The organism is Citrobacter sp. Cpo100 (genome assembly GCF_030332595.1).
GTDB lineage: Bacteria > Pseudomonadota > Gammaproteobacteria > Enterobacterales > Enterobacteriaceae > Citrobacter > Citrobacter portucalensis.
Genome location: NZ_JAOWHM010000037.1, coordinates 571253 through 628923, shown reverse-complemented (window position 1 = coordinate 628923; position 57671 = coordinate 571253). Strand labels below are relative to the sequence as shown.

General features: G+C 50.6%; 56 protein-coding genes and 1 pseudogene (2 of these 57 running past the window's edge). 21 read left to right on the top strand and 36 right to left on the bottom strand.

What is annotated here, in order from left to right:
• Nucleotides 1-505 carry the 5' portion of a TetR/AcrR family transcriptional regulator gene (locus OGX96_RS18555; protein ID WP_003832766.1) on the bottom strand. Its footprint begins 95 nt before the window's first position, so only the first 505 of its 600 coding nucleotides appear in the window; its start codon is at nt 503-505; its stop codon lies beyond the left edge, outside the window.
• A 101-nt stretch (nt 506-606) separates the two neighbouring features.
• Between OGX96_RS18555 and OGX96_RS18550 the strand changes: the two genes are divergently transcribed.
• From OGX96_RS18550 to sodC, 3 genes are all read left to right on the top strand, one after another.
• The gene (locus OGX96_RS18550; protein WP_003832768.1) at nt 607-846 is read left to right on the top strand and encodes a DUF1289 domain-containing protein; all 240 of its coding nucleotides are present in this window, start codon (nt 607-609) and stop codon (nt 844-846) included.
• Between the two features lie 49 nt (nt 847-895).
• Nucleotides 896-1792, top strand: coding sequence for an aldo/keto reductase (locus OGX96_RS18545; protein WP_048214269.1), 897 nt, complete (start codon nt 896-898; stop codon nt 1790-1792).
• 81 nt (nt 1793-1873) lie between these two features.
• Nucleotides 1874-2398: a superoxide dismutase [Cu-Zn] SodC gene (gene sodC / locus OGX96_RS18540; protein ID WP_048214268.1), complete on the top strand. Its 525-nt coding sequence runs from the start codon at nt 1874-1876 to the stop codon at nt 2396-2398.
• On the opposite strand, the pseudogene OGX96_RS18535 reads toward sodC, so the two are convergent.
• The 3 genes and pseudogenes from OGX96_RS18535 to OGX96_RS18525 all read right to left on the bottom strand — a co-directional run bounded on the left by OGX96_RS18535 (nt 2374) and on the right by OGX96_RS18525 (nt 5513).
• Nucleotides 2374-4414: pseudogene (locus OGX96_RS18535) on the bottom strand (FUSC family protein). The gene sodC and the pseudogene OGX96_RS18535 overlap by 25 nt on opposite strands.
• Complete coding sequence (locus OGX96_RS18530; RefSeq protein WP_071446502.1) at nt 4411-5274, bottom strand: efflux RND transporter periplasmic adaptor subunit; 864 nt, start codon at nt 5272-5274, stop codon at nt 4411-4413. The pseudogene OGX96_RS18535 and the gene OGX96_RS18530 overlap by 4 nt, the downstream one beginning before the upstream one ends.
• A gap of 2 nt (nt 5275-5276) precedes the next feature.
• Nucleotides 5277-5513: a DUF1656 domain-containing protein gene (locus OGX96_RS18525; RefSeq protein WP_003029180.1), complete on the bottom strand. Its 237-nt coding sequence runs from the start codon at nt 5511-5513 to the stop codon at nt 5277-5279.
• Between the two features lie 192 nt (nt 5514-5705).
• On the opposite strand from OGX96_RS18525, the gene slyA reads away from it, so the two are divergent.
• Nucleotides 5706-6146 carry a transcriptional regulator SlyA gene (gene slyA / locus OGX96_RS18520; protein ID WP_008784672.1) on the top strand — a complete coding sequence of 147 codons (441 nt, stop codon included), beginning with the start codon at nt 5706-5708 and terminating at the stop codon, nt 6144-6146.
• 46 nt (nt 6147-6192) lie between these two features.
• On the opposite strand, the gene slyB is transcribed toward slyA, so the two are convergent.
• The gene (slyB, locus tag OGX96_RS18515; RefSeq protein WP_003029175.1) at nt 6193-6660 is read right to left on the bottom strand and encodes an outer membrane lipoprotein SlyB; all 468 of its coding nucleotides are present in this window, start codon (nt 6658-6660) and stop codon (nt 6193-6195) included.
• A 274-nt stretch (nt 6661-6934) separates the two neighbouring features.
• Here slyB and anmK point away from each other — a divergent pair, with 274 nt between their 5' ends.
• The 5 genes from anmK to pdxY all read left to right on the top strand — a co-directional run bounded on the left by anmK (nt 6935) and on the right by pdxY (nt 11515).
• A complete protein-coding gene (gene anmK, locus OGX96_RS18510) occupies nt 6935-8056 on the top strand; it encodes an anhydro-N-acetylmuramic acid kinase (RefSeq protein ID WP_008784673.1) in 1122 nt (373 codons plus the stop codon).
• A gap of 87 nt (nt 8057-8143) precedes the next feature.
• A complete protein-coding gene (mliC, locus tag OGX96_RS18505; protein ID WP_003029170.1) occupies nt 8144-8473 on the top strand; it encodes a C-type lysozyme inhibitor in 330 nt (109 codons plus the stop codon).
• Nucleotides 8474-8532: 59 nt separating this feature from the next.
• Nucleotides 8533-9189, top strand: coding sequence for a pyridoxamine 5'-phosphate oxidase (gene pdxH / locus OGX96_RS18500; RefSeq protein WP_003029169.1), 657 nt, complete (start codon nt 8533-8535; stop codon nt 9187-9189).
• 126 nt (nt 9190-9315) lie between these two features.
• Nucleotides 9316-10590 (top strand): tyrosine--tRNA ligase, encoded by a 1275-nt coding sequence (gene tyrS / locus OGX96_RS18495; RefSeq protein WP_020996426.1) that lies wholly within the window; start codon nt 9316-9318, stop codon nt 10588-10590.
• Nucleotides 10591-10654: 64 nt separating this feature from the next.
• Nucleotides 10655-11515 (top strand): pyridoxal kinase PdxY, encoded by an 861-nt coding sequence (pdxY, locus tag OGX96_RS18490; RefSeq protein WP_286583861.1) that lies wholly within the window; start codon nt 10655-10657, stop codon nt 11513-11515.
• An 83-nt stretch (nt 11516-11598) separates the two neighbouring features.
• On the opposite strand, the gene gstA is transcribed toward pdxY, so the two are convergent.
• The 12 genes from gstA to blr form a co-directional block, all read right to left on the bottom strand.
• Complete coding sequence (gstA, locus tag OGX96_RS18485; protein ID WP_003832787.1) at nt 11599-12204, bottom strand: glutathione transferase GstA; 606 nt, start codon at nt 12202-12204, stop codon at nt 11599-11601.
• Nucleotides 12205-12308: 104 nt separating this feature from the next.
• A complete protein-coding gene (gene dtpA, locus OGX96_RS18480; RefSeq protein ID WP_020996425.1) occupies nt 12309-13814 on the bottom strand; it encodes a dipeptide/tripeptide permease DtpA in 1506 nt (501 codons plus the stop codon).
• Nucleotides 13815-14427: 613 nt separating this feature from the next.
• On the bottom strand, nt 14428-15063 hold the full coding sequence (gene nth / locus OGX96_RS18475; protein WP_003029161.1) for an endonuclease III: 636 nt from the start codon (nt 15061-15063) through the stop codon (nt 14428-14430).
• Entirely contained in the window at nt 15063-15755 is a 693-nt protein-coding gene (locus tag OGX96_RS18470; RefSeq protein ID WP_167819900.1) for an electron transport complex subunit E, read from the bottom strand. The genes nth and OGX96_RS18470 overlap by 1 nt, the downstream gene beginning before the upstream one ends.
• A 2-nt stretch (nt 15756-15757) precedes the next feature.
• Complete coding sequence (gene rsxG, locus OGX96_RS18465; RefSeq protein WP_234095851.1) at nt 15758-16378, bottom strand: electron transport complex subunit RsxG; 621 nt, start codon at nt 16376-16378, stop codon at nt 15758-15760.
• A 9-nt stretch (nt 16379-16387) separates the two neighbouring features.
• Nucleotides 16388-17440 (bottom strand): electron transport complex subunit RsxD, encoded by a 1053-nt coding sequence (rsxD, locus tag OGX96_RS18460; RefSeq protein WP_008784680.1) that lies wholly within the window; start codon nt 17438-17440, stop codon nt 16388-16390.
• Nucleotides 17441-19558 (bottom strand): electron transport complex subunit RsxC, encoded by a 2118-nt coding sequence (gene rsxC, locus OGX96_RS18455; RefSeq protein ID WP_286583858.1) that lies wholly within the window; start codon nt 19556-19558, stop codon nt 17441-17443. It abuts the gene before it with no gap.
• Entirely contained in the window at nt 19551-20129 is a 579-nt protein-coding gene (gene rsxB / locus OGX96_RS18450; RefSeq protein ID WP_032943340.1) for an electron transport complex subunit RsxB, read from the bottom strand. Before rsxB ends, rsxC begins: the two co-directional genes overlap by 8 nt.
• A complete protein-coding gene (gene rsxA, locus OGX96_RS18445) occupies nt 20129-20710 on the bottom strand; it encodes an electron transport complex subunit RsxA (protein WP_003029144.1) in 582 nt (193 codons plus the stop codon). Before rsxA ends, rsxB begins: the two co-directional genes overlap by 1 nt.
• Before the next feature lie 75 nt (nt 20711-20785).
• On the bottom strand, nt 20786-21226 hold the full coding sequence (locus tag OGX96_RS18440; protein ID WP_020996422.1) for a DUF2569 domain-containing protein: 441 nt from the start codon (nt 21224-21226) through the stop codon (nt 20786-20788).
• Nucleotides 21227-21317: 91 nt separating this feature from the next.
• Complete coding sequence (ydgT, locus tag OGX96_RS18435; RefSeq protein ID WP_008784684.1) at nt 21318-21533, bottom strand: transcription modulator YdgT; 216 nt, start codon at nt 21531-21533, stop codon at nt 21318-21320.
• 291 nt (nt 21534-21824) lie between these two features.
• Nucleotides 21825-21950, bottom strand: a complete 126-nt coding sequence (blr, locus tag OGX96_RS18430; RefSeq protein ID WP_003029134.1) for a division septum protein Blr — start codon at nt 21948-21950, stop codon at nt 21825-21827.
• 241 nt (nt 21951-22191) lie between these two features.
• Here blr and OGX96_RS18425 point away from each other — a divergent pair, with 241 nt between their 5' ends.
• Nucleotides 22192-23232, top strand: a complete 1041-nt coding sequence (locus OGX96_RS18425; RefSeq protein ID WP_186413426.1) for an oxidoreductase — start codon at nt 22192-22194, stop codon at nt 23230-23232.
• 104 nt (nt 23233-23336) lie between these two features.
• Here OGX96_RS18425 and add read toward each other — a convergent pair whose 3' ends face one another.
• Nucleotides 23337-24338: an adenosine deaminase gene (add, locus tag OGX96_RS18420; RefSeq protein WP_008784687.1), complete on the bottom strand. Its 1002-nt coding sequence runs from the start codon at nt 24336-24338 to the stop codon at nt 23337-23339.
• A gap of 442 nt (nt 24339-24780) precedes the next feature.
• Between add and OGX96_RS18415 the strand changes: the two genes are divergently transcribed.
• The gene (locus OGX96_RS18415; RefSeq protein ID WP_048235434.1) at nt 24781-25197 is read left to right on the top strand and encodes a hypothetical protein; all 417 of its coding nucleotides are present in this window, start codon (nt 24781-24783) and stop codon (nt 25195-25197) included.
• A gap of 44 nt (nt 25198-25241) precedes the next feature.
• On the opposite strand, the gene OGX96_RS18410 is transcribed toward OGX96_RS18415, so the two are convergent.
• From OGX96_RS18410 to malX, 3 genes are all read right to left on the bottom strand, one after another.
• Nucleotides 25242-26591, bottom strand: coding sequence for a sensor domain-containing diguanylate cyclase (locus OGX96_RS18410; RefSeq protein ID WP_267970519.1), 1350 nt, complete (start codon nt 26589-26591; stop codon nt 25242-25244).
• Nucleotides 26592-26789: 198 nt separating this feature from the next.
• Nucleotides 26790-27962 (bottom strand): MalY/PatB family protein, encoded by a 1173-nt coding sequence (locus OGX96_RS18405; RefSeq protein WP_286583851.1) that lies wholly within the window; start codon nt 27960-27962, stop codon nt 26790-26792.
• Nucleotides 27963-27972: 10 nt separating this feature from the next.
• Nucleotides 27973-29565: a maltose/glucose-specific PTS transporter subunit IIBC gene (malX, locus tag OGX96_RS18400; protein WP_286583849.1), complete on the bottom strand. Its 1593-nt coding sequence runs from the start codon at nt 29563-29565 to the stop codon at nt 27973-27975.
• A 169-nt stretch (nt 29566-29734) separates the two neighbouring features.
• Between malX and OGX96_RS18395 the strand changes: the two genes are divergently transcribed.
• Nucleotides 29735-30763: a Mal regulon transcriptional regulator MalI gene (locus OGX96_RS18395; protein WP_048226587.1), complete on the top strand. Its 1029-nt coding sequence runs from the start codon at nt 29735-29737 to the stop codon at nt 30761-30763.
• A gap of 47 nt (nt 30764-30810) precedes the next feature.
• Here OGX96_RS18395 and OGX96_RS18390 read toward each other — a convergent pair whose 3' ends face one another.
• Both OGX96_RS18390 and manA read right to left on the bottom strand, forming a co-directional pair.
• Nucleotides 30811-32319, bottom strand: coding sequence for a YdgA family protein (locus tag OGX96_RS18390; RefSeq protein ID WP_286583847.1), 1509 nt, complete (start codon nt 32317-32319; stop codon nt 30811-30813).
• A gap of 106 nt (nt 32320-32425) precedes the next feature.
• Nucleotides 32426-33601 carry a mannose-6-phosphate isomerase gene (gene manA / locus OGX96_RS18385; protein ID WP_008784694.1) on the bottom strand — a complete coding sequence of 392 codons (1176 nt, stop codon included), beginning with the start codon at nt 33599-33601 and terminating at the stop codon, nt 32426-32428.
• Between the two features lie 262 nt (nt 33602-33863).
• Between manA and fumB the strand changes: the two genes are divergently transcribed.
• Together fumB and fumC are read left to right on the top strand one after the other, a co-directional pair.
• Nucleotides 33864-35510 (top strand): class I fumarate hydratase, encoded by a 1647-nt coding sequence (fumB, locus tag OGX96_RS18380; protein WP_003832822.1) that lies wholly within the window; start codon nt 33864-33866, stop codon nt 35508-35510.
• A 141-nt stretch (nt 35511-35651) separates the two neighbouring features.
• The gene (gene fumC / locus OGX96_RS18375) at nt 35652-37055 is read left to right on the top strand and encodes a class II fumarate hydratase (protein ID WP_286583845.1); all 1404 of its coding nucleotides are present in this window, start codon (nt 35652-35654) and stop codon (nt 37053-37055) included.
• Here the strand turns inward: fumC and tus are convergent.
• The 3 genes from tus to OGX96_RS22625 all read right to left on the bottom strand — a co-directional run bounded on the left by tus (nt 37052) and on the right by OGX96_RS22625 (nt 40104).
• Nucleotides 37052-37981: a DNA replication terminus site-binding protein gene (gene tus / locus OGX96_RS18370; protein ID WP_286583842.1), complete on the bottom strand. Its 930-nt coding sequence runs from the start codon at nt 37979-37981 to the stop codon at nt 37052-37054. The two genes, fumC and tus, sit on opposite strands and share 4 nt — an antisense overlap.
• 72 nt (nt 37982-38053) lie before the next feature.
• Nucleotides 38054-39355, bottom strand: coding sequence for a two-component system sensor histidine kinase RstB (gene rstB, locus OGX96_RS18365; RefSeq protein ID WP_286583841.1), 1302 nt, complete (start codon nt 39353-39355; stop codon nt 38054-38056).
• Nucleotides 39356-39585: 230 nt separating this feature from the next.
• The gene (locus OGX96_RS22625; protein ID WP_103014909.1) at nt 39586-40104 is read right to left on the bottom strand and encodes a hypothetical protein; all 519 of its coding nucleotides are present in this window, start codon (nt 40102-40104) and stop codon (nt 39586-39588) included.
• Between the two features lie 234 nt (nt 40105-40338).
• Here OGX96_RS22625 and OGX96_RS18355 point away from each other — a divergent pair, with 234 nt between their 5' ends.
• Complete coding sequence (locus tag OGX96_RS18355) at nt 40339-40695, top strand: DUF1294 domain-containing protein (RefSeq protein WP_057068958.1); 357 nt, start codon at nt 40339-40341, stop codon at nt 40693-40695.
• Between the two features lie 12 nt (nt 40696-40707).
• Here OGX96_RS18355 and OGX96_RS18350 read toward each other — a convergent pair whose 3' ends face one another.
• Nucleotides 40708-41499 (bottom strand): MBL fold metallo-hydrolase, encoded by a 792-nt coding sequence (locus OGX96_RS18350; RefSeq protein WP_079933995.1) that lies wholly within the window; start codon nt 41497-41499, stop codon nt 40708-40710.
• 189 nt (nt 41500-41688) lie between these two features.
• On the opposite strand from OGX96_RS18350, the gene OGX96_RS18345 reads away from it, so the two are divergent.
• Nucleotides 41689-42531: an aminoglycoside phosphotransferase family protein gene (locus OGX96_RS18345; protein ID WP_286583839.1), complete on the top strand. Its 843-nt coding sequence runs from the start codon at nt 41689-41691 to the stop codon at nt 42529-42531.
• Nucleotides 42532-42651: 120 nt separating this feature from the next.
• Nucleotides 42652-43680 carry a HoxN/HupN/NixA family nickel/cobalt transporter gene (locus tag OGX96_RS18340; RefSeq protein ID WP_048235425.1) on the top strand — a complete coding sequence of 343 codons (1029 nt, stop codon included), beginning with the start codon at nt 42652-42654 and terminating at the stop codon, nt 43678-43680.
• Nucleotides 43681-43771: 91 nt separating this feature from the next.
• Here the strand turns inward: OGX96_RS18340 and rstA are convergent, their stop codons facing one another.
• Nucleotides 43772-44515, bottom strand: coding sequence for a two-component system response regulator RstA (rstA, locus tag OGX96_RS18335; protein WP_103285166.1), 744 nt, complete (start codon nt 44513-44515; stop codon nt 43772-43774).
• Nucleotides 44516-44632: 117 nt separating this feature from the next.
• Between rstA and OGX96_RS18330 the strand changes: the two genes are divergently transcribed.
• Nucleotides 44633-44968, top strand: a complete 336-nt coding sequence (locus tag OGX96_RS18330; RefSeq protein ID WP_008784705.1) for a GlpM family protein — start codon at nt 44633-44635, stop codon at nt 44966-44968.
• Here the strand turns inward: OGX96_RS18330 and folM are convergent.
• From folM to ydgH, 6 genes are all read right to left on the bottom strand, one after another.
• Nucleotides 44965-45687, bottom strand: a complete 723-nt coding sequence (gene folM / locus OGX96_RS18325) for a dihydromonapterin reductase (protein ID WP_048214244.1) — start codon at nt 45685-45687, stop codon at nt 44965-44967. The two genes, OGX96_RS18330 and folM, sit on opposite strands and share 4 nt — an antisense overlap.
• Nucleotides 45688-45943: 256 nt before the next feature.
• A complete protein-coding gene (locus tag OGX96_RS18320) occupies nt 45944-46423 on the bottom strand; it encodes a hypothetical protein (RefSeq protein WP_003832848.1) in 480 nt (159 codons plus the stop codon).
• Nucleotides 46424-46476: 53 nt separating this feature from the next.
• On the bottom strand, nt 46477-47004 hold the full coding sequence (locus tag OGX96_RS18315; protein ID WP_048214242.1) for a hypothetical protein: 528 nt from the start codon (nt 47002-47004) through the stop codon (nt 46477-46479).
• 45 nt (nt 47005-47049) lie between these two features.
• A complete protein-coding gene (locus OGX96_RS18310; protein ID WP_167819913.1) occupies nt 47050-48195 on the bottom strand; it encodes a hypothetical protein in 1146 nt (381 codons plus the stop codon).
• A gap of 653 nt (nt 48196-48848) precedes the next feature.
• Nucleotides 48849-50231: an amino acid permease gene (locus OGX96_RS18305; RefSeq protein ID WP_048214240.1), complete on the bottom strand. Its 1383-nt coding sequence runs from the start codon at nt 50229-50231 to the stop codon at nt 48849-48851.
• Nucleotides 50232-50476: 245 nt separating this feature from the next.
• Nucleotides 50477-51421, bottom strand: a complete 945-nt coding sequence (gene ydgH, locus OGX96_RS18300) for a DUF1471 family protein YdgH (protein ID WP_286583835.1) — start codon at nt 51419-51421, stop codon at nt 50477-50479.
• A 525-nt stretch (nt 51422-51946) separates the two neighbouring features.
• Between ydgH and pntA the strand changes: the two genes are divergently transcribed.
• Both pntA and pntB read left to right on the top strand, forming a co-directional pair.
• Nucleotides 51947-53476, top strand: coding sequence for a Re/Si-specific NAD(P)(+) transhydrogenase subunit alpha (gene pntA, locus OGX96_RS18295; protein WP_003028945.1), 1530 nt, complete (start codon nt 51947-51949; stop codon nt 53474-53476).
• A 10-nt stretch (nt 53477-53486) separates the two neighbouring features.
• Entirely contained in the window at nt 53487-54875 is a 1389-nt protein-coding gene (gene pntB, locus OGX96_RS18290) for a Re/Si-specific NAD(P)(+) transhydrogenase subunit beta (RefSeq protein ID WP_003832859.1), read from the top strand.
• A gap of 41 nt (nt 54876-54916) precedes the next feature.
• Here the strand turns inward: pntB and OGX96_RS18285 are convergent, their stop codons facing one another.
• The gene (locus tag OGX96_RS18285) at nt 54917-55768 is read right to left on the bottom strand and encodes an aldo/keto reductase (protein WP_286583832.1); all 852 of its coding nucleotides are present in this window, start codon (nt 55766-55768) and stop codon (nt 54917-54919) included.
• 262 nt (nt 55769-56030) lie between these two features.
• Here OGX96_RS18285 and OGX96_RS18280 point away from each other — a divergent pair, with 262 nt between their 5' ends.
• Complete coding sequence (locus OGX96_RS18280; RefSeq protein ID WP_048235417.1) at nt 56031-57227, top strand: multidrug effflux MFS transporter; 1197 nt, start codon at nt 56031-56033, stop codon at nt 57225-57227.
• A 31-nt stretch (nt 57228-57258) separates the two neighbouring features.
• Here OGX96_RS18280 and OGX96_RS18275 read toward each other — a convergent pair whose 3' ends face one another.
• Nucleotides 57259-57671, bottom strand: partial view of an AI-2E family transporter gene (locus OGX96_RS18275; protein WP_286583830.1) — the 3' portion only. It continues 622 nt past the right edge of the window; 413 of the gene's 1035 nt are visible here — the last part of the coding sequence; the start codon falls outside the window, past its right edge; it ends in the stop codon at nt 57259-57261.

Below are 57671 nucleotides of genomic sequence, written 5' to 3'. Positions count from 1 at the left end.
CAAGCCACAGCGCATACAGTACCTGCGCCTGCTGTAACGGCTCGCCAACAAAAGACAGACAATGGCTGGCCTGACCTTTCTCCAGCGCCTGCGCTAACAGCACAATAATGTGCCGCGCGCCTTTATCCATCGCTGTGCGCATATCTTCTGACAGATCGCACACTTCGGCAGACAGTTTTACAGTTAAACAGCCGCTAATAATGCCGTGCTGGCTAAACTGGTTCAGGGTTTCCTGATAGTAGGCCAGAATGCGATCGCGGTAGTTTCCCGCTCCCGTATCAAAGTGCGTAGCCAGTCGCCGATGATAGGCCGCATAGTGGCGTTCCAGCATCGCGACACCGAACGCTTCTTTAGAGCGAAAGTAATGATAAAACGAACCTTTGGGTACTTCAGCGGTTTTCAGTAGTTCGCTTAACCCCATGCCGGTGAAGCCGCGCTGCATACACAGCAGTTCGCCAGTCGCCAGCAGATGTTCGCGTGTATCGTGTTCAGTGATTTTGTTCATGGGAAGGAGTGTAATAGACCAGTCGGTCTAATGCAATAGCGCTTGCGAGAAATTCAGTTAACGTCTTCAATAGGTATATCAATCTTATTAAAGGAGGGGATGTGGCCGAACAGCTGGAGTTTTTCCCCGTCCAGAGCCCATGCCGTGGAATATGTCAGTCTGACGAACGCGGCTTTTGCCGTGGCTGTTTTCGCAGTCGGGATGAGCGTTTTAACTGGCAAAAGATGAGCGATACCCAAAAGCAGGAAGTGCTGCGGCTTTGTCGTCAGCGCCTGATGCGTAAATTACGTGCAAACAAAGCCAACCCTTCGGAAGAACCGCAACAACCTTCACTCTTTTAAAAGCGTAATTGCGTATACTCGAGGCACATTCACTTAAAAGGAAGCTGCTATGGTTCAGCGTATTACTATTGCGCCGCAAGGCCCGGAATTTTCTCGCTTTGTGATGGGGTACTGGCGCCTGATGGACTGGAATATGTCCGCGCGCCAGCTAGTCAGCTTTATTGAAGAGCATCTGGATCTTGGCGTGACCACCGTCGATCACGCCGATATTTACGGTGGCTACCAGTGTGAAGCGGCGTTTGGTGAGGCAATGAAACTGGCTCCGCATTTGCGTGAAAAAATGCAGATTGTGACCAAATGCGGGATCGCGACGACGGCGCGCGCGGAAAATGCGCTGGGCCACTACATCACCGACAGTGCACATATTATTGCCAGTGCGGAGGAGTCGCTGAAGCTGCTGGCGACCGATCATATTGATCTGCTGCTGATCCACCGTCCCGATCCGCTTATGGATGCTGACGATGTCGCCGACGCTTTTAAAAAATTGCACCATAGTGGCAAAGTGCGTCACTTTGGCGTCTCCAACTTCACCCCGGCACAGTTCTCATTGCTGCAATCGCGTCTGCCGTTTACTCTGGCGACCAACCAGGTAGAAATTTCACCAGTACATCAGCCGCTCCTGTTGGATGGTACTTTAGATCAACTGCAACAGCTGCGCATTCGCCCGATGGCCTGGTCCTGTCTCGGCGGTGGTCGCCTGTTTAATGATGATGCATTCCAGCCTTTACGTAATGAGCTTGCCGTGATCGCAGAAGAGTTGAATGCGCAATCTATTGAACAGGTGGTATACGCCTGGATTTTACGTCTGCCGTCTCAGCCGCTGCCGATTATTGGCTCAGGAAAAATAGAGCGTGTACGTGCTGCCATTGAGTCTGAGTCGCTGAACATGTCTCGCCAGCAATGGTTCCGCATTCGTAAAGCGGCGCTGGGTTACGACGTACCCTAATCGCGTTTTTGGCGCATCTCCGTTCAAATTTGTGTCACTGGTTTACACTTAACAATCAGACACCTTTTGGACGGAGGTCTTATGAAGCGTTTGAGTTTGGCCATCATCACTCTACTCGCCTGTGCAGGCGCGCAGGCTGCCAGTGAAGAAAAAGTGACGATGAATCTGGTCACGTCGCAAGGCGTCGGCCAAGCGATTGGTACGGTCACTATTGCTGAAACCGCAAAGGGGCTGGAGTTTACGCCCGATCTGAAAGCGTTGCCGCCAGGTGAACATGGCTTCCATGTGCATATGAACGGCAGCTGCCAACCCGCGATTAAAGAAGGGAAAGCCTCAGCCGCAGAATCGGCTGGTGGCCATTATGATCCGCACCAAACCGGTAAACATGAAGGCCCGGAAGGCGCAGGTCATATGGGCGACCTGCCGCTATTGGTGGTGAATAACGACGGTAACGCCACAACGCCGGTCGTTGCGCCGCGGCTTAAAACGCTCGATGAGGTTAAAGGTAAAGCGCTGATGATCCATGTGGGCGGCGATAATATGTCCGATCAACCGAAACCGCTTGGCGGTGGAGGAGCGCGCTACGCCTGTGGTGTTATCAAATAATCAACGACTGAGAGTACCCGGCGGCGGCGCCTGTTCGAGTTGTGAAAGCGAGCAGTGTAGTCGCCAGACCAGTGCCGACAGTTCCTGCGCAGCGGGTTGATGATGGTGGGCAAGCGTATCGCAGATGCGCTGTAGCTCATTCAGCGTGGCATTAAGTGGTCGTTGCTGGACGCCACGTTCGCTCATTACATCGCGCAGCAGCGAGATACACACGTCCCTGACGCGAGCCAGCGGATCGGAACGCGCCTCCCAGGTGCGCAGTTGCCACACCACATGCGAGCAGTTCAGTAAAACGACCCCCCAACGTAATAACCAGCGTCGCGCCAGCGCATCCTGACTGTTGCTGAGCTGGCTGACGTGATGATAGGTCAGCGATTCAAATTCGTTTTCACTGAGCGATGGATGTCGGCTGAGCTGATCGACAAAATCCCGGCGCAGGGCGCGAATATGGCGGCGACTTTTCCGTGCATCCGATCCGGGGCGCAGGATGGCGAAGGCCAGCCATGACAGCGCCACGCCGGTGATTTTCGCCATATTGTCATTCAGGAAATCAGCAAAATCATATACCGGCGGATTGGTCACCGCGATAAACGAACCCATAAATACAATCAACTGCCCCCAAAGACCTGCCAGGGCAGGCATTTGTAGCTTCAACAGTTGCATGGTGGCGAGTAGCGGGAAGAGAAAGAGAATAAACTGCCAGAGGTCGGAAATTTGCACCATCAGGCCAAACTTAACCACAAAGCTAAATAGCGACAGTAGAACCAGCGTACGCATCAGCAAAGAAAGCGACTTGAACGGTGTGGCAACGGCGGAATACAGCACACTGCTGATCGCAGCGAGCGTGAGTGCGCCAGAGCCTGATTCCCATTGTGCACCAATGCTCCATGCGCCGATAAGCATCAAAGTGCAGAACGTACGCAACCCGCTCCAGATAGCTTCCGCATTATCGGTATGACGGGCAAGTCCCGGCGTGCGGGCGATATTAATACGCTCGGCGGTAACACCATTTTCCAGTAAATGCAGATAATGGCTGCTGCGCAGGTAGAGCCGACAAAAATAACGCAGTCGTTGCCAGAAGGCGACGTGTCGATAGTCGCGGGCATCGACGGGCCGCAGCGGGGCAATAATACATGCGACGGTGTAGCTATTCGCATTGGATTTTATTAGTTCGCTGAGCAACTGCTCGATGATTTCCCGGGTGTTGGACGGCGGATTAGGCCAGTTCAGCAGCATCCTGCGCAGACTGGAAATCACGCTGGTCATCCGTAACTGCTGGTGCAACAGCGAATTGAGCAAAGCATTCTGGCGACGAAAGCGGTAATGACTCCAGAAAGCTTGAATACGCAGCAGGTTCATGGTCAGAATCTGCCCGATAACACCTTCATGGGCTGTGCGAATGGCATCCGTGGTTTCTGGTTGCCAGAGTAGGCTGGCATGTTCCAGTAAACGTGAATGCATGTTTTTCAATGCAGTCAGTAACGTGGTGCCATCGGAGGTGCTGGGCAGGATCATCATCATCACGCCACCACACAGGATACCGACGATGACTTCACACACGCGTGCCTGCGCGATATCCCATAATTGCGTAATTTCCACGGTATTGACCATGGGAAACGCAATGATCGCCGCCGTATAACCCGCCAGTTGAAATGCGTAGGCAACGTTATTGGTGAAGTGCGCGCATGCCCAGGTACAAAAACCGATCCACACTGACATGCTCAGCAAAAACAGCCACGGCTCATTGAGAGTATGACCGGCAATAATCAATGCGGCGGTGGCACCCAGTAAGCTACCCGCCACGCGACCCAGACTTTTGCTGATAACCCCGCCAACGGTGGGAAAACTGACCACCGCCGCCGAGGTCATCGCCCAGTAGGGCTCGTCCAGATTCAGATAATAAGCAAAAGTTAACGCCAGGCACATCGCAATGGTGTTACGCAGCGCATAACGCCACTGTGCCGCCGTGGCTTTAAACCACGGCAAATTGCCTGGTGTCAGGCGGGGCAGTTTCATTTACGCTGGCCGATGGATACGCTGCAGGTTGTACCTGACACCAGCGTGACCTCCCGCGGCAGGGCGTCGAATTCGATGCGTACCGGGACACGCTGCGCCAGACGCACCCACGGCACGTTGGGTTTTATGTCGGGAATCAGGCCGGAATCACTTTCCACACTTTGATCGTAGATGGCACGGCCAATACTGGAAACGTGACCCTGTAACTTTACATTGCCGCTGTAGAGTGTAATCGTCGCAGGTGCGCCTTCTCGAATATGGCGCAATTTGGTTTCTTCAAAATACCCCATGACATAAAAAGAGTGACTGTCGACAAGGGCAAACAGGGGCTTACCGGTTGAAGCGTAGTCTCCGCTACGGGTTGAAAGATTGGTGACCCAACCCGCTACGGGGGCTTTGACCACCGTTTGCGTCAGCTGCCACTGGGCCTGGCGCAAACTGGCCTCAGCCGCTTCAACGCTTGCCTGCATGGCTTTCACGTTGAGATTTGCGGTATCCAGATCCTCGGCTGAGATGTAATTTTGCGATAAATGACGGCGGCGGTTGGCTTCGTTATTGGCTTTCGCCAGGTCAGACTGCGCTTTTGCCAGTTGCGCTTGCGCATTCAGTTCAGCAATGTGAAATGGCGTCTTGTCGATAATAAAAAGGACATCGCCTTTATTCACAAACTGGTTATCTTTTATATAGAGTTCGCTAATGCTGCCTGACACCTGCGGCGTGATGCTGACCTGCTCAGCACGTACTTTGCCATCACGTGTCCAGGGCGATTGCATATAGTAATTCCACATCCACCATCCGGCGAAAACTGCGATTGCAGCGACTATAATAGTGGAGAAGTATTTAACGGTTTTAAGCGACATAATCACCACGCTATCAGCATAACAAAGGCCAGACATACGCAAAGCGTAAAGAGTGACAGATCCATTAGCAGGGGATGCCAGATTTCGCCGGAGTAAATCCAGTCGCGCAGCAGGCGATGAACAACCAGCCAGAGAATAAATCCTGCTACAATCGCCTTGAAAACAGGAGGAAAGTAGACAGATGCGCCGATCATTAAATCTTGTAGGGGCAATCCTGTTGCATTAAACATAAACTTCACGGGCAAAATCCTTGACGGAAGAGAGCATTGCTATAGGTTTAGCAAAAAAGAGACAATGAGTCTCCGTAACGCATAATGTCTGAAAAAATGTCAGCCGGTAAGCAAATTTGGCAATACATTTGTTTTGGGAATACAAATGCTGCACACTATTCTAAAATCAGCACAATAACTTAGCAAGCTAATTATAAGGAGATGAAATTGGAATCGCCATTAGGTTCTGATCTGGCACGGTTGGTGCGCATTTGGCGTGCTCTGATTGACCATCGCCTGAAACCTCTGGAGTTGACGCAGACGCATTGGGTTACGCTGCACAACATTCATCAGTTGCCGCCGGATCAATCGCAGATTCAGTTGGCTAAAGCGATTGGCATCGAGCAGCCTTCGCTGGTACGTACGCTTGACCAGTTGGAAGAAAAGGGACTCATTTCACGACAGACTTGCGCCAGCGATCGTCGAGCTAAGAGAATTAAACTGACAGAGAAGGCTGAGCCGCTGATCGCTGATATGGAAGCGGTGATCAACAAAACACGTGGAGAAATTCTGGAAGGGATTTCAGCTGAGGAAATTGATCTGCTGATTAAGCTGGTTGCTAAACTCGAACACAATATTATTGAACTGCAGTCACAAGGTTGAAACGATAAGTTACGTGTGGCCAGAGCCTGACCACACGTGAATTCGATTAGCGTGGCGACACGGTAACCTGGCTGCCGTTGTTAGCCATAACAACGCGCTGGCCGGCTGAAAACTTGGTCGCACCCTGTTTCTGAACCACCATGATGGTATTACCATCATCCTTACGGATTTCCAGTTCCACACCCTGGGTTTTATTCATCGCACCTTGTACGCCTTGACCCGCTACGCCACCGGCAACTGCACCTGCAGCCGTCGCTAATGAACGACCCGTACCGCCGCCGACGGTGTTACCAAGGAACCCGCCGAGTACCGCACCACCAATAGCACCAATCACGTTTGCGTCATCGCCACCCTGGATTTGCACCGGACGAACATGAACAATCGTACCGTAGGTAACGTTCTGAACTTGTTTCGCTTCGGATGCGGTATATACGTCGCCTGAAAGGCTGTCATTGTTAACGCAACCCGCTAAAGATACGCCCATTAATGAAACAATCAGCACACGTTTAATCATTTACAAATCTCCTTTGTCACCACGAAACGCTAATAGAGCACCCTTCATGGCTAAATTATATGGCATTTGTGAGCCTAAGGTCACATGTTCTACTGGAACAATATGAAAATCTTAACCGAAATCGGATCAACCGAGTATAAACGAATCATTCATATAATTGATGTAATTAAACGATCATTGTAATGATTAGCCACCAAAAATCATTAAGGAAGCATGGCATTAGTCGACACTTTATGGTTGAGTGTCAAGGCTAATTTGCTTAAAAGGATGACCTATGAAATCGGGCCGTTTTATCGGTGTAATGTCTGGAACCAGCCTTGATGGCGTCGATGTTGTGCTGGCGACAATAGATGAAACGATGGTTGCGCAGCAGGCGAGTCTGACCTGGCCCATCCCCATTCATGTTAAACAAGCGATTCTGGATATCTGCCAGGGGCAGCAGCTTACACTTTCTCAGTTTGGTCAGTTAGATGCACAGCTCGGTTATCTATTTGCTGAGGCGGTGAATGCGCTGTTGGCGCAAGAAAAATTGAAACCGCAGGATATCGTTGCGATTGGTTGCCACGGGCAAACCGTGTGGCATGAACCGAACGGTGCTGCGCCGCACACGCTGCAAATTGGTGATAACAACCAGATTGTCGCGCGTACCGGGATAACCGTAGTCGGCGATTTTCGTCGACGTGATATCGCCCTCGGCGGGCAGGGTGCACCGCTCGTTCCCGCGTTTCACCAGGCACTTCTGGCACATCCAACGGAACGGCGAATGGTGTTAAACATCGGCGGGATTGCCAATCTGTCTCTGCTTATTCCGCAACAACCCGTTCGCGGATACGACACCGGGCCGGGCAATATGCTGATGGATGCATGGATCTGGCGGCAATGTGGCCAGCCCTACGACAAAGATGCGCAGTGGGCCATTTCAGGAACGGTGATCCTGCCGTTGCTGCAGAATATGCTTAACGACCCTTATTTTTCCGCGCCTGCGCCGAAAAGCACCGGTCGTGAGTATTTTAATTACGGCTGGATAGAGCGTCATCTGGCGCAGTTTCCGGGAATTAGCCCACGAGATGTGCAGGCGACGCTTGCCGAACTGACGGCAGTAACCATTTCAGAGCAGGTCTTATTAAGCGGCGGCTGTGATCGACTCATGGTATGTGGTGGTGGCAGTCGTAATCCACTGCTGATGATGCGTCTGGCGGCATTATTACCGGGTACAGAGGTTACCTCTACCGATGAAGCCGGGATCAGCGGTGATGATATGGAAGCGTTAGCCTTTGCCTGGCTGGCGTGGCGAACGCTGGCCGGATTACCGGGAAATTTACCGTCTGTGACTGGGGCGTCAGAGCCGAGTGTTTTAGGGGCAATTTATCCTGCCAATCCACGAACTCAGAGTTAACTGAAATTATTCAGCGCGGTGTGCCGGTAAACTAAGGAAATTAGGGAGGGTGCCATTACCCTCCAGGACCAGGAAAGTCTTCAGGATATGGCTATGAAAAAACTGTTGTTAGTGTGTCTGCCCGTACTGCTTAGCGGTTGTAGTGTGTACAACCAATTTGTCGAGCGTATGCAAACGGATACGCTTGAATACCGCTGCGACGAAAAACCGCTGACCGTGAAGCTGAACAATACCCGCCAGACGGCAAGCTTTGTTTATGATAATCAGCTATTGAACCTCAAACAGGGCGTGTCGGCATCAGGTGCTCGTTATACCGATGGTATCTACGTATTTTGGTCTAAAGGCGACGAGGCAACGGTCTATAAACGAGACAGAATTGTGCTAAATAACTGTCAGTTACAGAACCCGAAGCGTTGAGATTTTCACCTGGGCGGCGCACAATAGCGTCACCCACTGACAATCCGTAGCCCAACATCATGTCTGATAACGACGAATTGCAGCAAATCGCGCATCTGCGCCGTGAATACACGAAAGGCGGTCTTCGCCGCCGCGATCTTCCCGCCGAACCCCTTGCGCTGTTTGAGCGCTGGCTGGGGCAAGCCTGTGATGCCAAACTGGCCGATCCCACCGCAATGGTCGTTGCGACCGTCGATGAAAATGGTCAGCCGTATCAGCGCATCGTGTTACTCAAGCATTATGATGACAAAGGGCTGGTGTTCTATACCAACCTTGGTAGCCGTAAGGCGCATCAGATCGAGAAAAATCCACGCATCAGCCTTTTATTTCCCTGGCATACGCTGGAACGGCAGGTGATGGTGATCGGCAAGGCAGAGCGTCTTTCCACACTCGAAGTGGTGAAATACTTCCACAGTCGCCCACGCGACAGTCAGATTGGCGCCTGGGTCTCAAAACAATCCAGTCGGATCTCCGCGCGCGGTATTCTCGAAAGCAAATTCCTCGAACTGAAGCAGAAGTTTCAGCAAGGGGAAGTTCCTCTGCCCAGTTTCTGGGGCGGCTTTCGCGTGAGTATTGAACAAATGGAGTTCTGGCAGGGCGGTGAAAACCGTCTGCACGATCGTTTTTTATACCAACGCGAAGATAACGCGTGGAAAATTGATCGTCTGGCCCCCTAAAGATGCAAATTTCTTGTTTTAAGCGCTGGTGCTGATCAATCCGGCGCTTTATTCTATGTTTCTTTCGCATCAGGCGAAAAGTCGTGTACCGGCAAAGGTGCAGTCGTTTTATACATGGAGATTTTGATGGCAAGCAGTAACTTGATTAAACAATTGCAAGAGCGGGGGCTGGTGGCCCAGGTGACGGACGAGGAAGCGTTAGCAGAGCGACTGGCGCAAGGCCCGATCGCGCTCTATTGCGGCTTCGATCCTACCGCTGACAGCTTGCATTTGGGGCATCTGGTTCCATTGTTATGCCTGAAACGCTTCCAGCAGGCAGGCCATAAGCCTGTTGCACTGGTAGGTGGCGCAACCGGTCTGATTGGTGACCCGAGCTTTAAAGCCGCCGAGCGTAAACTGAATACCGAAGACACCGTGCAGGAGTGGGTGGATAAAATCCGCAAACAGGTTGCACCGTTCCTCGATTTCGACTGTGGCGACAACTCGGCGATTGCTGCGAACAACTACGACTGGTTTGGCGGTATGAACGTACTGACTTTCCTGCGTGATATCGGCAAACACTTCTCCGTTAACCAGATGATCAACAAAGAAGCGGTTAAGCAGCGTCTGAACCGTGACGATCAGGGGATCTCCTTTACCGAGTTTTCTTACAACCTGCTGCAGGGTTATGACTTTGCCTGCCTGAACAAACTGCACGGCGTGGCACTGCAGATTGGTGGTTCTGACCAGTGGGGTAACATTACTTCGGGTATCGATTTAACCCGTCGTTTGCACCAGAATCAGGTGTTTGGTCTGACCGTTCCGCTGATCACTAAAGCTGATGGCACCAAATTCGGTAAGACGGAAGGCGGCGCAGTGTGGCTGGATCCGAAGAAAACCAGTCCGTACAAATTCTACCAGTTCTGGATCAACACCGCCGATGCGGACGTTTATCGCTTCCTGAAATTCTTCACTTTCATGGACATTGAAGAAATCAATGCGCTGGAAGAAGAAGATAAAAACAGCGGTAAAGCGCCGCGTGCCCAGTATGTTCTGGCCGAACAGGTTACGCGTCTGGTTCACGGTGAAGAAGGTCTGGTCGCGGCAAAACGCATTACCGAAAGCTTGTTCAACGGCAATCTCAGCGATTTGAGTGAAGCAGATTTCGAACAGTTGGCGCAGGATGGCGTGCCGATGATCGAGATGGACAAAGGTGCCGATTTGATGCAGGCGCTGGTGGACTCCGAGCTGCAACCTTCTCGCGGTCAGGCACGTAAGACTATTGCGTCAAACGCGGTAACCATCAACGGTGAGAAGCAGTCCGATCCGGAATATTTCTTCCAGGATAGTGATATCCTGTTCGGGCGCTATACCTTACTGCGTCGTGGCAAGAAGAACTATTGTCTGATTTGCTGGAAGTAAGATTGAGTTAGCAGGGGCGTGGGAAACTACGCCCCTTTATTTTTTCAGGGTTGTGGTAAGTAAAATGAAGAATATCCTCGCCATCCAGTCCCACGTTGTTTTTGGTCATGCGGGCAACAGTGCAGCAGAATTTCCGATGCGTCGTCTTGGCGCAAATGTCTGGCCGCTGAATACCGTTCAGTTTTCAAACCACACGCAGTATGGCAAATGGACCGGTTGCGTTATGCCGCCGAGCCACCTGACTGAAATTGTTCAGGGCATTGCTGATATCGATAAACTCCAGACCTGTGACGCAGTACTGAGCGGCTATCTTGGCTCAGCAGAACAGGGCGAGCATATTTTGGGTATTGTTCGCAAAGTAAAAGCGGCAAACCCGCAGGCAAAATACTTTTGCGATCCGGTGATGGGACACCCTGAAAAGGGGTGTATTGTCGCACCCGGAGTGGCGGAATTTCATGTACGCCATGCGCTTCCGGCCAGTGACATTATTGCCCCAAATCTGGTTGAGCTCGAAATTCTGTGCGAGCATGCGGTGAACAACATCGATGAGGCCGTTGCAGCAGCGCGTGAACTGATCGCTCAGGGACCTGAAATTGTACTGGTGAAGCATCTGGCACGCGCAGGTATCAGCACCGACCGTTTCGAAATGCTGCTGGTCACCGCTGAACAGGCGTGGCATATCAGTCGTCCGTTAGTCGATTTTGGCGCACGTCAACCGGTTGGTGTGGGTGATGTGACGAGTGGTTTGTTGCTGGTGAAACTGCTGCAGGGCGCATCTTTACAACAGGCGCTTGAGCATGTGACTGCGGCGGTGTACGAAGTGATGATCACTACCAAAGAGATGCACGAGTATGAGCTGCAGGTCGTGGCCGCGCAGGACCGTATCGCCAAGCCTGAACACTACTTTAGCGCAACGCAGCTGTAATCGATGCCCGATGGCGCTCACGCTTATCGGGCATATTTTTAGCTGTAGGCCGGGTATGTGCAAGTGCCACCCGGCAACAACAATTAATTTAACCCTTCTGCTTTCAGCGCAGCGGCAACCGCCGGGCGTTCAGCCATTCGCGCCATATAGGCGTCGATATTACTTAATCCTGCCATATTCAGCTTAACCGCATAGGCCCAACGCAGTACGGTAAACAGATAGGCATCGGCGATGCTGAAGCGCGGGCCGCAGATCCATTGGTTATCTTTCAGCGAGTCGTTCACATACTGCATTTTTTTCTCCAGCAGCGCGCGAACGGTTGGCTTGAAGTCTTCCGGCGTATCGGGACGGAACAGTGGCGTAAAGCCTTTATGCAGTTCTGTCGCAATGTAGTTAAGCCATTCGATGGTTTTGTAACGGGAGAGGCTGCTGGTAGGGGCAAGGAGCTGGCGGTCTGGCACGCTGTCCGCCAGGTATTGCATGATGGCAACACCTTCGGTAAGTAGCGTACCGTCATCCAGCAGCAGTGCGGGAACTTGCCCTTTTGGGTTTACCGCGAAAAAATCATCGCCATTTTCCAGACGTTTCTTCATCAGATCAACACCATCCAGCGTGAAATCTTTACCGCTCTCACGAAGTGTGATGTGGGAAGCGAGAGAACAAGCGCCCGGTTTGTAGAACAGTTTCATCGGTAACTCCTTTTGGCTGAGGTATATCGTATGGTAGTGCTACCTCAGGCAAAAAAAAAGCCGCTAACAACAGTTAGCGGCCTGAAAATGAGTTTCCCTGAGAATTACGCTGTCGCGGCCTTAGAGGCTTTCTCATTGACGTCATCGTCCTGAGTCATACGGTTCAGTTTCGGAGCCGTCAGCAGCATCAGAACAGCGATAACAGCCGTTGCGACACCAATCTGCAGGAACACACGACCGTAGACTTCAAGGGACATCAGCGGGTCAGTCACGTTCTCTGGTACAGCCATCATGTTAGCTACGTAGCCACCGATGATGTTTGCACCGGCAGTGGTCAGGAACCAGCTACCCATGATGAAGCCCATCAGGCGTTGCGGAACCAACTGTGCCACCATTGCCAGACCCAGACCGGAGATCATCAGCTCACCGATACTTTGCAGACCGTAGCAGATAATCAGCCAGTTAACGGAAACGATGCCTGCATCGGTAGCGAATTTCGCGCCCAGCGGCAGGATCAGGAATGCACCGGAACACAGCACCATACCAATCGCAAACTTGGTCGGCATCGGCAGGGTATCGCCCATCTTGTTATAGATAGCAGCGAGGATTGGGCTACCAATGATGATCCAGAACGGGTTCAGTGCCTGGTACTGTTCAGGTTCGAAAGCAATGCCAAGAATAGAGTGCTCAACGTTACGAATCGCAAAGAAGTTCAGTGAGGTCGGCATCTGGCTGTACAGCACGAAGAAGATAATCGCTTCCAGCATCAGGATGAAGGCGACGATCATTTTACGACGCGCAGCACCGTGCATGGTGAAGGCTTCTTTACCGAAGATGAACACGATACCCAGCGCAATGACACCCAGAACCATACGTGCGATCTGCTGGTTGTGCAGCAACCAGGTTGCAATCGCGATCAGTACCACAACGCCAGCAATGGTCAGCAGCAGGTTACGGAAGTTGATCGGTTCAAAGTCAGGTTTAGAACCATACTGTTTAACCCAGCGCTGACAGAATGCGAAGTTAACAACGGTAATCAGCATACCCACGACGCTCAGAGCGAACGCGGTGCTCCAGCCGTAGCGCGCAGCCAACCACGGTGTTGCCAGCATAGAGAAGAATGAACCGATGTTGACGGACATGTAGTACATGGTAAATGCACCATCAAGACGCGGGTCATCTTTGGCATAGCAGGTAGAGAGCAGGGAGGATGGGTTTGCTTTAAACAGGCCGTTACCGACCGCGATGGCCGCCATGCCCATATAAACGATACCCGCATCGTGACCGGACCATGCTACCAACGCATAACCGATGGCCAGCACAACGGCACCCAGCATAATGACACGTTTTGTTCCCAGAACTTTGTCACCTAACCAGCCGCCAATGGCAACCAGACCGTACACCAGGGCGCTAAAGGACGAGAAAAGGGTGATGGAATCCGCTTCTGACATACCCAGCTGTTTAACCAGGTAGACGGCCATAATCCCTTGCAGGCCGTAATAACCAAAACGTTCCCACAGCTCAATAGAGAAAATGAGATAGAACGCTTTTGGTTGTTTGAAGGCGTTTAAACTTACGCTTTCTGTTGGTTTATTGTTTGCAGTAGACACTTTTACCTCTTTTTTTACATCCCATATCAACGGGGGTGTTCAGGTACGTGATGAGTCAAGTTCATCCGTCCGATTGTTATAGTGGGAGGGGAAACGGCAAGTAATGTTCACTATCTTGACCATTCAGACAAGTGGTTTGTAATAATCTGTTACATATATCATGACTGGTGAAATCGTCGGGGCTGTGAAATGTTATCTAGCGTTAAATTTCTTCATTTCTAAAATGGCAGATTTTTACACTGTTTAATCACCGCCATAACCGCAATGTGGCGATATGTTCTGCTATTTAAGGTTGAATCCAGTGATATAGGCCATTATCTGAAAAATAGGCAGTGTAATGTTTTGTTTAGAAACTGTGCAGTTGGGTCATCTAATTGTCACCTTAACTAAAAAATAAAAATTTATTAACATTGTGTTAGCTGGATGATCTGGATCACGTATAGATAGAAATTTCTTTTGCTAAAAAAACGATTAACCTGCTCAGGTGTTAATTAACAAGAATATTGCATTAGATATGAGCAATTGAATGGCATCATTGTCGGGAAAATAAACGCAGGGGAGTGCATAACTAATCGTTATGTATGTAAGGGGCGAGGAGGATGCCCCGGCAGCATTAGATATCGACTTTCTCTTTGAATTCGCAGAGATCTTCAATAATACAGGAACCACAGCGCGGCTTTCTGGCGATGCAGGTGTAGCGACCATGAAGAATTAACCAGTGATGGCAATCGACTTTAAATTCACTGGGTACGACTTTCAGCAGCTTCTCTTCAACCTGCTCGACGTTTTTACCCGGGGCGAATTGCGTGCGATTACAGACGCGAAAAATGTGGGTATCTACAGCGATAGTGGGCCAGCCAAAGGCGGTATTTAACACCACATTAGCCGTCTTTCGCCCAACGCCGGGGAGAGCTTCTAACGCAGCACGGTCTTCAGGCACTTCACCATTATGTTGTTCCAGCAGAATGCGGCAGGTTTTAATTACGTTTTCTGCTTTGCTGTTAAACAAACCGATTGTCTTGATGTAGGACTTAACACCTTCAACACCGAGCTCCAGCATCGCAGCCGGCGTATTGGCGACGGGGTATAGCTTAGCTGTCGCTTTATTGACGCTGACATCGGTCGCTTGTGCGGAGAGCAAGACCGAAATCAACAGTTCAAACGGCGATGTAAAATTAAGCTCGGTTGTCGGATGCGGGTTGTTATCCCGCAGGCGCGTCAGTATTTCCAGACGTTTTGCTTTGTTCATTACGCATTCCCTGTTTCACCCGCGGGACTGTTCACGACAGCCGCCTCGGCACGACGTTTCTTCATTTTCTCATCAATCAGATACTTCACCGCCAGCATCAGACCCAGGCCAATAAACGCGCCCGGTGGCAGCATGGCCAGCAGAAACGGCGTATCAGTATGGAAGATCTCAACGCGCAAGACTTTGGCCCAGCTACCCAATAAACCGTCTGCACCATCAAACAGTGTACCGTTACCAATTATTTCACGCAGCGAGCCCAGAACAAACATGGCACCTGTTGCGCCCATGCCGATGGAGAAACCATCAAGTGCGGATAACGCAGGGCCCTTTTTGGCGGCGAAGGCTTCTGCACGGCCAACAACAATGCAGTTGGTTACAATCAGCGGGATGAAGATGCCCAGAGACTGATACAGGCCGAAGGCGTAGGCATTGATCAACATCTGTACCGCACTCACCACGGAGGCGATAATCATGACATAAATCGGAATACGAATTTCTGGCGGTGTCCAGCGGCGAAGGGCTGAAATCGTCAGGTTGGTCAGCGTCAGGACGAGCGTAGTCGCAAGTCCAAGACCCAGCGCGTTAGTTGCGGTAGAAGTGACGGCCAACAGCGGACACATCCCGAGTAGTTGCACAAGCGCGGAGTTATTTTTCCATAACCCCTGGACAATCACGTCTTTAATTTCGCTCATGGTTATTCTCCACAGGCGCTAAGTTGAGGGAGTTGCGCAGGCAGCGTCTGCGCATACAGGCCGGCACGTTTAACCGCGTTAACCACCGCACGTGGTGTAATGGTTGCGCCAGTAAACTGGTCAAAGTCGCCGCCATCTTTTTTCACTGCCCAGTGAGAGGTGTTATCCGCAGAAATTGTTTTACCGCTAAAATGGGTGATCCAGTCGGACAGTCGCAGTTCGATTTTATCGCCCAGCCCAGGTGTTTCATGGTGTTCGGTAACCCGCGTACCCAACACGGTACCCGTGAAATCGACACCCACCAGCAGTTGAATCGCCCCGGAATAACCATCTGGCGCCGTAGCTTCAAGAATCGCAGCAACAGGACGATCGTCCTGGCTGGCAATATATACACGGTGCGTACCTTTGCCTAACGCTGGCGCATTGACCAGATAACAACTTTCAGACAAGTTATTATTGTAGCGATCGCCAGGCAGAACCTGATCGAACAGCGTTTTTTGCTGTATCGCGGCCTGTTCATCAATGGTTGACTTGGTTAATTGATTGATTGCTGCGGTTAACCCCGTTGAGCCCGCAGCAAACAGCGCCAGTGTAATACCGTGTTTACGAATCGTTTTCAGCATATCTAGTCCTTAGCGATGTCCGTACACGCGAGGGCGGGTGTAATAATCAATCAGGGGAACCGTGATATTGGCCAGCAACACGGCAAAAGCCACGCCATCAGGATAACCACCAAAACTGCGTATCAACCACACTAACAGGCCCGCAAGCGCGCCAAAAATCAGACGACCACGGTTGGTTGTTGATGCTGTAACGGGATCGGTAAGAATAAAGAACGCACCTAACATCGTCGCGCCGGAAAGCAAATGCAACTGAGGCGATGCCAGTGAGTCTGGCGAAAAAATCCAACCTAAAGTGGCGCAAACGGCGAGCGACAGCAGGAAGCTAACCGGGATATGCCAGCGAATCGCTTTTTGCCATAACAGCACGATGCCACCAACCAGCCAGGCAAGGTTCACCCACTGCCAGCCAGCGCCTGCCAGCATGCCGCTGTAGATCGGGTATTGCATCACCTGCTCAACGGTACGTCCGGCATGCAGGGATGTCTTAAAGGTATCAAGAGGTGTTGCCTGACTGATACCATCGATACCCATACGCAGCGAATTCATATCCCCTCCGCTGGCGGTATGCCCGTTAAAGATAACGTTCAGGGCGTCAAAGAAACCAGGCACCGTGGCTGCAATTTCATGCGGCGGCAGCCAACTGGTCATCTGTACCGGAAATGAGATGAGCAGCACGACATAACCAATCATGGCAGGGTTAAACGGGTTCTGCCCGAGCCCGCCATACAGCTGTTTCGCAATGATAACCGCAAATACCGTGCCTAATACCACCATCCACCATGGCGCGAGGGGCGGAATACTGACGGCCAAAAGCAACCCAGTGAGTAGCGCAGAGTTGTCTTTTAAAATTGCCACAATGGGTTGTTTACGCAGTTTAAGCACACCCGCTTCGGCAGCAATAGCGCTGATCGCAGCGAGAACGATCTGGAACAACGTGCCCCAGCCGAAGAACCACAACTGAGCGGCGATCCCCGGCAATGCAGCAAGTAACACCAGCATCATGATACGCGATGTCTGGCGCTGGTTATGGGTATAAGGGGAGCTTGCTATTCTGAATACCATTTATTCCTCGTTTACAACCTGCTGCTGTGCGGCTTTCTTTGCCTGAGCGCGTGCGATGGCGGCCGCGACGGCGGCTTTACGTGGATCAACCGGCTCGGCTGTTTCTGTTACCGCTTCTTGTTCAAGCTTGCGGGCTTTGGCGCGGGCGATTGCCGCTTCCACGGCAGCTTTACGCGGATCAACCGGTTCGGTTGTTTCTGTTACCGCCTGCTGCTCAAGCTTGCGAGCTTTGGCACGAGCGATTGCCGCTTCCACGGCAGCTTTACGCGGATCAACCGGTTCGACTGTTTCTGTTACCGCTGCTTGTTCAAGTTTGCGGGCTTTGGCGCGAGCGATTGCTGCTTCCACGGCAGCCTTACGCGGATCAACCGGTTCGGCCGTTTCTGTTACCGCTTCTTGCTCAAGCTTGCGGGCTTTGGCGCGGGCAATTGCCGCTTCCACGGCAGCTTTACGCGGGTCTGTACCCGTGCTGCTGCCTTCACTTTGCGGCGGATTTTCCTTACGGGAAGCACGAGCTTGCGCCTTACGCGCCTCGCGTGCGGCAATCACGGCGCTATTGTCAGGTTTTTCACCTGCCTGAATGACCACCGGTTGCAGCGCCTGAGCCTGCTTTTCTTTTACGCGAGCCAGCGCGGCGGCAATGGCATCATGATCTTTGGCCGCCGGCTGAGCAGCGGCGCTCTTATGGCGTTCAAGACGTGCTGCTTTTTCACGTTCAAGGCGCGCCTGTCGGGCTTCAAACCGAGCTTTTGCTTCTGCGGCGCGCTTTTCTTCCTGACTAATGGCGTAAATCTCGGCTTTTTCCTGACGGAAATACTGTACCAGTGGAATATTGCTTGGGCATACCCAGGCGCAGGCACCGCATTCAATACAGTCGGCGATATTGTGGGCCGTCGCTTTGTCGTGCTGTTGCCCTTTACTGAACCAGTAAAGCTGTTGTGGCAGGAGATCGGCCGGACAGGCATCGGCGCATGCGCTACAGCGAATGCAGCCTTTCTCTTCTGGCGTTTCACCCATTTCACTGGCAGAGGGGGCCAGAAGACAGTTGGTTATCTTCACCACCGGGACATCCAGCCACGGCAGCGTAAAGCCCATCAGCGGCCCGCCCATAATCACCATCTGGTCGGCGGAAGGGCAGAAGCCCGCGTCGTTGAGCAGATGACGAACCGGCGTACCTAAACGCGCCCAGACGTTGCCCGGACGACTGACTGCTTCACCGGTTAGCGTCACGACACGTTCGGTGATCGGCTCTCCGTCGATTACTGCACGTTTAATTGCATAGGCGGTTCCGACGTTTTGCATCAATACGCCGATATCAGAGGAGCGTCCGCCGTGGGGAACCTGCTTGCCGGTCAGGATTTGTGTTAACTGCTTGGCCCCGCCGGATGGGTACTTGGTGGGGATCACGCGTAGGCTAATGTCGTGTGAATCAGCCAGCACCGCGCGCAGCATAGATATTGCCTGCGGTTTGTTATCTTCGATACCCAGGAGGATCTCGCGTGGCTGAAGAATGTGCGCCAGGATGCGGATACCTTCGACGACCTGAGCGGCACAGTCCTGCATTAGGCGGTCATCTGCCGTAATGTACGGCTCGCATTCGGCGGCGTTAATGATCAGCGTTTCAATTTTATCTCCGCCGCCCTGCAGTTTAACGCCGGTGGGAAAACCTGCGCCACCCAGCCCGGCGACGCCGTACTGATGAATACGCGTAATCAGCTCTTCCCGGCTGTGGGAGCGATAATCGGTCCAGCCGTCTCGCTCAATCCAGCGATCTTCGCCATCGGCGTCTATGATGACGCTCAACTCAGCCAGTGCCGAAGGATGCGCGGTGGAGTGCGGGGCAATGGCAACAACGGTGCCTGATGTTGGCGCATGGACTGGAAGCATTCTGCCACGTCCGCGGGTTAAGGGCTGACCACGCAGCACGGTGTCACCCACGTTTACGCACAGTTCACCCTCCGCACCAATATGTTGTTTCAGCGGAATAACGAAACGCGGCGCCAGCGGAACCTGTCGCAACGGCGTTCCGTTTGACTGGGTTTTCATTTCTGGTGGATGAATGCCGCCATCAAAGTCCCAGATTTTATTTTTTCTGAATGCAGAGAATAACTTAAACATGTTGTTCCACGGGAATGATGCGCACAGGGATGGTGTTTAAATCCCATTTCCAGCTATCGGGTGTCTCGGCTACCGGGCGTAATTCAATACATTGCGTCGGGCACGGGTCAACGCACAGGTTGCACCCGGTGCAGAGATCGCTCATTACCGTGTGCATGGCGCGGGTCGCGCCCACGATGGCATCGACCGGGCAGGCCTGAATACACTTAGTGCACCCAATACAGTTGTTTTCATCAATGACCGCCAGCATTCGCACCGGCGTAACGTCTTGTTCATCGCCATCAATAGGCTGCGGATCGACATTCAGCAGGGCGGCAATTTTTAACATCACCGCTTCGCCGCCGGGGGCGCAACGGTTAATTTTTTCACCCTGAGACCCGATCGCTTCAGCGTAAGGATGACAGCCCGGATAGCCGCACTGGCCACACTGGCTTTGCGGGAGAATTTCATCAATTTTCTCCACGACCGGATCATCTTCAACGGCAAAACGTCGTGAGGCGTACCCCAAAATAGCGCCGAACGCCAGACCCAGTAGACTCACTGCGGCAACGGCAATCCAGATAGCATTCATTACAACTTCACCAAACCACTAAAGCCCATAAAGGCCAATGACATTAAACCAGCGGTAATCAGCGCAATTGCATTGCCGCGAAACGGCGCTGGGACGTCCGCCACGGCGAGGCGTTCGCGGATCGCGGCGAACAGTACCATCACCAGCGAGAAGCCGACGGCGGCGGAAAAACCGTATAGCGCCGACTGTAAAAAGTTATGGCCGAGGTTGATGTTCAGTAGCGCCACACCTAACACTGCGCAGTTAGTGGTGATCAGCGGTAGGAAGATCCCCAGCAGGCGGTACAGTGCAGGGCTGGTTTTGCGCACAACCATTTCGGTAAACTGCACGACGACGGCGATAACCAGAATAAAAGCCAGCGTGCGCAGATAGATGAGATTGAGCGGAATTAGGATCCAGGTATCAATCAGCCAAGCGCAGATGGATGCCAGTGTCATGACAAACGTCGTGGCAAGGCCCATACCCATTGCGGTTTCCAGTTTTTTGGAAACGCCCATAAACGGGCAAAGGCCCAGAAACTTCACCAGTACAAAGTTATTGACCAGTACAGTTCCGACAAACAGCAGCAGGTAATCAGTCATTTTTCGGCCTGAAATAAAAAGCCGCCTATTATCTGACAATCTTCAACAGGCGACAACAGGTTAACTGTAGGGTTATTACGGGTTCACAAACGTCGATTTAACGCGCTGCGATCGTTTGAAGTAGGGCACCAACAGTGCTGCAGCCAGTAATGGGAACAGCAGTTGGCGCACGGCAAAAGCGTCTGGGACGGGTGAAAACGCAAACGCTTTAATCGCCAGCAACACGGAGATCAGCAGCCACAGAATGTAATGCTTAGGTACACAGGCTCTGCGTTTGAAAAACGCAATCGTCAGCCACAGTGTGTAATACCACATGGCGATCGCGGTAATAAAGGAAACACCCCATAACAGCAAATTTGCCGTACTTTGCTCACCCAGCGTTTTGAAGGTTTGTGGTGTAGCCAGCGCAGTGACATAAAGTAATAACGCCAGCGAAGCGCTCAACAACGCGACTAACAGCCAGGCCAGTGGCCCAAGTAGCCAGCCTCCGATACGTTGTGCCGGTGTCGTAGTCATCTCTTCTCCAGGTTTACGCGCGCAATCAATCATGCCATTCATTTTGGGGCAATTATTATAAAGCTTTTAACGTTGAGCGCTACTTTCTTCTTTATTGCACGTAATGCCAGACTGATTTAGGTACCTGACCAACATCAAACAGACGACCTCCGGAGATAAGCTCCGCACGGCGATGGTCTGCGGCACGGTACATATTGATAATGTCGTTATCATCGGTGAGCGTGTAGTTAAGATGGTCGAACAGTTTTTCCAGACTTTCGAGCGAACTGATTTTGCGGAATTTTAATAAGTAATCCTGAACGGTCATAAATGCAGATCCATATTAATAAAATAATACCAACGGAGTAGAAAATATAAAAATAAACAACGAGCACAGGTAAAAGCGCATTTACGTGCAAATGTAAGAAGAGTGTTCATACCTGTGAAAAATCAGGCGCTATGCGCGTCTTGAGCAAGGGTAACGCGCTTAGCGATCGCTGGCAATATGCAGCGGAGCGGGACGCGGCATAATTCGCTTTTTTTGACAGAAAGCGATCTTTTACCGGCAGACCCTGCAACTACCAATGTTAATTGCCGGGCAATAAAAGGCTGCGGATGCTTATTTTTTCTGCACTGCCGCAACGGGCTCTGGTGGCTGGTAATTGTCAATATGATTGGCAACACCCAGCAGGATCACGGAGACGGCGAGAACAATCCAACCTGTTAATTCAATAAGACGATTCATTACTGATGACATTTGTTTTGATTTATCCATAAACACAGGCTGCAAATGTTACTAATCTCTCATTAATACAGCAAGATGATTGGGAACGATTTCTACCTCTTTTTCGCTGCAAGTTAAGCATAAGTGGCATATGTTTGACTTAAGTTAAAAAACAACCTTTGTAGCGCAAAGGTTATTAAACTATTGAGACGTTGCAAGGTATGGTGTGAAATAGGTCAGTCCTGAATTGAGAGGCAATAACATGAGTGACAACATCCGCGTTGGGCTAATTGGCTATGGTTATGCCAGCAAAACCTTCCATGCCCCACTGATTGTGGGCACGCCGGGTCTGGAACTGGCTGCAGTGTCCAGTAGTGATGAAGCAAAAGTGAAGGCAGACTGGCCTACGGTAACGGTTGTTGCTGAGCCTAAGCATCTTTTTAACGATCCAAATATCGACCTGATTGTGATCCCCACGCCAAACGACACGCACTTCCCGTTAGCGAAAGCAGCGTTGGAAGCGGGCAAACATGTGGTTGTTGATAAGCCCTTTACCGTGACACTGTCACAAGCACGTGAGTTGGATGCGCTGGCACGTAGCCTGGGGCGTGTGTTGTCTGTATTCCATAACCGTCGCTGGGACAGTGATTTTCTGACGCTGAAAGCTCTGCTGGCGGATGGTGTTTTGGGAGAGGTGGCGTATTTCGAGTCCCATTTCGATCGTTTCCGCCCACAGGTTCGTGACCGTTGGCGTGAACAGGGCGGTCCGGGAAGCGGTATCTGGTACGATTTAGCACCGCATCTTTTGGATCAGGCGATTAATCTGTTTGGTTTGCCCGTCAGCCTGACGGTAGACCTGGCCCAGCTGCGTCCGGGCGCGCAGGCGACGGATTACTTCCATGCCATCCTGACGTATCCGCAGCGTCGTGTGATCCTGCATGGCACCATGCTTGCTGCTGCAGAATCGGCCCGTTATATTGTGCACGGATCGCGTGGCAGCTATGTGAAGTATGGTCTTGACCCGCAGGAAGAGCGCCTGAAAAATGGCGAGCGCCTGCCTCAGGAAGACTGGGGTTATGATATGCGCGATGGCATATTGACCCGAGTAGAAGGCGAAGAGCAGGTTGAAGAAACCTGGCTGACCGTACCGGGCAACTATCCGGCGTACTATGCTGGCATTCGTGATGCGCTAAACGGCAACGGTGAAAACCCGGTACCGGCGAGACAGGCTATCCAAATTATGGAGCTGATTGAGCTGGGTATAGAATCTGCGAAACATCGTTCGACGCTGTGCCTTGCCTGATTAGGTAAATGGCGCAAGGCGGTACCTTCCTGGCATCGTATCCGGCCTACAATGAAAACCAACGTAGGCCGGATAAGCGTTAGCGCCATCCGGCACTTTACCTGTTACGCTGCGGCGACTTTCTCGCGCAAGGCTCGTTTTTCCTCGTTACTCAGGAATGCCATTTCCAGACCGTTGATTTGCGCCTGGCGGATCTGTTCGGGCGTTAGGCCTGCAGCTGGTGCGGCAATGGTGTACTCGTGAATAATATCCACACCCTGAACAGCCGGGTCGTCCGTATTCAAACTGGCGATAACGCCATGCTCAAGGAACGTTTTCAGCGGATGGTTCGCTAGTGAGGCAACGGTGCTGGTCTGAATGTTTGATGTCAGGCAGGATTCGATGCCGATACGGTGCTCGGCGAGGTAATCCATCAACGCACGATCTTCAACGGCTTTAACGCCGTGACCAATACGCTCAGCGCCTAGCTCTTTAATGGCCTGCCAGATGCTTTCTGGTCCCGCGGCTTCGCCCGCATGTACGGTGATATGCCAGCCGGCGTCGCGTGCCTGATTGAAGTGAGACAGGAACAGGCTGCCCGGGAACCCCAGTTCGTCACCGGCCAGATCCAGTGCCGTAATATGGTCTCGGTGGGCTAACAGCGCATCCAGTTCCTGCAGACAGGCGGCTTCGCCGAAAGTACGGCTCATAATGCCAATTAAGCGAGCTTCGACGCCAAAGGTCTTGCAGCCCTCGCGTACGCCTGCGATGACGGCTTCAACTACACCTGCAACCGGGAGCTGATGCGCCATCGCCATGTAGCCTGGGGAAAAACGCAGTTCAACATAGTGCAGGCCGTTACGTGCTGCGTCCTCAATATTTTCAAATGCCACGCGACGACACGCATCCAGCGAGGCCAGTACCTTCACGCCCCAGTCGAGCTTGGATAAAAAACTCACTAAATCTGGCTCAGTTGATGTGACTTGCACATGAGGGATCAGCGTTTCCAACGTTTGTGCCGGAAGCGTTAAGTTGAACTGACGGCCCAGATCCAGGATCGTTTGTGCACGGATGTTACCATCAAGGTGGCGATGGACGTCGGTCAGGGGGAGGGAAGTATCAATCATGGTCGCACTCGTGTATTTAGGTAAAGTGCAGGCCATTATACAACAGAAAAATGTTCCTCTAAAAACTTTAAAAAAAGCAGTGCAGAGTTCGGGGTTATGGGGAAGCAAGCATCGCCAAATTGTTGACCATGCTGTTAGCGTACCAACAGAGTGGTGTTCCGACTCCCTGATCCTTGAGACCGTATCACGATGCTTTTGCCTTGCGGTGGTAAGACGGGCGTAAAGTAAGCAATAACGCATTTCCTGCAGCATGTGTGTAATAAAATGATTTTATTTTAAGATTATTTACCTCGTTTTTATTTAATTACTGTCTGTCAGTGTTATTTCACTCGGATATTTATTGAATAACATTGCTAATAGCGAAAAATGGACACTTTCCAGTTTATGAATGTGCTGCGAGGTATGTTATAAAAACACAATAACGACTGAGGGTATTAATAAAGTGAAAAGTGTAAAGCTAATTGTCAGTACAATGTTCTGTGGAAGTTTGCTGCTGGCAACTGTGCCTGCGCATGCGGCGTATAAAGCGGATGAAACGCATGTAATCCAGTTTAAGAAAGGCACCAGTGGCGCAGATATCAAGGGGACAATTACTGGTGATAAAACAAAAGATTATACGTTTGTCGCCAAAAAAGGGCAGACCATGCAAGCAGTTCTGAAAAGCGCCTGGCCTCATCCTTTCATGAGTATTATTGCACCGGGCGAACAATTCATTTTTGATGGCATGATGAGTGGTGACACTTATAAAAATACGCTGCCTGCCAGCGGTAAGTATACCATCAGAATATATCAAAAAGGCGCGGCGAAGGATGAGGGGAAAACCAACGCATTCCAGTTGCACATGAAAATTACCAACTGATCATGAGGAAAAGATCGCCCTGGTGGTGATCTTTTCCTTTGCTATTAAACTTCTTCGCCAGAATAGGCCACAACGCAATTACGGCCTCGGTTTTTTGCCATATACAGGGCGCGGTCTGCGCAATCAGCAAGTTGTTCGGGGGCTGAACGGTTATCAACCGAGGTTACGATACCCAGGCTGATGGTGATGATGCGTGGAAAATCACCTTTAGTCGTGGCCTGAGTTTGTTGTTCTACGTGTTTTCTGATTCGCTCTGCGATGTTAAATGCTGCATCAGCGTTAGTTTCAGGTAGCAGAATAGCAAACTCTTCTCCGCCAATGCGTGCCACGATGTCGTTACGCCGACTCAGTCGCTGCATAATTTCTGACAGTTTGATTATCACTCTGTCACCCTGCAAATGTCCCCAGGTGTCATTGACCGACTTAAAGAAATCAATGTCGCAAAAGACAATGCTCAGGGGTTTATGGGGCGCTGTCATTTTAATCTCATTGCTGAGTGCGTTATAAAAATAGCCACGGTTGAAAAGTCGGGTCATCGGGTCGCGGACTGAATTTTCATAGGATAATTCATAGGCCTGACGTGAGGCTTTGTAGCGCTTGAAAATATCAGACATGAGCACGATCATCACGGCCATTGCGCTAAGGCACTCCAGGCCTCTGGCGAGATACCATCCAGCGGAGTCTATATGCGTGTACTTCAGCATAATGATGACACTTAACAGATTGCTCAGGGCAACCAGTGACATACTTACCCAAAACTGTGTTTTTAGCCGGGTTAATTTTGCCCCTAATAAAACGATACAGGTCCACAAGATAATGAGGACATAAATAAAGCTACCACGCCAGGGTCTAAGCCATTCAAACGTTTCTGTGTCAACCAACTGAAACGATATTGGCGTAATACGGATGGAGTAGAGGATAGCCATTACCAGATGCAACATGCACCATAAATAAGTGGCGTAAACAACTGTTTTACCATGCTTTTCTTTTTTATTTTTAAACGTATATAAATAGTATGTTGCAAAAAACAACCCCGTAATTAACATGTTCCTCATAAAGTATAAAACAGCAATGTCATTGTAGATGACACCAGGAAGACCGTTTTTATAAAAATAAATATAGAGCGCAAGAAATAAGAAAACCCCTGAGAAATAAAACGCGCAGGCCAGGGGTAAAAGATATTTTTTGCGCCGATAACTCATGTAATTCATCGTCATAAAGCACCCAGTCTGAATGTGCAATACACCAGCAAAGGTTGCAATAACCGGGTAAAAAGAGAGGCTATAACGCTGATTACTAAAAGGGATATACCAAAGAAAAATGGATGTTGTTAGGGACAGGAGTAAAAAAAAAGTTAAATTCTTTTTGTGAATGTTTATTTGTGTTGTATTCATGATTTTTATGTATATAAAACAGCGCTATATTTTGGCTATCTTCTCAGCTTTGTATTTTGTCTTTTTGATTTTTATTGCTGTTGATTTTGACTGGCAGGAAAAGTCAGGGAGGAATTAGTATTAAAAAAAACGATAAAAAACAGATTTGTTTTTTTATATAAGGAGTTGCGCAATGAGTTCTTCATTGCGCAAGACTATTTAACTTATTGTGCGGATGGCGTTAATCAACCCCTGAACGCCTTTTTCAAGCTTGGAACGTGGACATCCGGCATTGAGGCGCACAAAACCGCGTCCTTCTTCTCCGTATGTGTATCCGGGCATGATGGCGACTTTCTGCTGATGGATGAGTGCATCCTGCAGTGCGTGGTCATCAAGGTTGAGTGGACGCAAGTCAATCCATGCCAGATAGGTGGATTGCGGAACCTGCCAGTTCAGTTCGGGGAATGCGTTATTCAGCTCGTGCGCGATGTAATCCAGGTTACTGGCAAGATAATCCCGCAGCGCATCAAGCCAGCTAGCGCCCTGTTGGTAGGCTGCGATATGTGCGCTAAGCGCGAGCACTGCAGGTGAGGAAAGACCATCCCGACCCTTTAACGCACTGAGGTAATCGTTGCGACTCTGCTCATCCTCAATAATCCCGTAAGCCCCGGTTAATGCCGGAATATTGAAGCTCTTTGAACCGGAGGTGAACAGCGCCCAACTGTCGCGCGCGACGTTACTCCACGGGATGTGTGGCTGGTCTGCCCATACCATATCCATATGGATCTCATCAGAGATGACTTTTACACCGTGGCGCTGACACAGCTCCGCCATGGTTTCCAGTTCATCGCGCGTCCACACCTTACCGGTTGGGTTGTGCGGGCTGCAAAGCAGGAGAATTTTGCTTTCAGGCCGGGACAGGGCTTTCTCTAGTGCAACCATGTCGCAAAACCAGCCGTCAGCGCGTTTTTCAAGTCCGACAGCGCATACCTGGCGCTGATTACCTTCAATCGCTTTGTAAAACGCGTCGTAAGCCGGCGTATGAATAACCACCGCATCACCCGCAGAAGACCACTGGCGGATTAGCTCCGATACCATATAGATGACCGAGGGGCCATAAACCAGCGACTCAGGATCGATTTGGGTATTATGACGCGATAGAAACCAGTGGCTAATCGCCGCCAGAAATTCATCATTTTTCCAGCGACTGTAACCCAACACGCCATGTGACAGGCGCTGAGTCAGCGCCTCCAGAATGCAGGGGGCGGTGGCAAAATCCATATCGGAGATAGTGAACGGCAGAAGGTCGGCTGAACCAAAACGGTCGGCAACGTAATCCCACTGAGTACACCAGGTACCATGCCTGTCCACAACCTTTGAAAAATCAAACATATTGTTGTCCTTAAGCCTGTACGGTGTTCATCAGAACTGCGATCTCGTCTTTCACTGACTGGACCTGCGGACCAATAACAACCTGAAGATTATGCTGATTGAGTTGCACTACGCCAATGGCGCGATTGTCCTTCAGTGCCTGTACGTTCACAAGCGACATATCCTTCACTGACAAGCGCAGACGGGTAATGCAGTTATCAAGGCTGACAATGTTTTCCGCACCGCCCAGCGCCACCAGAATGGCAGGGACGTTGTAACCGGATTTACCCGGTGCTCCCGCCATGACTTTATCGATATTGCTGGCAATTTCGACGTCCCGCCCCGGGGTCTTCAGATTGAAGCGTGTGATGGCGAAACGGAAGATCACGTAGTACACCGCGAACCAGATCGCAGCCACGACAGGGACCAAATACCACTTGGTAGAGAGTCCGTGCAGGATGCCGAATACAACAAAGTCAATCAGGTTACCGTCCGTGTTACCGATGGTGACGCCTAACACCGCCATCACGGTGAAACCAAGACCGGTCAGCAGAGCGTGGATTACATACAAAACAGGGGCAACGAACAGAAATAAGAACTCGAGTGGTTCGGTTGTACCGCCGATCACGCAGGCAATGAGACCAGAAATTAACAGCCCTTTAATTTTATGACGATTTTCAGGGCGAGCACAGTGGTACATAGCGAGCGCTGCCCCCGGCAAACCACCGAGGAACGCCGGCATTTTACCCTGCGACAGGAAGCGGGTTGCGCTTTCAGAGAAACCTTGTGTTGTCGGGCAGCTCAGTTGAGCCTGGAAAATAGTCAGTGCGCCGCTCACGCTGTGACCGCAGACTTCCTGCGTGCCGCCAGCTTCGGTGAAGCGAATGAGTGCCACCAGAATATGATGCAGACCAAACGGCAGCAGCAGACGTTCACCGGTACCAAACAGCATTGGACCAAATTCGCCCGCGCTGTTGATGATGTGGCCGAGCCCGTTAATGCCCATGGCGAAAACCGGCCAAACCAGGGGAATGACCAGGCCGACCAGTCCCATCACCACCGAAGAGATAATTGGTACAAAGCGGGTACCGCCGAAGAAGGCCAGTGCATCCGGCAGGCGAATGTTGTGGAAACGTTCATGCAGCATCCAGACGATGATCCCGGCAATAACAGCGCCGAGGATCCCGGTGTCGATCGACTGGATCCCCAGGATATTCTGCACGTTGTTAGCCTTCAGGATCGAGGCATCCGTGGTAGGCAAGATACCTTTCGCGGTTAACCAGAAGTTGACGGCAAGGTTCATCACCGCATAACCAACAAAACCGGCAAATGCCGCTACGCCTTTGTTCTCGCGGGCCAGGCCGAGAGGTATGGCAATACAGAACATCACCGGTAAGAAGCTAAACGCAAATGAGCCTACTTTGCTCATCCAGGTAAAAATAGCCTGCAGTACCGGATTACCCAATGCCGGAATCAGCGTTAAGACATCATGACTACTTAACGAGCTGCCGATCCCTAACATGATCCCGCAGAATGAGAGCAGAGCCACGGGCAGCATAAAGGTTTTGCCCAACTGCTGGAAAAATTCCCATAACGTAATTTTTGGTGTGGTTCTCGTCGTCATCAAACGACTCCTCGTAAAAGCTAGCTGACTAATGATGGCGAGAAGATAAAACGTTTTACCTAATTTTAGTGCGGTATAAATCACATTATCGAACGATAATAGGGCGTATAAATATATGTGATTGATAAAACGTTTTATCCGTCACGTTATCAGGGAGTTTTCCGTTTTTATGGCTATAGCCAAAAAAATAACCATCCATGATGTTGCGCTGGCCGCGGGCGTTTCGGTTAGTACCGTCTCATTGGTGCTCAGTGGAAAAGGCCGTATTTCATCCGCGACCGGCGAACGGGTGAATGCCGCTATTGAGCAACTGGGGTTTGTGCGTAATCGCCAGGCATCAGCGCTGCGTGGCGGGCAGAGCGGGGTAATTGGTTTGATCGTGCGCGACCTTTCCACCCCGTTTTACGCCGAGTTGACGGCGGGTCTGACGGAAGCTTTAGAAGCGCAGGGGCGCATGGTCTTTTTATTACATGGTGGCAGAGATGGCGAACAGCTGGCGCAGCGTTTCGCTATGCTGCTTAATCAAGGGGTTGATGGTGTGGTGATCGCCGGGGCTGCCGGCAGTAGCGACGACCTACAACAACTGGCCGCCGATAAGGGGATTCCGGTAGTGTTTGCGTCTCGGGCCAGCTACCTGGATGACGTCGACACCGTCAGGCCTGACAACATGCAGGCAGCGCAATTGCTGGTTGAACATCTGATACGCCATGGGCATCAGCGCATCGCGTGGTTGGGGGGGCAGAGTTCTTCATTGACCCGCGCAGAGCGTGTCGGCGGCTATTGTACGACGTTGCTAAAGTATGGTTTACCGTTTCATAGCGACTGGGTGCTGGAGTGCTCATCCAGCCAAAAGCAGGCCGCAGAGGAGGTGACCGCGCTGTTACGTCGTAACCCAACGATCAGCGCAGTGGTGTGCTACAACGAAACCATAGCCGTTGGCGCCTGGTTTGGCCTGATGAGAGCAGGGCGTCAGAGTGGTGAAATTGGCGTAGATCGCTACTTCGAACAGCAGATCTCGTTAGCTGGATTTGCCGATGTAGCGGAAAATGCACTGGACGATATCCCCATTATTTGGGCCTGTACGCCCGCGCGTGAAATGGGATATACCCTTGCTGAGCGCATGCTACAGCGCATTGGGCACGATGATGGTCATTCGCGTAACTTAACGCTTTCCGCCCGTCTGGTGGTGGCAAAATAAAAAAGGCCCGATAAACACACGGTTATCGGGCCTGTTGTCACGCGTATTTACTGTTGCGGAATAGCCGGGGCATCCGGTTCGCCGAGAGAAGGCATACCGAACATGCCAACAAACTCATCCAGCGACATTTTTTGTCCGTTTAAGGTAACCTGGCCGTTTGCGTATTGCAGGCTGGAGCCGATGACGTTGTCCTGCATCGTTGTAATACGGAACATCTGACCCATTGCCGCCAGGCCATTCACCTGTTGTTTCGCCAGATCGGCCGCTTGTTCCTGCTGATAGCCTTCAATTTTGGCAATCTGCGTCATGAACTCAGTCGCCATATCAACCGGAATCGTCAGCTTAGCATCCAGTGATTTGACCGAACGATCCACTTCCTGAGCCAGCGTTTGTGGTTCCTCAGTATTTGCTGTCGGATCTTTTAGCAGCAGTGACAGATTAAATGCAGTTTCACCTTTTGCATTTTTCCAGCTCAGCGGGGCTATGGTGATAGCCGGCTCGCCTTTCATCAGAATCGGCAGCGCATTGAAGAAGGCTTCAGTGACTTTTTGCTGATAAAGCTCAGGATTTTGTACCACATCAATCTGCGCCATCAGCGCCTTGGTTTGGGCGCTATACTGCTGACTGAACTGGTGTAATGCTTCACCGTCAATCTGGCCAACTTTCAGCGTCAGTTTACCGCTACCCATATCCTGACCCTGCAATTTCAGACTGTTCAGCGTGTAATCCAACTGGCTGTTGACAGTTTTACCGTCGTTGATCAGATCGGATTTACCATCAATACCCATGCCTTCCAGAACCGCCAACTCTTTACCTTCGACGGAAATCGACAGTTTATCGAGTGACAATTTCTGGTCGCCTATGCGCTCACCAAAGCTGGCAATACTGCTGGAACCCTCAGTTTTCAGGTTATTGAAAGTCATTTGTACTTTCTGGTCATACTCGTTGACCGCATTGACCACGCCGCTTTGCGCATTGCCTGTCAGCGAGACAGCATTACCTTCTTTGTCTGCTGTAAACTGGAATTCCCCGCCACTGAAGGCTACTTTTTCGTCGCCTTTCTCATAGTTCAGTGGTTTGAGGGAGAGATCGGAACGGGTATCGCCGCTGTAGCTGATACGGGAGTTAATGACAAATGGCGACTCACCTTTAGCAATATCAAACAGCGGTTTGGTAACGTCGTTATTGACCAGAGTCGTTTTCACGGAGGCCATAGCCGGGACCAGATTCAGTGATTTCAACTGAGCCAGCGGGAATGGACCGTGATCGACGGTTTCATTCAGGACGATACTTTGCCCCGGTTTTAGCCAGGAATCTGCCTGCCCGGCGATTGGTTTCACCACCAATTGCAGTTGGCTATTGAACACCCCGCGCTGGTAGTTTTGATAACTCAGTTCAATGCCCGCCTCAGGGGAGAAACGTTTTAACTGATCGTTTGCCTGTGTCACCATCTCGGCGAGATGCGTTTCAAGTTTCTTACCTGTGTACCAGGCGCCGCCCGTCCAGACGATACCCAGCGCAACCACCACACCCGCAGCTACCAGCGATTTTTTCATTTCGATATCCATAAAATAAAACCAGGCGTTTGAAGACGCCTGGAGGAGTGACATGTCTTTAACTCACTACAGCTTAGCAAGAGTTGTTAAAAATATCAGTATCTTGCTATAGCTTGTTATAAACCCGGGCTAAACGACCTGCGCCACTGATGTTAACCGGCGATTCATTCGCACCAATAAAGGCCGATTCACCCGGTCGCAGAACCAGACGTTGCTCGCCTTTGCTCAGCACGGCTTCACCCTCTATGCAGAACAAAATAGCCGCACTTTGCTGGCTGATATCTGCGCCACTGGTAGTAAGCTCATGCAGGGAGAACGCAAAATCGTCAACCGGGATCGGGAAGTCCAGTTCACCATCAGATTCAACCGGCGTGGTCAGTAACTGGTTTGCTGGCTTGGCGACAAACTTCACGTTGGCGACCAGTTCCGGGATATCAATATATTTTGGCGTCAGTCCGGCACGCAGCACGTTGTCCGAGTTAGCCATCACCTCAAGCGCCACACCTTGCAGGTAAGCGTGCGGGGTTTCGGCAAATAAGAACATAGCCTCGCCTGGATTGAGTTTCACCACATTGAGCAGCAGCGGGGAGAAAAGCCCACTGTCGTTCGGGTAGACGTCAGCGATCAGACGGATGGTTTGCCAGGGTTCACCCTGCTGGCTGTTCAGCGCTGATTTCAGGATCGCCAACGCATGGGATTTCTCCTCATCCTGCATATTCAGCAAGCTGGCGAAAAGATAGCTCAGACGTTCCGCACTCGGTTCTTCCAGGAAATGTGCAATAGCTGGATGTGCGGCGGAAACGGGTTGTAACAATGCAACAATGTCAGAGAACTCGCGGAATGCGTTCATCGCCAGGAAAGGCGTCAAAGCAAATACCAGTTCTGGTTTGTGGTTAGGATCTTTGTAGTTGCGCTCGGCGGCATCCATCGGGATCCCCGCGGCGTTTTCTTTGGCAAATCCAATTTCAGAATTGTGCTTGTTAGGATGAACCTGAATCGAAAGTGGTTGAGCAGCGCAGAGTACTTTAAACAGGAAGGGCAGTTCACCAAAACGTTGCGCTACGGCTTCGCCTAGCAGTGCGGATTTATCGTGCTCGATAACGTCGCGCAGAGCAACCGTCTGACCGTCAGCGCCCAGAACCTGCGAACTGCTTTTCGGATGCGCGCCCATCCACAACTCAGCCATCGGTTGCTGAGTGGGGTTGGCAATGCCATAGAGTTCCGTTAACGCCGTTTTACTTCCCCAGGCGTAGTTCTGCACTGAGTTGATGAGTTTTTGCATTATCAAGCCCTGTTTCAATGTTGAATTTTCTACGGCTATTAAACCAAGAAACCCTGAGGGAAGTAACCTGCACATGTAAAAAGTCGTACTTGTCTCAGTTTTTGTTAAAAAAATGTGTAGGATATGGTGACTCGCTTTTAATACCCTGAGTAATTCCGGTTGCAGAAAGCTCTTCCTTCTACAACCGGATCTGCGGCAGGGAAGCAGGGCAATGGAACATCTGCCCAGAGAATAACCAGACCGAGCAGTAAGTGAGAGCACAATGTCAAACAAACCCTTTCATTATCAGCATCCTTTCCCCCTCAAAAAGGATGATACCGAATACTATCTGCTGACCAGCGACTATGTCTCTGTTGCCGAATTTGAAGGGCAGGAGATTGTTAAAGTTGCACCGCAAGCCTTAACCCTGCTGGCTCGTCAGGCCTTTCATGATGCGTCGTTTATGCTGCGTCCCGCACATCAACAGCAGGTAGCTGATATTCTGCGCGATCCGGAGGCCAGCGAAAACGACAAATATGTGGCCCTGCAATTCCTGCGTAACTCTGACATCGCGGCAAAAGGCATTTTGCCGACCTGTCAGGACACCGGAACTGCGATTATCGTGGGTAAAAAAGGTCAGCGTGTCTGGACCGGTGGGGGCGATGAGGAGGCGCTGGCACGAGGCGTCTATAACACCTACATCGAAGACAACCTGCGCTATTCACAAAACGCAGCGCTGGATATGTATAAAGAGGTGAACACCGGTACCAACCTGCCAGCACAAATCGATTTGTATACCGTCGACGGAGATGAATACAAATTCCTGTGTATTGCCAAAGGTGGTGGTTCGGCGAACAAAACCTATCTGTACCAGGAAACCAAAGCGCTGTTAACGCCGGGCAAATTAAAAAATTACCTGGTTGAGAAAATGCGTACGTTGGGCACTGCGGCCTGTCCGCCGTATCACATCGCGTTCGTAATCGGTGGAACATCGGCAGAAGCCACGCTGAAAACGGTCAAACTGGCTTCTGCAAAATACTACGACGAATTGCCGACAGAAGGTAACGAACATGGTCAGGCATTCCGCGATGTAGAGCTGGAAAAAGAGCTGCTGATTGAGGCGCAGAATTTGGGGCTTGGCGCGCAGTTTGGCGGGAAGTACTTCGCGCATGATATCCGCGTGATCCGCCTGCCGCGTCACGGCGCGTCGTGTCCGGTTGGAATGGGCGTTTCTTGCTCAGCCGATCGAAATATCAAAGCCAAGATCAACCGTGAAGGTATCTGGATCGAAAAACTGGAACATAATCCTGGCAAATTTATACCGGAAGAGCTGCGCCAGGCGGGAGAGGGCGAAGCGGTGCGCGTTGACCTCAATCGTCCGATGAAAGAGATTCTGGCTCAGCTTTCCCAGTATCCGGTTTCCACGCGTCTGTCGCTCAACGGTACAATTATCGTTGGCCGTGATATTGCGCATGCGAAACTGAAAGAACGTCTGGATAACGGCGAAAGTTTGCCGCAGTATGTTAAAGATCACCCGATCTATTACGCAGGTCCGGCAAAAACGCCGGAAGGCTATGCCTCTGGTTCGCTGGGGCCAACCACTGCCGGACGTATGGACTCGTATGTTGACCAGCTTCAGGCCGCTGGTGGGAGCATGATTATGCTGGCGAAAGGCAATCGCAGCCAGCAGGTGACCGATGCTTGCCATAAACATGGCGGCTTCTATTTGGGCAGTATTGGCGGCCCCGCCGCGGTGCTGGCTCAGGGCAGTATCAAGAGCCTGGAGTGCGTGGAATACCCGGAACTCGGGATGGAAGCCATCTGGAAAATTGAAGTAGAAGATTTCCCGGCATTTATCCTGGTAGATGACAAAGGCAACGATTTCTTCAAGCAAATTCAGACGTCGCAGTGCGCACGCTGCGTTAAGTAACGTCAGCCGCCCTTCGGGGCGGTTTTTTTTACCGCACGAACCACCAAACGACAGCTTTATCCTCGTTAATACTCATAAGACCAATGCAAATGGGCAATGTCGAAACATAACCTAATCAACTGTTAATGTAAGGAGCAGGTAATGGTAACGGTACGCCGCGAGAATGATTCAATGGGGGCGATTGATGTTCCTGCCGATAAGCTTTGGGGCGCGCAAACCCAACGTTCGCTGGAGCATTTTCGTATCTCTACGGAGAAAATGCCGGTCTCGCTGATCCATGCGCTGGCGCTGACGAAACGCGCCGCGGCAAAGGTTAACCAGGATCTGGGGCTGCTGGCGGAGGATAAAGCCAGGGCTATTATGCAGGCTGCAGATGAGGTGTTGGCAGATAAACACCGCGATGAGTTTCCGCTGGCCATCTGGCAAACCGGCTCAGGCACGCAAAGCAATATGAACATGAACGAGGTGCTGGCAAACCGGGCCAGCGAATTGCTGGGCGGCGTGCGGGGGATGGAGCGAAAAGTACACCCCAACGATGATGTCAATAAAAGTCAAAGCTCGAACGATGTCTTCCCGACCGCAATGCACGTTGCCGCACTGCTGGCGCTGCGTAAATCTTTGATCCCACAATTAAATGTGTTGACCAAAACGCTCAGTGATAAGTCCCACGCTTTCGCCGATATCGTTAAAATTGGTCGTACACATCTGCAAGATGCAACTCCACTTACGCTTGGCCAGGAGATTTCCGGCTGGGTAGCAATGCTTGAACATAACCTCAGACACATTGAAAACAGTTTACCGCATGTGGCAGAACTGGCGTTGGGGGGAACCGCGGTAGGTACCGGACTGAACACTCATCCCGAATACGCCCGCCGGGTCGCGGATGAATTGCGGGTCATTACCTGCGCGCCGTTCGTTACCGCTCCGAATAAATTTGAAGCGCTGGCCACCTGCGATGCCCTGGTTCATGCCCACGGAGCGCTAAAAGGGCTGACAGCGTCGCTGATGAAAATCGCCAACGATGTACGCTGGCTGGCATCTGGCCCGCGCTGTGGTATTGGCGAAATTTCAATTCCGGAAAATGAACCGGGCAGCTCGATCATGCCGGGTAAAGTCAATCCTACCCAGTGTGAAGCGCTGACCATGTTGTGCTGCCAGGTGATGGGTAATGATGTCGCCATCAATATGGGCGGGGCGTCAGGTAACTTTGAGCTCAACGTCTATCGACCGATGGTCATCCACAACTTCCTGCAGTCGGTACGCCTGCTGGCGGACGGTATGGAAAGCTTCAATGAACATTGCGCGACGGGAATCGAGCCCAACCGTGAACGAATAGATCAACTGCTCAATGAGTCGCTGATGCTGGTGACCGCGCTCAACACCCATATCGGTTACGATAAAGCGGCTGAAATTGCCAAAAAAGCGCATAAAGAAGGGCTGACGCTAAAAGCCTCCGCTCTGGCGCTGGGATATCTAACCGAAGCGGAGTTCGACAACTGGGTACGTCCGGAGCTGATGGTTGGCAGCATGCGGCCAGGCAGTTAATCCGCAACGTAAAGGTGCAGCCGGGGAATAATCAATCTCAACGGCTGCGCCTGAGGTTTAAAGCGATGCTGAACGTTATCGGCATCGTAATTCTGTAACTCGCCGATATCCGGTACGGTCATACCGTTGTCGTCATTAAGCAGTGCAATTAGTGGCGTCGGGCAGGCATATTGCACCTGTTTTTGCTCTCCTTTGTACCAGACTCGGGCAATAGGCTGCACTTTTACCGGCCTTTTAATTTTCAGGCGGGCCTGCTGCGGTAAGGCGGCGATATCCTGATATTCGCGTTCAAGCTTCGCCTGCCATTCTTCACGTGTCCAGGGATGTACGCTGCGCGGTGAGGTCAGGCTTTTTTCCAGTTGCTGCAGTACTTCATCACGTTTCAGGTTTTTAATAATGTGCTTGTTAGCCCAGCCGAATCGCAGGGTGGCAGGATCTCTGACAACGGTGAGCGTGCGATAGGCATTCAGTGTAATCAGCCCCGGCAGGTGGCGATGCACCCATTCGAAACGTGCTGCCGGCGCCAGCCCTGATTCTACTGTAACAATACGCTCGAAGGTGGTTTTCAACTGGTTTATACGCTGGATTTGTTCTTCCAGAGCACATTGCCCCGCATTATCAACCTGGTAGCACAATACACCCGGTAGGCGGACGGCCGCTTTGCTGCTGCGGTTTTCGGACTGCTGCTGAATAAACAGGTGAAGGTAATGGCGCAGTGCCAGCGCTTCAGCCTCTTTGCCTAAATGCTGCTTAACATCAATGCTCTGCAGAGGGGCATGCTCTGCCTCTTTGACCACTTCCGGTAACGAGAATACGCGGGCAATCAGCAGCGTCTGCTGCAACAGGTTTTCGTTCAGAAGCGCCAGTTCTTGTTCCATCTGGCGAAAGGTGCCGTTCAGGCGGTCAACGAGATCGTAACGGGCCATAGATTTACCATTTTAGTTACAACATACTTTTTATAGCACAACATTCACCGCCTGGCCACCGAGCAGAATAGGTCAGGCAGCCGAAATTTCAGGAATGTTATGCCAGACGGGCCAACGGAAAGTAAACCGGGCGCCGCCAAGTTCACTTTCATCACAGACGACCGTCCCTCCCATAGCCAACGCTATTGAGTGGACGATGGCTAACCCAAGCCCACAACCCCCGGTCGCCCGGTCACGGCTGGGGTCAAGGCGTACAAACGGTTCAAAAACCTGGTCGCGAGCGTCTGGTGCAATACCGGGACCGTCGTCTTCCACTACCAGCGTGGCTTGATTGCCGTTCAGCAGCAGACTGGCTTGCACCGTTGACTGGCAATAGCGCAGGGCATTATTCAGCAAATTATCCAGGACCCGCTCCATCAGGCGCATATCCAACGCGCCGTAGTCGCCAGTTTCGAGATGACGTAATTGCACCGCACGGTCAGGATTTACGCTTTGCACATCCTCCAGATGGGTTGTCAACCAAGCAGGCAGGTCCGGTACGCTGAGTTTCAGTTCATTTTGCGGGCGATCCAGGCGGGCGTAGGTCAGTAACTCTTCGATCAACGCTTCCAGTTGGCCGATATCACGATTCAGCGCCTGAGATTCCTGCTCGGTGAGGTTATCACTCATTTCCAGCCGGTAACGTAAACGTACCAGCGGGGTACGAAGCTCATGGGCAATACCATCGATGAGCTGTTTTTTACTGGCGATCAGCGCATTGATATTGTCGGCCATTTGGTTAAACGCTACGCCCAGGCGCTCAAAGCTGGAACCGCTGTCAAAATGAAGGCGTTCACTCAGATGTCCTTCACCAAAACGTTGTGCGGCGGATTCGAGTCTGAGCATTTCCTGCCAGTGCGGGCGCATCCAGATCAGTACCGGGAAGGCCAGTGAGATAGCAATAAACGCCATCAGCGCGATGTCCAGCAAGCGCATTTGATGGAGAAAATAGAGGTAGGGAACCGGACCGACGGCCAGCACATAATGGCTGCGAGGAATGCGTTGAATGAAGGTGTATTGATCGTCAAGTGCCACAATATCGCCTTCGCGCAAACGCTGCATGGTTGGGGCATCCAGTGTGTACTTATTCAGCGGTTCAACGCGCAGGTCAAATGAGAGGTTTAAATCCATCTCCTTCAGCGTCTTACCCCAGTCGCGTGGCGGGATTTCGCGTAGTTCACTGCGCATCAGGTACAACGAGCTTTTCATCAAATCGTCGAGCGACTGTCTGCCTGCACGTTCTGCGGTGAATTTGTATACCAGACCGACCAACAGGGTCATCACCAAAAAGCAGACAAACAGCAGGAGGTAAAACTGCACAAACAGTTTCTTCATAAAAAATCACCGAACGCTCAATAAGTTAGCGAGTGCACGTGTCCCACAGGGGAAAAGTGAGCACAGTGGTATCCGCCGATGCGTGGGTTCAGAAAGGTTCTCCGATCACCATCCGGCGTGCTTGTCCACGCAGAGTACACTGTATATCTCTTTTCTGCATTCTTATGGCTCCTACGGGCGCGGAATGGCCTTTCGCTGGATCACGCATTGCTTTCTACGCTGTAAGTTAATCAAAATCGGGAAGGGGTTGTTCTGGCGTATGTCACGACCGCACCTAAAAGGTTACTTCGTTTCTCAACGTAGATGGTGTTGTTATATTCGTAGTTACCTTCGGGATAGCAAATTCTTATGTTAGTCCCGAGATCCGGATCGTCAACATCAGCCCCCGAACAGCTTTTAGAACTTCCTGTAGCATAGACGTATGTGGCGGTATAGGACGAGGGGACACCCGGAATGAACCAGGTTATCGCCATAACCATGATCACTGAAAACAGCACCATGGCAATGCTGATGCCACCAAATAATTTCAGATAGGTTTGGAAGGGACTTTTTTTCATTATCCCATTACCTACCAGAAATAAGGTAATTAACAATGACACTGCCAGAGAAATAAGCATGAGGTATTTGGATGTGAGCGGGTAGAGAAATGTCGCTCTGTATATCGTTACCTTCCACCAGTAAAAGAGAAATATTGCGCCGAGAGATGAGACGGTAACAAAAAACAAATATGGATATGAGTATTTTCTCATCCTTGTGACTCCAGAACAATTTCTCCATTTGGGTTTAATAAATTACCATTTGTTTTGAATAATGAAAACGGCTCTCTTGTTTGAATTGTTAGGTACGCCGCAGACCAGAGAATTTGCGCTATCTTTGGGGATATAGGCATAATAATAAAAGGGATATTCTCACCCGTGGCAGGGATGACTGACCTTGCGTATAATGTGTGCCGATACTTCCTGAAAAGTGCTGTGACTGAAAATATGAATCTCAATCGCTGTTGTTATTCGCTTCTCATTTTCGCAGCGGTCGGCTGCATTTTCACCGCTTATCCTCTTGTTATATGGTTTCTACTCGCCAACGTTTTGACGCTGCTGTTATACGGCGTGGACAAAATGGCGGCACGCAAGGACTGGCGCAGAGTGCCGGAATCCACATTGCTGGTGTTTGGCGTTGTGGGCGGGTGGGGCGGCGCGATAGCGGGTCAACAAATCTTTCGCCATAAAACACAAAAGCAGCCTTTCAAAACCTACTTTATTATCAGTGTGATAGTGAGTGTTTCTGTGATGGGCATGATTTATAAGTTCTATCCATTTTTCCTTCCTGAGCATGGTTGGTGAATAAACTGCGGTTTATTTGAGGCAGGAAATATATTTTTCACCTGAACGGCGCACAATTTCATCGGCATTTTGCGTAATATCTTTACCTTCAAATGCGCCGTAAAGTTGCTTAAATTTCACTGTTCTCAGGCGTTGGATGATGTCGCTGACGGTGGCGGCTGGCAACGGTAGCATATTGGGGTAGCTCCACATAAATGAGACTGCATGGGCACCTGGTGTAACTTGAACGATGTCGCCAGAAAGCACCACGCCTTCGTCACGCGCCCAGTGCAGGACGCAGCCGCCAGCAAAGTGCCCGCCGAGACGTATCATCGTGACGTCACGGGTTAACTCAATGGTGTCGCCATCCCAGAATCTAATCCACGGGCTGTCACGCATTACCCACCTTCTGTCGCTGGCATGAAGGTAAATCGGCGCGCTAAATTCCGCAGCCCAGTCCTGCATGGTGGTGTAGTAATGAGGATGCGAAATCGCGATAGCCTTAAGGCCGCCAAGGGACGTTATTAGCGTTTTTGTGGCATCGTCGAGCGTGGCAATGCAGTCCCAAAGAATATTTCCTTCTGGGGTACGCACAAGAAACGCGCGCTGATCAATTGCAAAATCAGGAACGGTGCGGATGCTGAGGAGGGTACTGTCGTGTTGCTTCCACTTATTTGTATGCGATGCACACAGGGTGTCAAAATCGATCCATTTCTGCCCGCTTGTGGGGACATATTGACGTTCATCCAGGCAGATATCGCAATGTTCCGGATGGGCGCCAGTTACCTCATAGGATGTTCCACAGGTTTTGCATAACGTGATCATCGTGTCCTCCTCATATACCGAACACAGTCAGCATGGCACACAGATACACAAGGATGTGCCTGTTAGTGCTCTACCCGATAAGTCAGTGATGATGGAAGTGAGGGTTGTGGCTCAACCAAAAGAAAACAGGAATAATGCCAACACGGATCCTTTTGATTACCATCTTCCAGAGAAAAATGAGGATATTGTTTGGAAAATCGTCTGTTCAACACCTGGCTCAACCGTTGGGGGCTCACTCCAGATGGTGAACCGTTTGAAACGCACACATCGCAGCTTTTGCCTGTGGTGGTGGTCAAGGACGGGCAGAAAGCCATACTAAAGATCACCGATGATGACAGTGAACGGATCGGCTGTGAACTCATGGTCTGGTGGAACGGAAATGGCGCAGCGAAAGTACTTGCTCATGCAGCAGGGGCGATTCTGCTGGAACGTGCGACAGGGACAGAGTCTTTAGCGGACATGTCCTGGACTGGCAACGATGCGCAGGCCTGTCGCATTATTTGCCATGCTGCCAGTAGACTCCATCTCTCCCGAAATGCGTCTACGCCTGCGTTAACACCTCTGCACCATTGGTTTCGCGATCTGGCTCCTGCCGCGAAAAAGCATGGCGGTATCCTGACGCGTTGTGCTGCGGTGGCAAACGTACTGCTATCCTCACCCCATGATGCGGTCGTATTACATGGCGATCTACACCACGGCAATATTCTTGATTTCGGAACGAGAGGATGGCTGGCTATCGATCCCAAAGGGCTGGTGGGCGAGCGTGGCTTTGATTACGCCAATATCTTTACTAACCCCGATCTTGCCGAACCTACCAGACCTGTCGCCATTGAGCCGGAAAGATTCACGCAACGAGTCAACATTGTGTCTGAAATCGCCAGAATTGAACGGCAGCGTTTACTGATGTGGATTGTTGCCTGGTGTGGGTTGTCGTCCGTCTGGTTTCTGCAAGAGGGTGACAGCGCAACGGTACCTCTGCGTATTGCGGAGCTAGCGATGGCAGAACTTGCTTCAGGTGGTAATCAATTTTGATCTACGACACTGGGTTAGTAATTCTTAAGAGTTATCATTAGCCTGGTAAACGTTGTATTAATCAATTAATGAACGGCGGTGTGGTGTGTTGTTGAGCGAAAATTTGACAGGCCGGAAACAATGAACGCATTGTTTTCATTATTAAAAAAACGCCCGAATATTCTTTTGTTGATGGTCTTACTCATCGGGGCAAACATCGTAGCGTGGCTGTGGGCTTTCACCGCGTTTAGCAACAATACTTCCTTACTGGCACTGAGTCTGATTGCGTGGTGCTATGGTTTGCGCCATGCCGTTGATGCCGATCATATCGCCGCGATAGACAGCGCGACGCGTAAACTCATGCAGCAGAAAAAACGTGCCCTGACAACGGGGGCCTGGTTTTCTCTGGGACACTCTACCATTGTGGTGCTAGCCAGCATTGGCATTGCGCTAACTACCAGCGTGTTTAAGCAACATATGGCATGGTTTCAGAATGTCGGTGGTCTGATAGGAACTACGGTTTCTGCCGTATTTTTGCTGATTCTGGCTACCATCAATCTCATTATTTTCTGCCAGGTCTGGAAGGCATTCCGCCATCTTAAACGCACCGGTACTTACGATGGCACTACGGAAGACATTACAGTTTCAGGCCCTCTGAACTGGCTTTTCCGCTCAGCGTTTCGGCTGGTAGGTAAAGACTGGCATATGTATTTTGTCGGCTTTCTGTTTGGTCTGGGTTTTGATACCGCCACTGAAATTTCTCTGCTGGGAATTTCTGCTTCAAGCGCGTCCAGCGGCATGTCGATTTGGTCAATTCTCGTGTTCCCGGCGCTGTTTACCTGCGGTATGGCGTTAATTGATTGTCTCGACAGTATTCTGATGGTTGAGGCCTACGGATGGGCGTTTAATAAGCCGCAACGTAAGCTCTATTACAATATGACCATTACCGGGACTTCCGTGATTGTTGCGCTATTTATTGGCGGGCTGGAGGCGCTGGGACTTCTCTCTGACGCGTTTTCGCTTCAGGGTGGTTTGTGGGATACCGTCAGCAATTTGAGTGACCATATGGGGAATGTCGGTTTTGCGATTATTGGCGTCTTTATCGGCTGCTGGATTATCTCCGCCGTAAACTACCGTTGGAAAAAATACGACGGACTGACGTCTAGTTAGTTGGCTATCAATAATAGGGTTAAATAATATTAAGTGACAGTGTAACGCCAGATAATTAATAGGGCCGATCAAAGTGACCGACCCGGTTGGATTACTTCTGCGGCGCGTCGTCCCAGGCGTGCGGTGCGAACAGATAACCTTTGTTGCGTACCGTTTTGATTCGATAGGGTTCAGTCGCGTTATCGAGCAGTTTTTTGCGTAAGCGGGAAATCGCGACATCGACGCTGCGATCCATGCCGTCATAACTTACGCCACGCAGGTTTTTTAGCAACGCATCACGGTCCATAATCTGCCCGGCATGGGTTGCCAACTCCCACAGTAATTCAAAATCAGCGGTGGAAAGAGAGATTTGCTCGCCGCCGAGCAGCACGGAGCGGTTGGTGGGATCGATAGTGAGTGTGCCAAAGCGCAGCGTTGTGTGCGGTGTGATGGTTGCCGCTTGAATGCCTTTAGACTGTGCGGAGTGTTCATTCTGGCGCAGGTGCAGGCGCAGGCGAGCCAGCAGCACAGCTGGTGGCGTTGTCTTCAGGATATAGTCACAGGCGCCCATTTCCAGCGCCAGGATATGGTTCATGTCGCTGTCCAGCGAGGTGAGCAGAACAATCGGGCCTTGCCAGCGTCCGCGTAAATCGCGGCAGATAGTCATCCCGTCTTTGCCCGGCAGCATGATATCTAATAACACCAGATCGGGTTGAACGTGCAGGATTTTCTCCTCGGCCAAATCACCACGAGGTTCAAGGATAACCTCAATATCATGCCGGGCCAGATAGGCTGCAATCAGTGAGCCAACTTCGGGATCATCTTCAACAAATACGATGGTGTTCATATCATTCATTTTGAATATAAAACGCCAACATACACCGCCCCGGTTTTTCCTTCCATTAATCTTTTCTAAACAAGAACGCTTCCGTTATGCTAGAGGCTGATGTTATTGATGTGTTAAGGCAGAGTGATGGGACTCGTTATAAAAGCGGCGCTCGGTGCGCTGGTGGTGGTGTTGATAGGTTTGCTGGCGAAAACAAAGAATTACTATATTGCTGGATTAATTCCACTGTTCCCGACGTTTGCGTTGATTGCCCACTACATCGTGGCCAGTGAGCGTGGGATCGAGGCGTTACGTACAACCATTGTATTCAGTATGTGGTCGATTATTCCCTATTTTGTCTACCTTGTTTCACTGTGGTATTTCACCGGGTTTATGCGCTTACCCATCGCGCTCGGCGGTGCAGTAGTGTGCTGGAGCCTGAGCGCGTGGTTGCTGATCTTTTGTTGGATCAAACTGCACTAACGTAGATGACGCCCGCCATCAAGGGCAAAACTACGTCCGGTGACAAAACAACTGGTTAGTAGATAGTCAATTAAATCAATGACCTCTTTTTCACCAGGCGCGGTTTTCATCAGTGATTTGTTTAGTGCCTGCTGGCGATACTCTGCATCGTCGCCCTCGTTAAACAGGATAAGTGAGGGGGCAATCGCGTTCACTTTCACTTCCGGTGCCAGTTTGCGCGCGAACGAACGGGTCATATTATCCAGTGCCGCTTTGCTGGCAGCATAAGCAATGTGCTTGTCGCTGCCACGCTCCACAACATAATCCGTGAAATGGATGATGTCGCTGGCTGCGTGCCCATGACCGCGTAGCAATCCTTCCAGCGCGTGGTTGAGCAGGTAGGGCGTATTGACGTGGATCTGCATCATACGTGACAGTACTTCGCTAAGCGGTGTGCCGGGTTTTTCGGCGACCCAGGCGCTGGCATTATGCACAATGGCGCGCAAGCCATCCGTCTGCGCTTTGACCTCATCAGCAAAGGCCAGTACGCCTTCATCCGTGGAAAAGTCAGCCGGGATACAAATCGCGCCCGCTTCTCGCAGGCCGTCAATGGCAGGATAGTGAGTTCGGTAGCTGACGATAACTGGCTGTTTTTGGTTCAGAAAGTGCCATGCGACGGCGAGGCCGATACGACGACCACCTCCGGTGATAAGAATTGGCAAAGGAGGTTTTTTACCCATTGTTATACTCAGGCTCCGTTAAAAACAGCATCTTACAAGAGAAAGGGTGTAAGTGGTGTAGTGATCAGTACAAACTCATGTGTACACAGTAGCACACAGGAATAAAGTTGTTGGGGTTTGTTACAGCATCCTGATTTAGCGGCGAGCACATTTTACTCGGGCTATAGTCGAAGGAGTAATAGAGAGGGGGGGGGTTAACGTAATAGAATGATTAGTCATTAAAAAAGGGAACCAGAAAACAGGCTCCCCATTTTAACTAGGTCTTCCTAAGCTCTCTCAGCTTATCCATTATTTTATTAAATTCTTCTGTAAACTTTCTGTGATCTCTTTCTTCTGCTTCTTGCAGAATACGCTCTGCTTCAATCCTTCTTGCTTCAATCAATCTCTGTTCTCGTTCTTTGATCTGAATCTTCAATCTCTGTTCAAATTCTGTTATGTCGATGGAAGCAACAATCACCGGATTCTCTAAGAGTTGGTAGAGTGGGGAAAATAAATCTGAATACTGATCTACAGCGTCTTCTGGCGGGGGGGAACGATAGAAGGTTAAACCTTTTCTCCATCGTGATAGTTGTGCATAGTTCAGCTTAGGTTTCTTGCCTGTACCTTCATACGCCTCTTTCACAGCATCTAACACAGCGGCAGGTTTTACGTCCTTGCTTATCTTTAACGCTTCTTTCATTCGGCGTTCTTGTGGCTGTGTGCTGTCTCCGAGTAAGATCAGATTTACGTTCTTCATTGTCTACCCTTAAATGATTAAGGAAGCATGATAATACACACAGCCTCTTGTGTTCAATCTGATGGCTTCCAATTAGGAAAGATAGCTATCATCATCTCTATTGCTTTCTGTTTTGCCCGTGTTGCTGCCTTCTCTGCAAAGGCTTTTAGTTCAGCTTGTGATTCTTCTTCGATACGTTCGACGATACCCGCAAAAATGGCTTTCTGATTGTCCTCAGAAGCGATAGAAGCAATAACCTGATTTTGTTGTTGTGACGCTCTCAGTTCCGCTGTGAGACGGGCAACTTCTTCCTTTAGCTTTTCTTCTGTGCTCTTACTGGGGGACTGCTGAAATCGTGCGGGAATTTCTCCGAGATCATCGGCGAAAAACTTGTTTAACCATCGTTCTTGTAAACGGCAACCAGCAGATGCATTTAACCATTTGAGGAAAAAACGGAGATTTACATGACCTTCTTTTACAGCAAGGCGTAGTTTTTCTAATTCAATACCACGCTGAACAGAGACACCAGCTTCATTGTTTGGCTTCTTGAATGGTTCAAGATCAATAAGTTTTAGAAAATCTGCTGCTGTTAAAACTGACATAATTATTTCCTCTAAAAAGGCTGGATTGCTCCAGCCTCATTTAGTTTAGATATTCCAATACAAGATGACACTATCACCGAGTTTATCGTTATACACGGTAGTCGCTGGAGTGGCTGGGGTAATCGTTGATGCTGGAACAACGTGAACCACGACAGGAGGATTTACAGGCGTCGCAGGAGTCAGAGGAGTTACGGGTACAACGTGTACGACAACTGGAGTTGGTTGTGGTTGTGGCGGAGTGATATCGGTGATTGTTTTCACTTCACCCGTTTTCAGATTTTCTGCCTTCTCTGCATAGTGACTAGGGCCATATGCCCCAACAGTTGCTATGCCAAGTGAGTTGACTGAAGTTTCGATTGCATAACCATCTTCTTTAGCTACGCCCTTAGAGAAACCATACCCAACAGTCTCATTTCCAACATAACCACGAAGGTGAGTGATTGTGAGATCACCTTCTTTCACCATAACATTATGAGTACGCATGGTTGGTGCAATCACTGTTGATGCTACACGAGTCAGGTCAGCGTTTTTGAGCGCGTGGGTAGTTTTCACTGCGTTGGATACATCGTTGTATGCAGTGACTGTACCAATAGCTTCATCACCTTCTTTAGTGCCGTGAATCGACAGGCCGCCAACGCCTTCAACATAGCTATGGTCGGAGAAATGCGTTACATCACCGTTCGTCACGTCAACGGTGTGGGAACGCATTTCAGGCGACACAACAGTTGATGCTGTTTTGGTCACACCATCACGAGTAACTGTTGAGGTACGAACCACACCTGTTTCTTGACTGATTGTGGTTGTCGCAGAATATTGTTCATTAACACCGTTGTAGGCAATGTTTTTAGTAACGACACCATCTTTCACACTGATGGAACGTGTCGTGTTATCTGCAATGGGGTGATCGCTCATATTGATGGAGCCTTTAGAGAATCCTGTGAAGCCACCACCTGCATTCATGCGCTCCGCAAAGTGACCACCAAACGAATGACCACTAAAAGCATGACCAATGTTACCACCATGGCCATGGCCACCAAAATTGTGACCGCCCATACCTCCATGGCCACCGTGACCATGAGCAAAAGCAGACATTGGAAGAACTATTAATACTGCAACCACTGATTTCTTAAACATTTTAATACTCCATTTAGGATTAATAGGGGGTGTCATCATTAATTCTTTATTTCTCATTTTGTTTGTCCCTCAATGACTAAATACTGCCGATTACATAATTAATCGATGCAGTAGCAGCTATTAATAAACCTTTTTTATTTCCGACATAATTGACGAGGGGAGTGTAGCTGGTGGGACCAGCGCACGGGTTGCATTATCATCAAACACAAACACCAACACAACTGCATGATAAACTCAACACAAGATAAATCACAAATAGTTAATTGTGTGATGATTAATTGTTCTTTTATTTATCCATATATTATGATGTGTATGTGTTCGTTAAGTGTTTCTTTTTTATCTTTTATCAATATGAAAAGTGAACAAAGAATTGAGAAGGTTATGATGTGTTTCTGTATGTTATGTTGTGATTCATAAGAAGATAAAGCAGGTGATCGTGACTGACTGTTGCGCCGTAAAGCAGTTTGCGATTGTGAAGTGTAGAAAGAGTAACTCGAACTCAATAGGGGGATCACACCTTGTGATGAGTCATCATCTGGAGAGCCGTGATAAGCGCTTCACACGCAGCAACAAATAGTGTGGGGGGCAAGCATGAAGGGAGAGCGAGAGCGATTATTTTCGATTAATCAGCGTTAACCATGATATCCCGATAATCCTTTATCAGGATATTCATAGTCTGATATTTTCCGAAGCCAGCGATGGGTATAACGTTAGCCTATCAGCATCCAGGTAGCTGGCACAGCAGCAACAAGCAGCAGGCCGATCAGCGCCATCTCCTGGCGTTTTAATACGTTTTCATGCGTGTGCGTTTTACGGGCATAAAGGAAAACCAACAGCCCTGGCGCATACAACACTACAGACAGCAGCAGATGCATCGGACCTGACGCATACAATAACCAGATGCCATAAATACTCGCGCCGATACCGACAGCCTTATGAATCGGACGGGTGGCAATTTTTAACAGAAATGCGCCGACCAGCAAATAGGGCACCAGAATCATCTCTGAGGCGATTGTCAGTAACGTATTGTAGTCGGAGCCTGTGAGCCAGATTAGCACAAGACAGATTTGTACACAGATGTTGGTTAGCCACAGCGATGCCGATGGCGCACCCTGTGCATTCTGTCGCGCAAAAATACGCGGAAACGCTTTGTGCGTGGAGGCGAGGAACGGCACTTCCGCCGCCATAATCGTCCAGCTTAAATAGGCACCGCACACGGAAACAATCAGACCCGCGGCAATAATAATTTCGCCCCATGGCCCCATCATTTTAACCATCAGACCGGCCATTGATGGATTGCGGATCTCTGCCAGTTCTGGTCGCGCGACAACGCCGAGGGATAGCAGGGTGACTAACAGGTAAACGCCCAGTGCGGCGAGTACAGCTAACAGCGTGGCGCGACCAACATCGCGTTTATTTCTGGCGCGGGCAGATACCACCACCGCGCCTTCCACACCAATGAAAACCCACAGGGTGATGAGCATGGTGTTTTTGACCTGCTCCCAGACAGGCACGCCCAACGCGACGCCGGTAAAATCGAGAGTAAAGGTGTCGAGCTTAAACAGCATGAATGCCAGCACGATAAAGAGGCCTAGCGGCAATAGTTTTGCCAGAGTAGCGACCAGGTTAATGCTGGCCGCGGTTTGTACTCCCCGCAACACCAGAAAATGGACTATCCATAACAGTACCGATGCGCCGACAATCGACTGCCAGGTATTACCGTCGCCGAACAGACGTAATTCCGGTGTGTCGGTAAAGAAACTGAGCGCAGAGAAGACGATGACCAGATACGAAACGTTAGCGATAACAGCGCACAGCCAGTATCCCCACGCAGAGCAGAAGCCAATCAACTCGCCGAAACCTTCACGTGCATAGGTGAAGATACCGCCGTCCAGTTCAGGACGGATACGCGTCAGGATCAGCATGGCAAAGGCGAGCAAAAGAATACCCGCACCGGTAATCGCCCAACCAATTAGTAATGCAGCCGGGCTGGCTACTGCCGCCATATTTTGTGGCAGGCTGAAAACGCCAGCGCCGAGCATTGAGCTTAAAACCAGCGCGGTCAGTGCGCTCAGACCCAATTTCTTTTCCATTTGTATCCAGTTACAAAAACGAGAGTGAGAGAATAATTATTTTGGCAAACCGCATAAAAATGGTGAAAGCCACTAAGGCGCGGGATTTTACGGAGAGAAGAGAACGCATGCAATGGGGATAGAGAGATTTGTGACTAATAGTGTGAAAAGTTGTCTTAATACTGCTGTTTTTGTTTTATCTGGAAACAGAACTGCGCGAAATTATCAGGTCTACAAGGACTGTAGACCTGATAAGGCATTGGGTATTACTTATACAGATCGGCGCTGATCGTCACGTTGTTACCACGTTCTGACCACTGGCGGGTAATGTGATAGTACTTCGCGCCTTTCTTCGCTGCGCGTTTTGCTACCTGATAAGAGACTTCCGTCATGTTGCCGTAGTTACCGGTGAACTTGATGCTGTCGAACGGTACCATCATGGCGGCGGTCGCTTTGTTCAGCTCTTCAACTTTGGTTCCATCCGGCAGCGTGACAGTGTAACGTCCGCCTTTAGTGGATTGCGTTTCGAAGAAGCGGCCAACTTCAGCACTCGGAGAAGCGGTAGTTGCTACGCCCGGGATCTCAACTTTCTTCGCGGCTTCGCCACCTGCTGCTAATGCGGCACGACCAGCATCTGAATCTGCTGGGATCGCATCAGGGCTTTGTACAATGCGTTTTTTCGCATCAGCTTTATAGATGAATGCAGTAATACGCTGGTTGCCGCCCTGGTTGGCATCGACCTGACGCACGATATAGAAGGAGTAAGCACCTTTCTCTTTCGCTGCTTTGGTGATGGCATCGTTTACTTCAGGCTGGCTACGGTAGAAACCTTGCACTGTAACGGTGTCGTAAGGTTCTATCAGAACGGCCTGATCTTTTGGCAATTCCATAACGCCGTTAATGACACGGTTTTTTGACGCTTCCGCTTTTTTAGCGTCGGCTTTATAGACGTCGGCAACAACGCGCCAGTTACCGCCGCTGCCAAAATCTGAGGTATCAACAACATAAAAGGAGGCTGCACCGTCTTTATCTGCACGGCGTGAAACGGCAGCAACCGCATCACCGATAGCATTAAAACGACCGGTGACCACAATGCGGTCATAGGGTTTCAGGGCAGCCGCTTGCTCCGGCGTCAATTCTGTCGCTGCATTTACAGAAAAAGCAGTCGCAGAAATTAGTGCGGACGCCAGGAGAGTGTTCTTAAGCTTCATAAAAATAATCCTTCGCCTTGCGCAAACCAGGTACTGGTATTGTTATTGACTAGAAACGTCGCTGATTATTGCATTTAAATTGTGTCAGTGTCTGCGTCATTTTTCACTCATCGTGTCACGTTAGGTAACAACAGCGATAACATTTTGTGATATGCCGAAAATTTCGGCGTTTGGTGACCAAAACTGATAAAGTAGTTGAATTTCATAAGTTAATTTAATGTTAATTAATTGTTTTTGGCAGGTACGTAATCATGTTTTGCCGCTTCGCTTGAGCGAATTATCAGCCTTTGTGGGCTATTTTTAGGGCATTTTATCTGTCTGAGGTTCGATTCATCTCTATTTTGCGAATTTCATAATAAATACTGTTTTTTGGCGCTAGATCACAGGCGTCATTTTCAGTAGGTTATACAGAGTTTGTTACTGTTTTATTTTATTGAGGTAACACTGACCTCTTTCGAGAGTGCGCGCATGCCTCGTGCGAACATTGATAAACCATCATCATAATTACAGATGGAAGGGAACATTATGCGAATTGGCATACCAAGAGAACGGTTAACCAATGAAACCCGCGTTGCAGCCACGCCGAAGACGGTTGAGCAGCTGCTTAAACTGGGTTTCAGCGTCGCGGTTGAAAGCGGTGCAGGTCAACTGGCGAGTTTTGACGATAAGGCGTTTGTACAAGCAGGCGCAGAAATTGTTGATGGAAATGCAGTCTGGCAGTCAGAGATCATCCTGAAGGTCAATGCGCCGGAGGAGGCGGAAATTCCGTTACTCAATCCGGGCACGACGCTGGTGAGTTTTCTTTGGCCCGCGCAAAACCCTGAGCTGCTGCAAAAACTTGCAGAGCGCAACGTGACGGTCATGGCGATGGACTCCGTGCCGCGTATTTCGCGCGCACAGTCGCTGGATGCCTTAAGCTCGATGGCGAACATCGCCGGGTATCGCGCTATTGTTGAAGCTGCACATGAATTCGGTCGCTTCTTCACCGGCCAGATCACCGCCGCAGGCAAGGTTCCACCTGCCAAGGTCATGGTGATTGGTGCGGGTGTGGCAGGTCTTGCGGCGATCGGTGCGGCAAACAGCCTGGGTGCTATTGTGCGTGCTTTTGATACCCGTCCGGAAGTGAAGGAACAAGTGCAGAGTATGGGCGCAGAGTTCCTTGAACTGGACTTTAAAGAAGAAGCGGGCAGCGGCGATGGCTATGCCAAAGTGATGTCCGAAGCGTTCATCAAAGCTGAAATGGAACTCTTCGCTGCGCAGGCGAAAGACGTCGACATTATCGTTACCACAGCGCTGATTCCGGGCAAACCGGCCCCGAAACTGATCACTCGTGAAATGGTCGATTCGATGAAAGCGGGCAGCGTAATTGTCGATCTTGCCGCGCAAAACGGCGGTAACTGCGAATATACCGTGCCTAATCAGGTGACCACCACCGAGAACGGGGTGAAGGTTATCGGCTATACCGATCTGCCTGGCCGTTTGCCAACGCAGTCTTCCCAATTGTACGGCACGAACCTCGTCAACCTGCTCAAACTGTTGTGCAAAGAGAAAGACGGCAATATCACTGTCGATTTTGACGACGTGGTTGTACGTGGTGTCACGGTGGTTCGCGAGGGTGAAATCACCTGGCCTGCGCCTCCGATCCAGGTTTCTGCTCAGCCGCAGGCAGCGCCAAAAGCCGCACCTGCGCCGAAAGAAGAGAAAAAACCTGTCTCTCCGTGGCGCAAATATGCGCTGATGGCGCTGGTAGTGATTTTGTTTGGCTGGCTCGCCGACGTCGCGCCGAAAGAGTTCCTTGGTCACTTTACGGTGTTCGCGCTTTCCTGCGTGGTGGGTTACTACGTGGTCTGGAATGTGTCACATGCGTTGCATACTCCGCTGATGTCTGTGACTAACGCCATCTCGGGGATTATCGTGGTTGGGGCGTTATTGCAAATTGGCCAGGGTGGCTGGGTGAGTTTCCTGAGCTTTATCGCGGTGCTTATTGCCAGCATTAATATTTTCGGTGGCTTCACCGTGACTCAGCGCATGCTGAAAATGTTCCGGAAAAACTAAGGGGTAACATATGTCTGGAGGATTAGTTACAGCTGCATACATTGTTGCCGCGATCCTGTTTATTTTTAGTCTGGCGGGGCTTTCGAAACACGAAACCTCTCAGCAGGGTAACAACTACGGCATCGCCGGGATGGCGATTGCGCTGATTGCTACGATTTTTGGCCCGGATACCGGCAACGTTGCGTGGATCCTGGTAGCGATGATCATCGGCGGCGCGATTGGTATTCGTCTGGCGAAGAAAGTCGAAATGACCGAGATGCCGGAGTTGGTGGCGATTCTGCACAGCTTCGTCGGTCTGGCTGCGGTACTGGTGGGGTTCAACAGCTACCTGTATCACGATACGGGCCTGGAGCCGATTCTGGTGAACATTCACCTGACGGAAGTGTTCCTGGGTATCTTCATCGGTGCGGTGACCTTTACCGGTTCTGTGGTGGCCTTTGGCAAACTGCGCGGCAAGATCTCCTCTAAACCGCTGATGCTGCCGAATCGTCACAAAATGAACCTAGCGGCGCTGGTTGTTTCTTTCCTGCTGCTGGTGGTGTTTGTTCGTACCGAAAGCGTGGGCCTGCAGGTTCTGGCGCTGCTGGTGATGACCATTATTGCACTGGCTTTTGGCTGGCATCTGGTGGCGTCCATTGGCGGTGCGGATATGCCGGTTGTTGTTTCAATGCTTAACTCCTATTCAGGATGGGCGGCGGCGGCGGCGGGCTTTATGCTGAGCAACGATCTGCTGATCGTTACCGGTGCGCTGGTCGGTTCTTCTGGTGCGATCCTGTCTTACATTATGTGTAAGGCGATGAACCGTTCATTTTTCAGCGTTATTGCGGGCGGCTTTGGTTCTGACGGTTCTTCTACCGGGTCTGATGAAGAAGTGGGTGAACATCGTGAGATTACTGCGGAAGACACAGCAGAAATGCTGAAGAACTCGCACTCCGTGATCATCACCCCGGGCTACGGCATGGCAGTGGCTCAGGCACAGTATCCGGTCGCGGAAATTACTGAGAAACTTCGCGCGCGCGGCATCAAAGTGCGTTTTGGTATTCACCCGGTAGCAGGGCGCTTGCCAGGTCATATGAACGTGCTGCTGGCGGAAGCCAAAGTACCTTATGACATCGTGCTGGAAATGGATGAGATCAACGATGATTTCGCCGATACCGATACCGTGCTGGTCATTGGTGCCAACGATACGGTAAACCCGGCTGCGCAGGATGACCCGCGCAGCCCGATCGCCGGCATGCCGGTGCTGGAAGTGTGGAAAGCGCAGAACGTAATTGTGTTCAAACGTTCAATGAACACCGGCTATGCAGGTGTGCAGAACCCGCTGTTCTTTAAAGATAACACCCATATGCTGTTTGGCGATGCCAAAGCCAGCGTGGATGCGATCCTGAAAGCGTTGTAATTGCCAGTAAAAGTAAGACGGCCTCTGCGGAGGCCGTTTTTTTAAACATCCAGTTTACGCTGGGTGATCCATTCCACACGAGCCGGATCGCGATGCGAGAAGAACGCACTGGTCCCGCTGTCCATCGCGGCAATTTGCGTCATCTCTTCCGCCGTTAGGGCAAAGTCCAGCACCTGAATATTCTCGGCCATCCGCGTTTTACGCACGGTTTTCGCCAGCGAAATAATCCCACGTTGATAAATCCAACGCAGCACGACTTGACCAACGCTTTTGCCATATTTTTCACCAATAGCCGCTAAGACTGGGTTCTGAAACAGGTCATTGCGTCCTTCAGCGAACGGTGCCCAGGCTTGCGGTTGAATATTCCGGCTCTGCATCCAGGCCACGGCATGCGGCTGCTGATGAAAAGGATTCACCTCAATCTGGTTAACGGCTGGAATAATGCGATTGAAAGCGATTAAATCCGCCACACGATCCGGATGAAAGTTACTCACGCCAATCGCGCGGATTTTCCCTTCTTCATATAATTCTTCCATCGCGCGCCAGGCACCGTGCACATCGCCATAGGGCTGATGAATCAAATAAAGGTCAATATAATCCAGTTGAAGCCGTTGCAGAGAACGTGCGAATTGCGCCTTTGCGCCTGCATAGTTGGTATCCTGTAACCACAGTTTGGTAGTCACAAAAAGCGCCTCGCGGGGGACTCCGCTTTGCTTAAGAGCATTGCCGACCTGAGTTTCATTCTGGTAGGAGGCAGCGGTATCAATCAGGCGATATCCTGTATCAATGGCATCCCGTACGGCTTGCTCACATTCGCTGGCATCAGTCATTTGATAAACGCCAAATCCGAGCAGGGGCATCTCAACACCGTTATTCAGAACTGTTGTATTCATTGGGTTCTCCTGAGCATCATCGTTGCATTGGCTGCAGATTAGCAAATCTGTGTTGATACGATTAGTCTGTGAAATTCGCATGGACCTATGAGTAGAATTCATTTCTGAAAGGTAATTGTTGGAAGTCAGTCACAAAATATGACGCATATGATTTCACCATTCATGATCTCAGTTCATAAACTCATGCGGTTTTAACCGTCTAATCACGGCAATACGTTGTCTATATACTGCGACCTGACTTTTTAGAACATGACAGGGCACTATGCGTACACGTGAACATGCCTCACCGGTAACTACCGCAAGCCAGACCGGTCTTACTTTTATTCTGATCCTCAGTGGCCTGATGGCCTTTACATCGCTTTCTACCGATATTTATCTTCCAGCAATGCCGACGATGGCCGAGGATTTACATGGCAATGTTGAGCTGACGATTACTGGTTTCTTAATTGGTTTTACTATCGCACAGTTGATTTGGGGGCCGATTAGCGATCATATGGGGAGGCGCAAGCCGCTGTTTATCGGCATGGTGCTATTTATCATTGGTTCCGCAGGGTGTGCGCTGTCTACAAGTATCACGCAAATTGTTTTCTGGCGGGTATTTCAGGCGCTTGGAGCCTGTACCGGACCTATGCTGGCGCGAGCGATGATCCGCGATCTCTTTGCACGTACTCGTGCGGCGCAAATGCTCTCGACCCTGGTGTTGGTGATGGCGATTGCGCCAATCGCCGGACCGTTGATTGGCGGACAAATTATTCGCCTGAGCACCTGGCATTCAATTTTTTGGCTGCTGGTGGTGATTGGTGCGCTGATGTTTATCTCCCTAAACTGGCTGCCCGAAACATTGCCGGAAGATAAACGAGTGAAAGCCTCTTTGGCTGGCGCATTTCGTAATTACCGCTCGTTGTTAACGAATGGGCGTTTTATGCGCTATACCCTGAGCCTGACGTTTTATTACGTCGGTGCGTACGCGTTTATTACCGGGTCACCGTTTGTTTATATTAGCTATTACCATGTTGATCCACAGCATTACGGCTGGTTGTTTGCGCTAAACATTATCGGTGTTATGGCGATGAGCGTGGTTAACCGTCGTCTGGTTCAACGACATGCTCTGGAACAACTGCTGAAATATGCGACGATGCTGGCGGCGCTGGCCGCAGTGGCGCTTGCACTGCTGGTTAAGCTGGAGTCAGGAGGAATTGTTGCCATTATCGTTTCCATTTTTCTGCTGTTCTCGATGAATGGCATTATTGCCGCGACGTCGACTGCCGCGGCGTTGGACGCGGTACCGAACATTGCGGGTTCAGCTTCGGCGCTGATTGGCGCGTTGCAATATGGCAGCGGTATTATCTCATCGTTGCTGCTGGCCGCCTTCAGTGATGGCACGCCCTGGACCATGGCGTGGATAATAGCGCTATTTACGCTGTTAAGCGCCGTTTTGGCTTTCCGCGTGAAACGATAAAGGAAATGCCCCGTAATGGCGGGGCGAAAACTCATTCTTTGTTCAGATCGCTAAGCAGCACGGCAATGCTTTGACCGCCGTTGGTTTGCTCAAGCGCGATTTTCACGATGATGGTCAGCGGCACAGAAAGCAGCATCCCCACGGGACCGAGCAACCAGCCCCAGAAGATTAACGACAGAAATACCACCAGCGTAGACAGCCCCAGCCCGCGGCCCATGATCCGCGGCTCGAGGATATTCCCGAATACCAGGTTGATGACCAGATAGCCTGCCAGAACAACCAGCGCATCATAAAGACCGCTGAATGCCAGCACCTGAGCGATAGGGGGAATGGCCGCCAATACAGAACCGATATTAGGGATGTAGTTCAGGGCGAAGGCCAGTAATCCCCAGACAAAGGCAAAGCGCACATCCAATGCAGCAAGCATGCCCCAGGCGACCAACC

Excerpts from the sequence above, each read along its gene's own strand:
- OGX96_RS18545 (WP_048214269.1), top strand. The coding sequence starts at position 896 with ATGGTTCAGCGTATTACTATTGCGCCGCAAGGCCCGGAATTTTCTCGC.
- sodC (WP_048214268.1), top strand. The coding sequence starts at position 1,874 with ATGAAGCGTTTGAGTTTGGCCATCATCACTCTACTCGCCTGTGCAGGC.
- OGX96_RS18530 (WP_071446502.1), bottom strand. The coding sequence starts at position 5,274 with ATGTCGCTTAAAACCGTTAAATACTTCTCCACTATTATAGTCGCTGCA.
- slyA (WP_008784672.1), top strand. The coding sequence starts at position 5,706 with ATGAAATTGGAATCGCCATTAGGTTCTGATCTGGCACGGTTGGTGCGC.
- slyB (WP_003029175.1), bottom strand. The coding sequence starts at position 6,660 with ATGATTAAACGTGTGCTGATTGTTTCATTAATGGGCGTATCTTTAGCG.
- anmK (WP_008784673.1), top strand. The coding sequence starts at position 6,935 with ATGAAATCGGGCCGTTTTATCGGTGTAATGTCTGGAACCAGCCTTGAT.
- mliC (WP_003029170.1), top strand. The coding sequence starts at position 8,144 with ATGGCTATGAAAAAACTGTTGTTAGTGTGTCTGCCCGTACTGCTTAGC.
- pdxH (WP_003029169.1), top strand. The coding sequence starts at position 8,533 with ATGTCTGATAACGACGAATTGCAGCAAATCGCGCATCTGCGCCGTGAA.
- tyrS (WP_020996426.1), top strand. The coding sequence starts at position 9,316 with ATGGCAAGCAGTAACTTGATTAAACAATTGCAAGAGCGGGGGCTGGTG.
- pdxY (WP_286583861.1), top strand. The coding sequence starts at position 10,655 with ATGAAGAATATCCTCGCCATCCAGTCCCACGTTGTTTTTGGTCATGCG.
- gstA (WP_003832787.1), bottom strand. The coding sequence starts at position 12,204 with ATGAAACTGTTCTACAAACCGGGCGCTTGTTCTCTCGCTTCCCACATC.
- nth (WP_003029161.1), bottom strand. The coding sequence starts at position 15,063 with ATGAACAAAGCAAAACGTCTGGAAATACTGACGCGCCTGCGGGATAAC.
- OGX96_RS18470 (WP_167819900.1), bottom strand. The coding sequence starts at position 15,755 with ATGAGCGAAATTAAAGACGTGATTGTCCAGGGGTTATGGAAAAATAAC.
- rsxG (WP_234095851.1), bottom strand. The coding sequence starts at position 16,378 with ATGCTGAAAACGATTCGTAAACACGGTATTACACTGGCGCTGTTTGCT.
- rsxD (WP_008784680.1), bottom strand. The coding sequence starts at position 17,440 with ATGGTATTCAGAATAGCAAGCTCCCCTTATACCCATAACCAGCGCCAG.
- rsxC (WP_286583858.1), bottom strand. The coding sequence starts at position 19,558 with ATGTTTAAGTTATTCTCTGCATTCAGAAAAAATAAAATCTGGGACTTT.
- rsxB (WP_032943340.1), bottom strand. The coding sequence starts at position 20,129 with ATGAATGCTATCTGGATTGCCGTTGCCGCAGTGAGTCTACTGGGTCTG.
- rsxA (WP_003029144.1), bottom strand. The coding sequence starts at position 20,710 with ATGACTGATTACCTGCTGCTGTTTGTCGGAACTGTACTGGTCAATAAC.
- OGX96_RS18440 (WP_020996422.1), bottom strand. The coding sequence starts at position 21,226 with ATGACTACGACACCGGCACAACGTATCGGAGGCTGGCTACTTGGGCCA.
- ydgT (WP_008784684.1), bottom strand. The coding sequence starts at position 21,533 with ATGACCGTTCAGGATTACTTATTAAAATTCCGCAAAATCAGTTCGCTC.
- blr (WP_003029134.1), bottom strand. The coding sequence starts at position 21,950 with ATGAATCGTCTTATTGAATTAACAGGTTGGATTGTTCTCGCCGTCTCC.
- OGX96_RS18425 (WP_186413426.1), top strand. The coding sequence starts at position 22,192 with ATGAGTGACAACATCCGCGTTGGGCTAATTGGCTATGGTTATGCCAGC.
- add (WP_008784687.1), bottom strand. The coding sequence starts at position 24,338 with ATGATTGATACTTCCCTCCCCCTGACCGACGTCCATCGCCACCTTGAT.
- OGX96_RS18410 (WP_267970519.1), bottom strand. The coding sequence starts at position 26,591 with ATGAATACAACACAAATAAACATTCACAAAAAGAATTTAACTTTTTTT.
- OGX96_RS18405 (WP_286583851.1), bottom strand. The coding sequence starts at position 27,962 with ATGTTTGATTTTTCAAAGGTTGTGGACAGGCATGGTACCTGGTGTACT.
- malX (WP_286583849.1), bottom strand. The coding sequence starts at position 29,565 with ATGACGACGAGAACCACACCAAAAATTACGTTATGGGAATTTTTCCAG.
- OGX96_RS18395 (WP_048226587.1), top strand. The coding sequence starts at position 29,735 with ATGGCTATAGCCAAAAAAATAACCATCCATGATGTTGCGCTGGCCGCG.
- OGX96_RS18390 (WP_286583847.1), bottom strand. The coding sequence starts at position 32,319 with ATGAAAAAATCGCTGGTAGCTGCGGGTGTGGTGGTTGCGCTGGGTATC.
- manA (WP_008784694.1), bottom strand. The coding sequence starts at position 33,601 with ATGCAAAAACTCATCAACTCAGTGCAGAACTACGCCTGGGGAAGTAAA.
- fumB (WP_003832822.1), top strand. The coding sequence starts at position 33,864 with ATGTCAAACAAACCCTTTCATTATCAGCATCCTTTCCCCCTCAAAAAG.
- fumC (WP_286583845.1), top strand. The coding sequence starts at position 35,652 with ATGGTAACGGTACGCCGCGAGAATGATTCAATGGGGGCGATTGATGTT.
- tus (WP_286583842.1), bottom strand. The coding sequence starts at position 37,981 with ATGGCCCGTTACGATCTCGTTGACCGCCTGAACGGCACCTTTCGCCAG.
- rstB (WP_286583841.1), bottom strand. The coding sequence starts at position 39,355 with ATGAAGAAACTGTTTGTGCAGTTTTACCTCCTGCTGTTTGTCTGCTTT.
- OGX96_RS22625 (WP_103014909.1), bottom strand. The coding sequence starts at position 40,104 with ATGAGAAAATACTCATATCCATATTTGTTTTTTGTTACCGTCTCATCT.
- OGX96_RS18355 (WP_057068958.1), top strand. The coding sequence starts at position 40,339 with ATGAATCTCAATCGCTGTTGTTATTCGCTTCTCATTTTCGCAGCGGTC.
- OGX96_RS18350 (WP_079933995.1), bottom strand. The coding sequence starts at position 41,499 with ATGATCACGTTATGCAAAACCTGTGGAACATCCTATGAGGTAACTGGC.
- OGX96_RS18340 (WP_048235425.1), top strand. The coding sequence starts at position 42,652 with ATGAACGCATTGTTTTCATTATTAAAAAAACGCCCGAATATTCTTTTG.
- rstA (WP_103285166.1), bottom strand. The coding sequence starts at position 44,515 with ATGAATGATATGAACACCATCGTATTTGTTGAAGATGATCCCGAAGTT.
- OGX96_RS18330 (WP_008784705.1), top strand. The coding sequence starts at position 44,633 with ATGGGACTCGTTATAAAAGCGGCGCTCGGTGCGCTGGTGGTGGTGTTG.
- folM (WP_048214244.1), bottom strand. The coding sequence starts at position 45,687 with ATGGGTAAAAAACCTCCTTTGCCAATTCTTATCACCGGAGGTGGTCGT.
- OGX96_RS18320 (WP_003832848.1), bottom strand. The coding sequence starts at position 46,423 with ATGAAGAACGTAAATCTGATCTTACTCGGAGACAGCACACAGCCACAA.
- OGX96_RS18315 (WP_048214242.1), bottom strand. The coding sequence starts at position 47,004 with ATGTCAGTTTTAACAGCAGCAGATTTTCTAAAACTTATTGATCTTGAA.
- OGX96_RS18310 (WP_167819913.1), bottom strand. The coding sequence starts at position 48,195 with ATGAGAAATAAAGAATTAATGATGACACCCCCTATTAATCCTAAATGG.
- OGX96_RS18305 (WP_048214240.1), bottom strand. The coding sequence starts at position 50,231 with ATGGAAAAGAAATTGGGTCTGAGCGCACTGACCGCGCTGGTTTTAAGC.
- ydgH (WP_286583835.1), bottom strand. The coding sequence starts at position 51,421 with ATGAAGCTTAAGAACACTCTCCTGGCGTCCGCACTAATTTCTGCGACT.
- pntA (WP_003028945.1), top strand. The coding sequence starts at position 51,947 with ATGCGAATTGGCATACCAAGAGAACGGTTAACCAATGAAACCCGCGTT.
- pntB (WP_003832859.1), top strand. The coding sequence starts at position 53,487 with ATGTCTGGAGGATTAGTTACAGCTGCATACATTGTTGCCGCGATCCTG.
- OGX96_RS18285 (WP_286583832.1), bottom strand. The coding sequence starts at position 55,768 with ATGAATACAACAGTTCTGAATAACGGTGTTGAGATGCCCCTGCTCGGA.
- OGX96_RS18280 (WP_048235417.1), top strand. The coding sequence starts at position 56,031 with ATGCGTACACGTGAACATGCCTCACCGGTAACTACCGCAAGCCAGACC.